Raw genomic sequence first — 57,671 nt, 5'->3', positions numbered from 1 at the left:
TCAAGGGGGTCGGCCACAGCAATATCATGGCGATGTGCCTTATCTATCTGCTGGCGGGCGCCTTTGCCAGCGTGGCCAAGGCCACCGGCGGGGTTGATGCCACCGTGGCGCTGGGCCTGTCGCTCATCCCTGGCTGGGCGCTGTTGCCCGGGCTGTTCCTCATCTCTGCCTTTATTGCTACCGCTATGGGCACCTCCATGGGCACCATAGGTGCCGTGGCGCCGGTCGCGCTGGGCGTGGCGCAGGCGGCCGGTATCGATCCGGTACTGATGGCAGGCACCATTCTCTCCGGCGCCATGTTTGGCGATAACCTCTCCATCATCTCCGACACCACCATAGCAGCAACCCGCAGTCAGGGGTGCGAGATGAAGGACAAGTTCCGCGAGAACTTCAAGATTGCGGCCCCTGCCGCCATCGCGGTGATCCTGCTCTATCTGACCCTGGGCTCAGTGGGTGAATCCCCTGCCAGCGGCAGCGCCATCGAGCTGTTCAAGGTGATGCCTTATCTGCTGATCCTGGGGCTGGCGCTCGCCGGAGTGAATGTGTTTGTGGTGCTGGGGATCGGCATTCTGGCCGCCGGAGTGGTGGGCATGATCAACGGCTACGCCATCGGTCAGTTCAGCAAGGATATCTATCAGGGCTTTACCGGCATGCAGGAGATCTTCCTGCTCTCCATGCTGATCGGCGGTCTCGGCGCCCTGATGGAGCGTCAGGGTGGTCTGGCCTGGATCAGTGAGCGCATCAGCGCCCTGATTGCCCGTTTCACTCGCGAGCACAATGGTGAACAGAACGAGAAAGCCGCCGAGCTCGGCATCGCCGGGGTGGTGAGCCTCACCAACCTCTGCACCGCCAACAACACGGTGGCTATTATCGTCGCCAGCAAGGTAGCCCGGGATCTGGCCGAACACCACGGTGTCACCCCGCGACGCGCCGCCTCCATGCTCGATATCTTCTCCTGCGTGGTACAGGGTCTGATCCCCTGGGGCGCACAGGCGCTGCTGCTGGGATCCATCTTCGCCCTGTCGCCGCTAGCCGTGGTGAGCATGAGCTTCTACCCGATGGCTCTCGCGGTAGCGGCACTCATTGCAGTGTTTGTGAAGCACCAGATGCGCGGCAAGGCTGACAAGTAACAGACCAGAGGCTGGCGTGCCGACATGCCATCAACAGGGGCCACCCCCTGGCCCTTGTTGACTCACTATCGGACCCGCCAGCATTTATCCTACCGTCCCGGGCATCCGCCGTCCGGGGCGGGAGTTCCCCTGCCCCCTTAACGTCAAGAGTGAATGTGCTAAGGTAGAGCGCGTTCAAGCCATCGATGCGCAGCTATACCAGAGGTTCCCCATGCATGAGTCCCAACCCGAACGTCAATCCCTGCGCCAACTGGTTCGTCAACGCCGCAAAAATCTGAGTCCGGCCGAGCAGCAGGCGGCGGCCCAACAACTGCTGGCCCAGTTCAAGCAACACCCCGAGATCCTCGCCGCCAAACGCATTGCCCTCTATCTGGCCAATGATGGGGAGATCAACCCCTTGCCCACCATCCATTGGCTGTGGGCCCAGCACAAAGAGGTCTACCTGCCTGTGCTCCACCCCTTTACCCCGGGTCACCTGCTCTTTTTGCGCTATACCGCTACCAGTCCCATGGTGCGCAACCGCTACGGCATCGAAGAGCCGGAGCTGGATATCCTGCAGGTGGTGCCCCACAGCACCCTCGATCTTATCTGCACCCCGCTGGTCGCCTTCGATGCCCAGGGCAATCGTCTTGGCATGGGGGGCGGCTACTACGATCGCACTCTCGCCATCTGGCATGAGCACAAGCTGGGGCCCAAGCCGCTCGGCATTGCCCACGACTGCCAGCAGGTGGATGCGGTCCCGCAAGAGGAGTGGGATGTGCCGCTGCCCCAGATCATCACCCCGAGCCACTGCTGGCGCTTTGAATAGGCTGTGTTTGGCAGGCAGCCCCTGCTTTGTGCGCGCAAACGCAGAATAAACAGGCAAACGATTTACAAAGTCCCTCTTTTTGCCCCGGAACGTGAGCAACAAGGTCGCGACGGGGTACCGGGTTGGATATAATGCGCCCGCTTTTTTCTTAAGGAACGATCATGACTCAAGATGAAATGAAGAAGGCGGCCGGTTGGGCTGCGCTCAAGTATGTGGTTCCCGGCACCATCGTCGGGGTGGGCACCGGCTCTACCGTCAACCACTTTATCGACGCGCTGGCGACCATGAAGGACGAGATCAAGGGGGCGGTATCCAGCTCCGTGGCCTCTACCGAGCGCCTCAAGGGCTTCGGCATCACCGTATATGATCTCAACGAGATCGACGCCCTCTCCGTCTATGTGGATGGCGCCGACGAGATCAACGCAGCCCACGACATGATCAAGGGCGGTGGCGCAGCTCTGACCCGCGAGAAGATCGTTGCCGCCGTCGCTGACAAGTTCATCTGCATCATCGACAACACCAAAACCGTCGACGTGCTGGGCCAGTTCCCGCTGCCGGTGGAAGTGATCCCGATGGCCCGCGAATACGTGGCCCGCGAAATTCGCAAACTGGGTGGCAATCCGGTGTGGCGTGAAGGGGTGGTCACCGACAACGGCAACCACATTCTGGATGTGAAAGGCATGGCCATTACCGACGCCAAGGCGCTGGAAGTACGACTGAACGCCATTGTTGGTGTGGTCACCAACGGCCTGTTCGCAGCCCGCGGCGCCGATGTGGTCCTGATCGGTACGCCGGACGGCGTGATTACCCAGTAATCCCGACACCGGCAGCACAGTGCAGCGGCATCCTCCCTCGCACGCCAGCGCCACTCTGCCACCCCTGACGCAGCAGCGGCGTTGATTGAGCCCTGGGATGTGATATGACCCAAACATTGCACTGTGAATAAATGACGGCGCCTGATGGCGCCGTTTTTATTTATCCCTCAACAAGTTGCATACGGATGTTTACAACATTCGTTGATAACTTCAAAGAATTTGACTTTCGTCACAAATATTCCCTCTCCCAAACGTTTTTGCTACTTTACGGTTTTCTTCGCACACCAAATCTGCACTTACGTTTGCACATACAGAGGGATCGTCATGACCGCCAAGTTTTCATTGGACAAGGATAAAATCAAGGTACTGCTGCTGGAGGGGGTTCACCCCAACACCGTAGAGACCTTTCGTGCCGCAGGTTACACCAGTGTGGAGTATCTCAAGACCTCGCTCTCCGAAGAGGAGCTGATCGAGCAGATCCGTGACGTCCATTTCATCGGGCTGCGCTCGCGTACCCAGATCACCGAGAAGGTGCTCGACGCCGCCAGCAAGCTGGTTGCCATCGGCTGCTTCTGTATCGGTACCAACCAGGTCGAGCTGGAAGCGGCCCAGATCCGCGGTATTCCGGTCTTCAACGCCCCCTTCTCCAACACCCGTTCGGTCGCCGAGCTGGTTCTGGGCGAGATCCTGCTGCTGCTGCGCGGCATCCCCGAGAAGAACGCCAAGTGCCATCGCGGGGTGTGGGAAAAACTGGCCAACCGCTCGGTGGAAGCCCGCGGCAAGAAGCTCGGCATCATCGGCTACGGCCACATCGGTACCCAGCTTGGCATCATCGCCGAAAGCATCGGCATGAAGGTTTATTACTACGATATCGAGAACAAGCTCTCGCTGGGCAACGCCATTCAGGTGCCGAGCATGGTCGAGCTGCTCAATATGTCTGACGTCATCAGCCTGCACGTGCCGGAGACCGCCTCCACCAAGAACATGATCGGTGCCGAGCAGCTGCGGATGATGAAACCGGGCGCCATCTTCATCAACGCCGCCCGCGGTACCGTGGTGGATATCGATGCGCTGGCTGACGTCATCAAGAGCGGCCATATTGCCGGCGCCGCCATCGACGTCTTCCCGGTCGAGCCCAAGTCCAATGACGAGGAGTTCCAAAGCCCGCTGCGGGGGCTGGAGAACGTGATCCTGACCCCGCACATTGGTGGCACCACCCATGAAGCGCAGGAGAACATCGGGCTGGAAGTGGCCAACAAGCTGGTCAAATACTCCGACAACGGCTCCACCCTCTCTGCCGTCAACTTCCCGGAAGTGTCGCTGCCAGGGCACAAGGGCTCCAGCCGCCTGCTGCACATTCACCGCAACCAGCCGGGGGTGATGAACCAGATCAACCAGATCTTCGCCGAAGAGGGGATCAACATCGCCGGTCAGTACCTGCAGACCAGCAGCCATATCGGTTACGTGGTGATCGACGTGGAGACCGAGCACAGCGAGAAGGCGCTCGCCAAGCTCAAGGAGATCAACGGCACCATCCGCGCCCGCATCCTCCACTGATAGACCCTTATCTGCGCAGCAAAAAGCCCGTCGTGATGACGGGCTTTTGTATGAAGCAGAACCTCAAAGCAGCGTGATGGCTTACCACCACCCCAACAGGTTGCGGCCCACCAGCGCGCCCCATACCAGGGCATTGAGGGCCAACGCGATAAAGACGGCGGCAGAGCCCAAATCCTTGGCGCGACCGGAGAGCTCATGATGCTCGGAGCCAACCCTGTCTACCACAGCTTCAATGGCTGAGTTGAGGATCTCGACGATCACCACCAGCCAGCTGATGACGATAAGCAGCAGGATCTGGTTGAGGGAATCCCCCAGCCAGAAGGCCAGCGGCATCAGCAACAGGATCAGCATCAGCTCCTGCCGAAACGCCGCCTCGTTAATCCAGGCTGACTTGAGCCCCTTCATGCTGTAACCGGTTGCATTGATGATGCGGGTGACCCCGGTTGCCCCTGGCTTTGCCACGCTATCTACCTCATTTGGAATCGATTTTGGCCTCACATCCTATCAGAGCCCCCCAAGGTTTCAATCGGTGGACTTTTGCTTTATTTTATCTCTTTGCTTTTTCGCCCCTTGCGGCTGACACCACCCACTCGAGACTTGAGTTGTATGTCCATTCACACAGATGAATTGCGCACCCGTCGCCTGGAGTCACTGATTACTCCGAGCGAGCTTGCCCACGCGTTTCCGATCACCGATACCATTGCCCAGAATCTGCTGGATGCCCGTCGCGAAGTGGAAGCCATTCTGGCCGGAGACGATCAGCGCCTGCTGGTCATTGTCGGCCCCTGCTCTATCCATGATCCCGCTGCTGCTCGCGAGTATGCCCAGCGCCTCAACGCCCTGCGCGAGCAGTATAAAGAGAGCCTCTGCATCGTGATGCGCACCTATTTCGAGAAGCCGCGCACCATCGTCGGCTGGAAAGGGCTGATCAATGATCCGCGCCTCGATGGCAGTTTCGACGTCAACGAAGGGCTGAAACTGGCGCGCAAACTGCTGGTCGACATCAACGAGATCGGCATGCCAACCGCCACCGAATTCCTCGATATGGTGACCGGCCAGTATATTGCCGACCTCATCACCTGGGGCGCCATCGGCGCACGCACCACCGAATCCCAGGTACACCGCGAGATGGCTTCGGCTCTCTCCTGCCCGGTCGGCTTCAAGAACGGCACCGACGGCAATACCCGCATCGCCATCGATGCGGTGCGCGCCGCCCGTCACAGCCACATCTTCTATTCGCCGGACAAGGACGGCAAGATGACCATCTACCGCACCGCTGGTAACCCCTTTGGTCATGTGATCCTGCGTGGTGGCCACCGGCCAAACTACGACACCGCCAGTGTCGATGAAGCCTGTGAAGCGCTGGCCGATGTGGGCCTGCCGGAGCGTCTGGTGGTCGATTTCAGCCACGGCAACAGCATGAAGGATCACCGCCGTCAGCTGCTGGTGGCGCAAGATATCTGCGATCAGCTGCGCCGCGGCCGTACCGGCATCGCCGGCATCATGGCCGAAAGCTTCCTGGTGGAAGGGCGTCAGGATGTGGAGAACGGCTGCGCCGCCACCTTCGGCCAGAGCATCACAGATGCCTGCCTGTCATGGAGCGACACCGAAACCCTGCTGGCGATGCTGGCAGAGGCGGCGCAGGTGCGGTTGAACAAAGCAAACCTGCGGTAACGGCTGCGTCATCACCCTTCGGCCAGAACATCACAGATGCCTGCCTGTCGTGGAGCGACACCGAAACCCTGCTGGCGATGCTGGCCGAAGCCGCGCTGGTGCGATTGAACAAAGCAAACCTGCGGTAACGACTGCGACATCACCCTTCGGCCAGAGCATCGCAGATGCCTGCCTGTCGTGGATCGACTCCGAAACCCTGCTGGCGATGCTGGCAGAGGCGGCGCAGGTGCGCCTGAGCAAACAGGCTTGAACTGCGAATAAAACCAAAGGGGCCGGTATTTTTGATACTGGCCCCTTCTTCTTGCTATCGGCCGATTACGCTTCGCTAATCGACCCTACATGCGCGCTCTTTCCTATACACCCTACTTATAAACTGGGCATAAACCACACTCGCCCCGCAGCTTCGATGCGGTCGGTGCGGATCTGGAATACCTGTGCCAGCAGCGCCTCATCCACCAGCTCGACACCCCCTTCGCGCACCACCGCGCCCCCTTGCAGGCAGAGAATGCGGTCGGCCCAGTCGATGGCCAGATTGATATCGTGGATGGCGAGCACCACCAGCAAGCCTTGCCCGGCCAGGGTTTTCAGCAACCGCAATAGCGCCAGCTGGTGATGCAGGTCGAGCCCCGCCAGCGGCTCGTCCAGCAGCAGCACCTTGCCGGTCGGATTGAGGCTCGGCCACACCTGCAGCAGGGTGCGGGCAATCAGCACCCGCTGCTGCTCGCCCCCCGACAACCGGCTGAAGTCACGAGCCAGCAAAGCTTCCAGCTCCAATGCCTCGCACAATGCATTTATCGCCTCGTTCTGTCTGGCAGGTGCAACCATCTCATCGAGCCCCAGGCTCAACACCTGAAACACCGGAATATGAAACAGCTGGGGCTGACGCTGGGGCAGCATGGCGCGCCGTTTGGCAAGCTCGGGCCAACTCATGTCAGTAAGCACTCCCCCCCCCAGCAGCACTGTGCCATCGGCGGGTAAAATCCCCGCCAGCGCCCCGAGCAGGGTCGACTTGCCACTGCCATTGGGGCCAAGCAGCGCCACCAGCTGGCCGCCATGCCAGCGGATATCCAGGGGAGAGAGCCGTCCGGCAATGGCAAGTGCGCGCGCCTCCAGCAGCGGCGCAGCAGCACGAGAAGAAACCGGCATGTGATCAGCGGGCGACATCGGCATCTTGCCTCAACAACGGGTAAATAAGGTGACTGCGCGCCCCGACCAAATCATGCAGAACCATCAGCAGTTTGCCTCAATAGCAGATAGATAAAGAGCGGCGCCCCCACCGAGGCGGTGATGACCCCGATAGGCAACTCCCCCGCGCTCAGGGTGGATCGAGCAACCAGATCGGCTGCCAGCAGCAGGGCCCCGCCACCGAGCGCCGACGCAGGCAGCAGGAAACGCTGATCGCTGCCACCGCAGAGCCGCAGCAGATGGGGCACCACCAACCCGACAAAACCGATGACACCACACAACGACACCGCCACCCCGGTCAGCAGACAGACCGCCAGCACCAGCCGTACTCGCATCCTGTCGACATCCATCCCCATCAGGCGGGCCTGGGTCTCCCCCAGCAGCAACTGTTGCAGCGCCTTGCCCTGCCAGCAGAGCCAGCCCAGGGTGAGCGGCAGCACCAGCCACCACCAGGCAAACTGCTGGCTGCCGTAAGAGAGGCTGCCCATCATCCAGAACATGAATTCACGCAAGGAGCCGTCGTCGGCAAAGTACATCAGCCAGGTCATGGCGGCATTGGTGAGAATACCGATAGCCACCCCAAACAGTAGCAAGCGGGCATGGCCGAGACGCGCCCGGCGAGCCAGCCGAATGAGCAGCATGGTCACCAGCAGGGCGCCACCGAAGGCCGCCAGTGACAGCCCCCAGCCGGGCAGATAGACACCGAAGGATTTGGCTACCGCCATCGCTACCATGGCAGCCAGTCCTGCCCCGCTCGAGACACCAAGCAGCCCGGGCTCCGCCACCGGGTTGTGCAGCATCACCTGCAGCACGGCACCGCCACAGGCAAGCGCTGCACCAGCCAAGAGGGCCAGCAAGGCGCGCGGCAGACGCAGCTCCAGCAGGATGCGCTGTTCGAGATCGCCAAGGGGCTGCCAGGGCAGCAGCACAAACTCGCCCCAGACGAGGGATAAGAGAAACAGCAGCAGGGTCAGCAGCGTCAGGCCACAGAGCCAGCGCCGCTGCCAGCGCTGCTGGCGGGCGATAAGGGAGAGGTACAAGGAGGATCCCCAACAATAACAAGGCTACATCCCCAGCCCTGTCGCAGCGCCTGGGGGAAGCAGGAAAAGGGCATGATAACAGTGGCTTGCCACCCAAGGTCAAGGCTGGTAACGCTTTGCCATCACGCTTATCTCGCCGCTGGCCACCAGATTTTGCAGCGCTACCAGCAAGGGCTGGCGCAACGACTGATGAGGTGAGTGCTTGCTCATCCCCAGATAGAGGGTCACCGGCGTGGCGGGGCGGTAGTCCGCCTTGCCTATCCGGCTGGCATTTCCCTGACTCAGGGCATAGTCCACCTGACAGTCGGTGCCAATCATCAGCGGCAGGTGACCGCGCTGCACCATGCGCAGCAGCTGATCTTCGGTGGGTACTCCGTGCTTGTCGAGGCGACTGTCACTGTTGAAGGGCTCAAAGTAGGCGGAGTTGAGCACATAGCCCACCTTCACCCCCTGCAGATCGCGGTATTGGTGGATCCGGGCCACATTGATCGGCTGACCATAAAACGCGGGCCAGCACTTGTAGTAGGCAGGCTGCAGATAGTCGATAAACTGCGCCCGCTCGGCGGTATAGGCGAGGCCAATCATCAGATCGACCTGACCGGTTTGCATCTGCTTGAGCGCCCTGCCCCACGGCATCCGCCGTACCTGCAACTCAATGCCGCTCGCCTGTTGCAACCGGCGCAGGATGTCCATGTCGAGCCCCTGCAACCGGCCATCCGCTTGCAGGATGCGAAATGGCGGCCACAGATCGGTGGCCACCGTCAGCGTCGGGGTCGCACACACCGGCATGGCAAATAACAGTAACAACACAATCCCGCATAACTTGCCCATCCCGTCGCATACCTCGCACGGCTTATCCTGTTGGTTAAAAATACCCTCCCGCACCACGTATGAAAACCCGTGGTTCAGGGATAAAATGCGCCGGATTTTCAAGGAGAACCCTATGAACCCGATTTTCACCAGTATCGGTCTGCTGCTCTGCAGCAACGTCTTTATGACCTTCGCCTGGTACGCTCACCTCAAGAGCATGAACCATAAACCCTGGATCATTGCCGCCCTGGTGAGCTGGGGTATCGCTCTGTTCGAATACCTGCTACAAGTGCCCGCCAACCGCATCGGCCATACGGTGATGAGCGTGGGCCAACTGAAAATCCTGCAAGAAGTGATCACCCTCACCGTATTCGTCCCCTTCTCTATCTTCTATCTCAAGGAAGATCTGAAATGGGACTACCTCTGGGCAGGGCTCTGCATTCTCGGGGCGGTCTTTTTTGTCTTTCGCGAGAAACTGACCGGCGCCTGACGCTGTACACTCAATATCATCCCGCTCATGGCATCTCATTGATCGACGAGGCAAAAAAATGGAATTGCGAGACATGCTACAGATCCTGGCCAAACAGGATGGCTCAGACCTCTATCTGTCGACCGGCGCCCCCCCCTGCGCCAAGTTTAATGGCGGCCTGCGCCCCCTCAACGAAACGCCGCTGGAACCGGGGGAAGTGGCGCGGATCGCCGCCGAGATCATGGATGGTGAGCAGAAGCAGCAGTTCGAGAAGGATCTGGAGATGAACCTCGCCATCTCCCTGCCCCAGATCGGCCGCTTTCGGGTCAACATCTTCAAGCAGCGCAACGAAGTTTCCCTGGTGGCCCGCAACATCAAGACCGACATCCCCCGCTTTGAAGATCTCAAACTCCCGCCTGTGCTGCTCGACACCATCATGGAAAAACGCGGCCTGGTGCTGTTTGTCGGCGGTACCGGCTCGGGTAAATCCACTTCGCTGGCAGCGCTTATCGACCATCGCAACCGCAACAGCGGTGGCCACATCATCACCATCGAAGATCCGGTGGAGTTCGTTCATCGCCACCGCAAGAGCATCATCAACCAGCGGGAGGTGGGGGTAGATACCCGTAGCTTCCATGCCGCCCTGAAAAACACCCTGCGTCAGGCGCCGGATGTCATTCTTATCGGCGAGATCCGCGATCGCGAGACCATGGAGCATGCGCTGGCCTTCTCCGAAACCGGCCACCTTGCCATCTCCACCCTGCACGCCAACAATGCCAACCAGGCGCTGGATCGCATCATCAACTTCTTCCCGGAAGAGCGCCGCCCACAGCTGCTCAACGATCTGGGCAACAACCTCAAGGCCTTTGTCTCTCAGCGGCTGGTGAAAACCACCGATGGCGGCCGCCGGGCCGCAGTGGAGATCATGCTCGGCACCCACACCATCCGCGACATGATCAAGCGCGGCGAATTTGGCGGCCTCAAAGAGGTGATGGAAAAGTCAAAGGCCCTCGGCATGGTCACCTTCGACAGTGCCCTGTTTGATCTGGTAGTAGAAGGCGTAATCGACGAGGAGGAGGCCGTGAAAAACGCCGATTCGGCCAACAACCTGCGCCTCAAGATCAAGCTGTGGAAGGAGAAGGGACAGATAGCCAGCAGCAGTGATGCCACCGGCTGGAGTCTGGAGCCAACAAAGGATGAAAAGGACGATCTCTTCTGATCGCTCCCTCCCGTGCCTCAACAGGCACGGGGGCATTATCTCCCTCTCACACTTTCGCAAAGTGTCTTCCAGACCACTTAACACCAACGGCGAACGCGCTGGCAATACGCCACATACTCGTCACCAAAGCGGGCGCTTAGCAGCCGCTCCTCCGGCATGATCTGAAAGCGAGTTAACCAGGCCACCAGCACGATTGGCCCAACCCAGACCCACATCCCGCCGAGATAACAGCCCCAGGCGGCCAGCCAGCAGAGCAAGCCCAGATACATGGGATTGCGGCTGACACGATAGACGCCACAGGTCACCAGACGGCTGGTGTGCTGCGGTTTGGTGGGGCTGACCGTGGTCTGGTGGTGACGAAACCGTTGCAGGGCCCCAAAGCCCATGATGGCCCCCGCCACGACCAGCACAGCCATCAGTGTCATTGCCCAGATACCGGGCTGGCTCTCCCCTCTTAGCCACCCCATGGCCCCTGCACAGAGCAGGAAGATCAGCGGTGGTGGCAAACGTAACTCAAGATTGACCATTTTATTCCCCTGACGAGTGTCGGCCGAACCCGTGTTGCGGTAGACTCCCAACCAGTCAGCGCCTATTGAGAGTGACAAAGATCATAATAATAACAATAAGTTGTGGTTAAACCACCACCAATGTGGCCGACCCCGTCCAAACTATCCAACGCGAACAACAAAAAGGAATCACCATGCACAAGAAAACTCTGCTGGCTACCCTGATCTTCGGCCTGCTCGCGGGCCAAGCCGTTGCGGCGCCCTATCTGCCCCTTGCGACAGATCATCGCAACGGCCAGGAGCAAACCGCCAGCAACGCCTGGTTGGAAGTGGATCTGGGCGCCTTTGAGCACAATATCCAGACCCTCAAGGATCGTCTCGGTGACAAGGGCCCGCAGATCTGCGCCATCATGAAGGCCGACGCTTACGGTCATGGCATCGACCTGCTGGTCCCCTCCGTGGTCAAGGCCAATATCCCCTGCATCGGCATCGCCAGCAACGAAGAGGCGCGCGTCGCCCGCGAGAAGGGCTTTACCGGCCGTCTGATGCGGGTGCGTGCTGCCACCCCGGATGAAGTAGAGCAGGCCCTGCCCTACAAGATGGAGGAGCTGATCGGCAGTCTGGTGAGTGCCCAGGGTATCGCCGATATCGCCCAGCGCCACCACACCACCATTCCGGTGCATATCGCGCTCAACTCAGCCGGCATGAGCCGCAACGGCATCGACCTGCGCCTGGCCGATGCCAAGCAGGATGCGCTGGCCATGCTCAAGCTAAAGGGGATCACCCCGGTCGGCATCATGACCCACTTCCCGGTTGAGGAGAAAGAGGACGTCAAGATGGGACTGGCCCAGTTCAAACTGGACTCCCAGTGGCTGCTGGAAGCGGGCAAGCTGGATCGCAGCAAGATCACCATCCACGCCGCCAACTCCTTCGCCACCCTGGCTGTGCCGGACGCCTACTTCGACATGGTGCGCCCGGGCGGCCTGCTCTACGGTGACTCCATCCCCTCCCACACCGAATACAAGCGGGTGATGGCATTCAAGACCCAGGTCGCCTCGGTCAACCACTATGCAGCGGGTAACACCGTCGGTTATGACCGCACCGTTACTCTCAAGCGTGACTCCTGGCTCGCCAACCTGCCGCTGGGCTACTCCGATGGCTATCGCCGCGCCCTCAGCAACAAAGCCTATGTGCTGATCCAGGGTCAGAAGGTGCCGGTGGTCGGCAAGACTTCCATGAACACCATCATGGTGGATGTGACGGATCTGAAAGGGGTGAAACCCGGTGACGAGGTGGTGCTGTTTGGCCGTCAGGGTGAAGCCGAAGTGAAACAGGCGGATCTGGAGGAGTACAACGGCGCCCTGCTGGCGGACATGTACACCATCTGGGGCTACACCAACCCCAAGAAGATCAAACGCTGATCACGCGATATGAAAAAGGGCTCCCGCGGGAGCCCTTGTTGTTTGGTATTAAATGATGTTGCGTTTAAGCGGCCTTTTTTCGGGTCACAAACAGACTCAGCCCCATGGATGCCAGCAGGATCAACGCGACTACGCCCAGTGCTATGCCGGTCGGGATCTTGAAGATATCCAGCAGCAGCATCTTGACCCCGATAAACATCAGGATCAGCGCCAGACCGTATTTGAGCAGGGCGAAGCGATCAGCCACACCCGCCAGCAGGAAGTACATGGCACGCAGACCCATGATGGCGAAGATGTTGGAGGTCAGCACGATGAAGGGATCCGTGGTCACCGCGAAGATGGCCGGGATACTGTCCACCGCGAAGATGAGATCGCTCACCTCCACCAGAACCAGAATGAGCAGCAGCGGGGTGGCATAGCGCACACCGTCACGCCAGACGAAGAACTTCTCCCCCTCCAGGGTCTCGGTCACCTTGAAGCGACGGCGCATCCAGCCCAGCAGCGGATTGTTGGCCAAGTCCGGCTCCTTGTCGGCCGCCCACAGCATCTTGGCACCGGTCAGCAGCAGGAAGGCGCCGAACAGATAGAGGATCCAGTGGAACTGCTCGATGAGCCAGCTACCGGCGAATACCATGCCAGCCCGCATCACGATGGCACCCAGTACCCCGTAGAGCAGCACCCGGCGCTGCAGCTCGGCCGGAATGGCAAAGTAGCCGAACAGCATCAGCCAGACGAAGACGTTGTCCACTGCCAGCGCTTTCTCGATGAGGTAGCCGGTGAGGAACTCCAGCCCTTTCTGGTTGGCAATCTCACGGCCCGCGCTGTGATCGAGCCAAAGCCAGATGGCCAGGTTGAAGAGCAGCGCCACGCTGACCCAGATGAGGGACCAGACGCCCGCCTCTTTGAGGGACACCTTGTGTGACTTGCCGCCACCGACAAAGCGTATGTCTATCCATAACAGGACCAGCACTATGCTGAAGAAACCGGTCCACATCCACCATTCACCCATGTTCACTTCTCCCAAAAACGACAAAACCCACGACCGAGAGGCATGGGTTTGCGTTTGGAGCAGATACACCTTGCCTCTCGGCAAGGTCTCACTTACAGCTGATTTGCATCGACTGCCCGGCTGCCGGGTGCACTGCAGGAAATGGGTGCACCGTAATGACGACAAACCGGCGAGAAGTTACTCCCCTTGTTGCGCGGATAGTAGCAGCGGTAAAAGATAACGCCAAGAGGCATCTTCACTGCCGTCAAAAATAAATCGGGGCCCCATCAAGGAGCCCCGCAAGCAGGTTCAACACATCCCCATCAGAGCGGGTCGACCTTGAGGCAGGAGACCGCGTGATCGAAGTTCCCCTCCAGCACAGGACGGGTCTTGGCGCACTCGGGGCCAGCCACCGGGCAGCGGGTGCGGAACACGCAGCCTGACGGCGGGTTCATCGGTGAGGGCAAGTCCCCTTCCAGGATCTGGATCACCTTGTTGCGCTCCAGCTCAGGGTCCGGGATCGGCACCGCTGACATCAGCGCCTTGGTGTAGGGGTGCAGCGGATTGGCAAAGATCTCCTTGCGGGTCCCCAGCTCGACGGCGTTGCCCAGATACATCACCAGCACCCGGTCGGAGATATGTTTGACCACAGACAGGTCGTGGGCGATGAAGATAAGCGACAGCCCCATCTCCTTTTGCAGGGATTTGAGCAGGTTGACCACCTGCGCCTGAATGGAGACGTCAAGCGCCGAGACCGGCTCGTCGCAGATGATCATCTTGGGCTCGAGGATCAGCGCCCGGGCAATCCCGATCCTCTGGCACTGGCCGCCAGAAAACTCGTGCGGGTAGCGGTTGACCAGGTTGGGCAACAGCCCCACCTTGCTCATCATGGCGCGCACCTTCTCTTTCACCTCTTCCCGTGGCAGGTTGGGATAGAAGGTGATGAGCGGCTCGGCGATGATGTCGCCGATGGTCATGCGCGGGTTCAGAGAAGCCAGCGGGTCCTGGAAGATCATCTGGATCTCTTTACGCTTCTCGCGCAGGGCATTCTGATCGAGCTTGGTGAGATCGTCACCCAGCCACACCACCTTGCCATCGGTGGCCGGTACCAGACCGATGATGGCGCGGGCAAAGGTCGATTTGCCGCAACCGGACTCCCCCACCACACCGAGGGTTTCCCCCTCATAGAGACGCAAGGTCACACCATCGACCGCCTTGAGATCGGACGGTTTGGCCCAGGGCCACGCCTTGCCACTCTTGATACTGAAGTGGACCTTGAGGTCAGACACTTCCAACAGCAATTTTTTGTCGGCACCCATTTAGTTGGCCCCCTTGTTCATGGCATCCGAAACCCAGTGACAGGCTCGCTCCCGACCGTCGTTGAAGGGGGTCAGGATCGGTGACTGCTGGCCGCAAATCTCGCTGACCCGGTGGCAACGCTCCTGGAAGGGGCAACCGGTGGGCAGACGCAGCAGGTTGGGCGGATTGCCCGGGATGGTGGGCAGCACTTCCCCTTCGGTATCGAGGCGGGGAATGGCGCGCAGCAAGCCTTCGGTGTAGGGGTGGCTCGGGCGATAAAAGATATCGTCTACCTTGCCGTACTCCATGGTACGACCGGCATACATCACCAGCACCTTGTTGCAGATACCGGCGACCACGCCGAGGTCGTGGGTGATCATGATGATGGCGGTGTTGAACTCGCGCTTGAGCTCGTTCATCAGGGTCATGATCTGGGCCTGTACGGTCACGTCAAGCGCGGTGGTCGGCTCGTCGGCGATCAGCAGTTGCGGCCGGCAGAGCAGCGCCATGGCGATCATCACCCGCTGACGCATGCCGCCGGAGAACTCGTGGGGATACATGCCCATCCGTTTGCGTGCTTCGGGAATTTTGACCGCATCGAGCATCCGTACCGACTCTTCGAATGCTTCCGCCTTGCTGACGCCCTTATGCAACATCAGCACTTCCATCAGCTGATCCTGCACCTTCATGTAGGGGTTGAGCGAGGTCATGGGGTCCTGGAAGATCATGGCGATCTTCTCGGAGCGGATCTTGTTGAGCTTGGACTCCGGCAGGTTGAGGATCTCCTCCCCCTGAAACTTGGCGGAACCGGTAATAATGCCGTTCTTGGCCAGCAGCCCCATGATGGCAAAGGCCGTCTGGGATTTACCGGAGCCGGACTCGCCGACGATCCCCAGGGTTTCACCCGCAGAGAGAGAAAAATTGAGGTCGTTGACCGCCACCACATTGCCATCCGGGGTCTTGAACTCGACCCGCAGATCTTTCACATCCAGTAACTTCATATAAAAACTCCTTATCGATCTTTCGTGATGCTTTCCTGTCGACCCGATGCTCGATTAACGATCTTTCGGATCGAGGGCGTCACGCAGACCATCCCCGAGGAAGTTGAAGCAAAACAGGGTCACCACCATAAAACCGGCGGGGAACAGCAGTTGCCAGATGGCCACTTCCATCGACTTGGAGCCTTCATCCAGCAGGGCACCCCAGCTGGTCATCGGTTCCTGAACCCCAAGGCCCAGGAAACTCAGGAAGGATTCAAACATGATCATCCCCGGCACCAGCAAGGTGGCGTAAACGGCCACGATACCGAGTACGTTCGGTACGATGTGACGGGTGATGATCTTCCACTTGGAGACGCCACAGACGTGGGCCGCCTCGATAAACTCCTTGCTCTTGAGGCTGAGAGTCTGGCCGCGCACGATACGCGCCATGTCGAGCCAGCTCACCGCCCCGATAGCAATAAAGATGAGTGCCAGATTGCGGCCAAAGAAGGTGACCAGCATGATGACAAAGAACATGAAGGGGAAGGCGTTGAGGATCTCCAGTACCCGCATCATCAGGCTGTCGACCCGCCCGCCGATAAAGCCGGAGGCCGCGCCATACAGGGTGCCGATGATGACCGCCACCATGGCGCCCATGATACCGACCATCAGGGAAATCCGGCCACCCAGCAGAGTGCGCACGAACAGATCGCGCCCCAGGCTGTCGGTACCGAAGTAGTGACCCGCTTCCATATCGGGCGGCGACTGCATGGCGCCCCAGTCCGGATCGTCAAAGGTGTATTGGGACAAATGGGGGCCAAAGATGACCGCCAGACCGATGATGGTCAGAATGATCAGGCTGGTCAGGGCCGCCTTGTTGCGCAGGAAACGGCGACGGGCATCCTTCCACAGGGAGCGTCCCTCCACCACTTCCACTTTTTGCGCGAACGCCTCGACGGCATCGCGTTTTTCAGTTGAAACAACCATGATGAACTCCCGAATTAGTAACGGATCTTGGGATCGATAAAGGCGTAGAGAATATCGACCACAGCGTTAAAGGTGATGGTGAGGGCGCCGACCAGAATGGTCAGACCGAGCACCATGGAGTAATCACGGTTAAGGGCACCGTTGACGAACAGCTGACCGATCCCCGGCAGGCCGAAGATGGTCTCGATCACCACGGAACCTGTGATGATGCCGACAAAGGCCGGGCCCAGATAGGAGACCACTGGCAGCATAGCCGGACGCAGCGCGTGTTTCAGGATGATATGGCGCAGCGGCAAGCCCTTGGCACGGGCGGTACGGATGAAGTTGGAGTTCATGGTCTCGATCATACTGCCCCGCATGATCCGCGAGATGGCGGAGATGTAGTACATCATCATGCCGAACACCGGCAGCACCATAAACTGGATGCCACCACCCTGCCAGCCACCGGCAGGGAACCAACCCAGATGAATACTGAAAAACAGCACCAGCAAGGGCGCCAGCACAAAGCCCGGGATCACCACCCCGGCCATGGCCGACGACATCAGCAGATAGTCGATGATGGTGTTCTGTTTCAGTGCCGCTATGGTGCCGAAAGTGACCCCCAGCAGCACGGCGAAGAAGAAGGCCGTGGTCCCGATCTTGGCGGAAACAGGCAGCGCCTGGCTCACCAGATCATTGACGGTGAAATCCTTGTATTTGAAAGAGGGGCCCAAATCACCCTGCACCAGGTTGCCCAGGTAGGTGAGATATTGCATGCCAATGGGTTTGTCGAGCCCATATTTGGCCTCGATGTTGGCGATGACTTCGGGGGGCAGTGAACGCTCGCTGGTAAAGGGGTTACCCGGGGCGAAACGCATCATGAAGAAAGATACGGTGATCAAGACCAGCAGAGTCGGGATCGCTTCCAATAGCCGTTTAAAAATGAATTTCAACATAGACATTTCCTGTCCTGTACTGCTTCCAAAGGGTCGCGGTTGTAATAAAGGCCCACCGTCTGGCGGGCCCTGCTTGTTATGCGACTTGTTGCTTTAAATCAGTGAGCAATGATGTACATATCTTTGCTGTAGAGGTTATCCAGCGGGTTGCTTGGGTAACCCCCAACATAAGCTTTGACCATCCGAGGTTGAACATATTGGTATATCGGGATGATCGGCATGTCCTTGGCCAGGATCTCTTCCGCCTGGACATAGAGCTTGTTGCGAGCGTCCGCATCAACCTGATCACGAGAGTCAGTCATCAACTTGTCAAACGCTGGATTGGAGTACTTGCCATCGTTGTTGCCGTGAGTGGTCTGCATCAGATCCAGCATGGATGAGGCTTCGTTGTAGTCGGCGCTCCAGCCGGCACGACCCACGTCAAACTGGCCCTGCTTCTTGGTTTCCAGGTAAGTTTTCCACTCCTGGTTCACTAAACTGACCTCTGCACCCAGTTTTTTCCACATGGAAGCAACGGCCACAGCCACTTTCTTGTGGTTGTCATCGGTGTTGTAGAGCAGCTCGAACTTCAACGGCTTGCTGGCATCGAAACCTGCCTCTTCAAGCAGCGCCTTGGCCTTGGCATCACGCTCGGCCTGGGTCATTTTTGACCACTCTGGGGCAACCGGTTTAAAACCATCGACATAGTCAGGCGTCAACCCATATGCGGGTTTTTGCCCTTGCCCCATGACTTTATCTGCAATCACGTCACGATTGACCGCATAAGAAAGAGCAGTTCGCACTCGCACGTCATCAAACGGCTTTTTCTTGATGTTGAACTGGTAGTAATAAGTAGAAACCAGACCTTCAACCTTCAAATCAGCCGGGTAATCTTTCTTGAGTTGCTTGAAACGTTCGATAGGCACGTTCCATGTCATATCAATTTCACCAGCCAAGAAGCGATTTAGCTCCGCGTTGGTGGACTGAATCGGAAGATAGGTAACCTTGTTGATCACCGTTTTCGCATCATTCCAGTAGTTTTTATTACGCTCCAAGCCAATTCGCTCATTAACAACCCACTCCTTCAATACGTAGGCACCATTACCTACCATATTGCCCGGCTGGGTCCATTTTTCACCATACTTCTCGATGACCTTCTTCGGTACCGGGTAGGTGGTGGTGTGAGAGAGCATGGTTACGAAATAAGGGATAGCCTTCTCGAGCTGCACTTCGAAGGTGTAGTCGTCGGTCGCCTTCACGCCCAGCATATCAGCCGGCTTCTTGCCAGCAATGATCTCTGTAGCATTGGCAATAGTTGGCATCTCCAGATACCAGGAGTAAGGAGAGGCTGTCTTGGGGTCAACTGCACGCTGGAAGGCATATACAAAATCATGTGCGGTGACAGGTTCACCGTTGGACCACTTGGCATCTTTGCGCAGGTGGAAGACGTAGTGCTTGTTATCCTTGGTTTCCCAAGACTCTGCGACACCAGGAACAACTTCCCCTTTCGAACCGGATGTCACGAGACCTTCAAAGAGGTCGCGCAAAATTGCAGACTCAGGCGTTCCTTCAACTTTCTGTGGGTCCAAGGTCGCAGGCTCGGAACCGTTGCCTTTTACCAGTTGCTGGACTTCAGCCAGCTTGGTTCCCGCCGGGACATCGGCAGCCTGAGCCACATTGACGCCACCAAACAGTGCAGCCACCAGCAATGTGTTAATCATTGTTTTTTTATGAGTCATTTCCCTACTCCAACAAGAACATTCCATGCATTTTTTAAAGTGACGGGGTTAAAACCCGCTCCCAGCATAATTCCCTGCCAATTCCGATAATGCAACAGATATTGTCAGGGTAATCGTCATTTTCTGGTCAAAAAATCAGCTGAGGTGCGCTTTTTCAGTATTAAAACACCAACAAAACGCTCATTTTTCACACAAACGACCGATTCTAGAAAAGACCGGGCAAAAAGCAACCAATAAAAAGCCGGTCACGAGGACCGGCTTTCATAAAGCGGAGCTGGCTCACATCAGGCTGGGGAAAACCCCCTTGATACCGGCCACCATGATCTCGATACCCAGCGACATCATGATAAGACCCATGATACGGGTCACCACGTTGATGCCGGTGTTGCCCATGATCTTGAACAGCAGCGGCGCGGCGCGGAAGATGAGCCAAGAGCAGAAGGAGAAGACCACGACAACCACTGACATGCCGAGCAGCTGCTGCCAGTGGCTCTGGCTGGCATAGACAATCACCGAGGAGATGGCACCGGGGCCCGCCATCAGCGGCAGCGCCAGCGGTACCACGGCGATAGACTCGCGCACTGCCAGTTCGCCCTTTTCCTGTTTGTTGTGCTTCACCTCGCCCAGCTTGCCCTGCAGCATCGACCAGGCAATCAGGGTAATCAGCGACCCACCGGCGATCCGGAACGACGCCAGCGAGATGCCAAACCCATCGAGGATCAGCTGCCCCATATACATGGAGACCAGCAGGATCACCATCACCGCGATATTGGCGGTGGTATTGGTTTTCATCCGCTCGGCCTGGGTATGGTGGCTGGTCAGACTGACAAACACCGGCAACAAACCAAGCGGGTTGATAATTGCGAACAAACCGACAAAAAACTTCAGATACAACGAGACGTCAATTGCTGCCATAGGCGCCTTCCAATAGAGTTTCGGGCCCAGCGGGCCAGTCCATTAATTTCGTGCGTAAATTTACATCATAGCCAGAGCGGGCACCAATCAAATAATCTCACCATTTTGAGGGTTTTTTAGTTAGTTCATCTAATGCATCCGCGCTAACTGGCATAAACCGATGCCAAAAGCCCTTTCTACCGCCCGACACGCGTTAGAAAAGTGAGCGCAAACCTGCTTAATCATAACCGGAGAGTACGACGATGACTGACCGAATGACCAAGCGACTCGAGAGGATCCAGGCTTTGCCTTCCCACTATTTCAGGCCAGACATCACTTCATTGACTCGGCAAGAGAGCCACAATGCAAAAACCGGGAAAGGGGGCAGAAATGGCCCCCTTGGGGAATAAAGCGGATTAGTCATGGATTAAAACAACAATCATTTTTGCAACAAACGCTGGAATAAAGTGCGTTTGTCGGTGATTTTGAAACCAATTCACTCATATTTGCTAACCTATACCGCCAAAATAGCTCTGTAATACTATGGCCGAGTGCAATTAACCACTTGATAAATGTGGTTTATTACTCTGCATTAACAAGTCTCTCACCTTTCCCTTTGATGCACATTCCGATAACATCAGTCAAACAAGGATTGTGAAATAAAATTTCTTTTGTTCTTTTGTTACACATGATCCAGATCAAGTTTTTCTGAGTCAGCCCCGCTCTATAATCGACTCAGAAAGCGATTTAGTAAGGCATGTGAAAAAGCTGTTGCAACGATACCGTCTTGACAGGGCGACTATAATTGCCGGGCATTGCCAACGTCTTACTAAACAGTTTTCAAATAATCAGGAGATAAACATGGCAGTAACCAATTTGGCTGAACTGGATGCACTGGTCGCCCGCGTTAAGGAAGCCCAGCGTGAATTCGCCAGCTTCTCTCAAGAGCAGGTAGACAAGATCTTCCGTGCCGCCGCCCTGGCCGCCAACAACGCCCGTATCCCCCTGGCCCAGATGGCCGTGGAAGAATCCGGTATGGGTATCATCGAAGACAAGGTTATCAAGAACCACTTCGCCTCCGAATACATCTACAACAAGTACAAAGACGAGAAGACCTGCGGCATTCTGAGCGAAGATGATCAGATGGGTACCATCACCATCGCCGAGCCGGTAGGTATCATCTGTGGTATCGTTCCGACCACCAACCCGACCTCCACTGCGATCTTCAAATCCATGATCGCGCTCAAGACCCGCAACGCCATCATCTTCTCCCCGCACCCCCGCGCCAAGAACTCCACCAATACCGCTGCCAAGCTGGTACTGGATGCCGCTGTTGCCGCCGGTGCGCCGAAAGACATCATCGGCTGGATCGACCAACCGTCTGTTGAGCTCTCCAACGCCCTGATGAAGCACGAAGACATCAACCTGATCCTGGCCACCGGTGGCCCGGGCATGGTGAAAGCAGCCTACTCTTCCGGTAAGCCTGCTATCGGTGTCGGTGCCGGTAACGTGCCTATCGTTATCGACGAAACCGCCGATGTTAAGCGTGCCGTTGCCTCCATCCTGATGTCCAAGACTTTCGATAACGGCGTGGTCTGTGCTTCCGAGCAGGCAGTCATCGTTGTTGATGCCATCTACGACCAGGTTAAAGAGCGCTTTGCATCCCACAAGGGCCATGTGCTCTCCAAAGAAGATGCTGACAAGGTACGTAAAGTCATCCTGATCAACGGTGCCCTGAACGCCAACATCGTTGGCCAGCCAGCCACCAAGATTGCCGAGATGGCAGGCGTGACTGTACCGGCTGATACCAAGATCCTGATTGGTGAAGGCGTCAAGCTGTGTGCAGAAGATGAGTTTGCTCACGAGAAATTGTCCCCGCTGCTCGGTATGTTCCGTGCAAGCAGCTTCGAAAACGCCGTTGATATGGCCTGTGACATGGTCAACATCGGTGGTATCGGCCACACCTCAGGTCTGTACACCGACCAGGACCGCAACGCTGACCGCATCAAGTACTTCGGCGACAAGATGAAGACCGCGCGTATCCTGATCAACACTCCGTCTACCCAAGGCGGTATCGGTGACCTGTACAACTTCGCAATGGCTCCGTCCCTGACCCTGGGTTGCGGCTCCTGGAGCGGTAACTCCATCTCCGAAAACGTGGGTCCGAAGCACCTGATCAACAAGAAGACAGTCGCAAAACGGGCAGAAAACATGCTGTGGCACAAACTTCCGAAATCCATCTACTTCCGTCGTGGTTCCCTGCCGATCGCTCTGAGCGACCTGGAAGGTAAAAAGCGTGCCATGGTCGTAACTGACCGCTTCCTGTTCAACAACGGCTACGCCGATGAACTGGTCAGCCTGCTGAAAGCACAGAATATGGAAGTGGAAGTGTTCTACGAAGTAGAAGCTGACCCGACCCTGGCTGTGGTTCGCAAGGGTGCCGAGATGGCCAACTCCTTCAAACCGGACGTTATCCTGGCGCTGGGCGGTGGTTCACCGATGGATGCAGCCAAGATCATGTGGGTGATGTACGAGCACCCGAACACTGCGTTCGAAGATCTGGCCATGCGCTTCATGGACATCCGCAAGCGTATCTACAAATTCCCGAAAATGGGCGTGAAGGCCGAACTGGTCTGTATCACCACCACTTCCGGTACCGGCTCTGAAGTCACTCCGTTTGCGGTAGTAACCGATGAAGTGTCTGGTCAGAAGTATCCGCTGGCTGACTACGAGCTGACCCCGAACATGGCCATCGTTGATGCCAACCTGGTCATGGGTATGCCGAAGTCCCTGTGTGCCTTCGGTGGTATCGATGCCGTGACTCACGCCATGGAAGCCTATGTTTCCGTACTGGCTAACGAGTACTCCGACGGTCAGGCGCTGCAAGCCCTGAAAATGCTGAAAGAGTACCTGCCGTCCAGCTACCAGAACGGTGCCAACGACCCGATCGCTCGTGAGAAGGTGCACAATGCAGCCACCATCGCCGGTATCGCGTTCGCCAACGCCTTCCTGGGTGTGTGCCACTCCATGGCTCACAAACTGGGTGCCGAGTTCCACATTCCGCACGGTCTGGCTAACGCCCTGCTGATCAGCAACGTCATCCGCTACAACGCGAACGACAACCCGACCAAGCAGACTGCGTTCTCCCAGTACGACCGCCCGCAGGCTCGTCGTCGTTACGCCGAAGTCGCTGACCACCTGGGTCTGACTGCTGCCGGTGACCGCACCGCCGCCAAGATCGAGAAGCTGCTGACCTGGCTGGACGAGCTGAAGGCTACCTTGGGTATCCCGGCCTCTATCCGCGAAGCTGGCGTGACTGAAGCTGACTTCCTGGCCAAGGTTGACCAGCTGGCTATCGAAGCTTTCGATGACCAGTGCACCGGCGCCAACCCGCGCTACCCGCTGATCAGCGAGCTGAAGCAGGTTCTGCTGGACTCCTACTACGGTCGTCCGTTCACCGAAGCCGCTCCGGTAACTGCTGCCCCGGTTGAAGCCAAGGTTGAAGGCAAGAAGAAATCCAAGGCCTGATAACCAGTCCTGAGATAACAAGCCCGCGCACTGCGCGGGCTTTTTTTATCTGCCACTTATCACAGAGCTCCTCTCTCCAGCCGATTGCGGTAGTGCAGCCCCTAACTTCCCAACCAACCAACCAACCAACCAACCAACCAACCAACCAACCAACCAACCAACCAACCAACCAACCAACCAACCAACTAACCAACTAACCAACTCGCCCCAGCCAATCCGCTATCGATATCCCAACCTGTGACTCTGTATTGATGGTCCCCTCTGATAACAAGAGCACGCCCCATCACCTCCTATCCCCTACCCGCAACGAATTACCCTGACGGGCAGATGTGAACAGTCAACGTCATCTACAGAGCTAAAGGTGTGATAAACAGGATAAGCGGAGCCTCGCTAACGCAACGCAGCAGAACTGCCGACTGGCGTACGTGCAGGGCAGCAGGGACAGAGCAATGATAATTCGCAGAGAAAGCGGAGAAGACTGTCAGTGAAGAGAGTTGTTGCACCGGTTGATCAACCGACACATCAATCAGCAGTTGCCACGATGCAAAGATAAAAAAATGGCAGCCATCAGGCTGCCATCGGGAGAGCACGATTCAGCGATCAGAGGGTCGCAGCGACTTCATCGGAGATGGAGCCGTTGTGATACACCTCTTGCACATCGTCCAGATCTTCCAGCATGTCGATCAGACGCATCAGCTTGGGTGCAGTTTCTGCATCCAGCTCCGCTTCGGTGGAGGGGATCATGGTCACTTCGGCGCTCTGGGCCTTGAAGCCGGCAGCTTCCAGACCATCCAGCACGGTACCGAAGTCGTTCGGGGTGGTGTACACCTCGATGGTGCCATCCTCTTCGGTGACCACGTCATCGGCGCCCGCTTCCAGCGCGGCATCCATCAGGGCATCTTCGTCTACGCCCACGAAAGTCAGCAGACCTTTCTTGCTGAACAGATAGGCAACGGAGCCGTCGGTACCCAGGTTGCCACCGCACTTGCTGAAGGCGTGACGCACTTCGGCTACGGTACGGTTACGGTTGTCGGTCAGGCACTCTACCATCACGGCAGAGCCAGCCGGGCCGTAACCTTCGTATACGATGGTCTCGAGCTGTTCGCCATCGCCACCACCGGCGCCACGCTGAATGGCACGGTTGATGGTGTCGCGGGTCATGTTGTTGGTCAGGGCGGCAGTCACCGCAGCACGCAGACGCGGGTTGTTGGCGGGATCGGCATCACCCAGACGCGCGGAGGTAGTGATTTCGCGGATCAGCTTGGTGAAGATCTTGCCACGCTTGGCGTCCTGAGCGGCCTTGCGGTGTTTGATGTTGGCCCATTTACTGTGACCTGCCATAGAGACTCTCCGTTATTTTTTAAATGTCAGTAACACTGATCATGACTAACCCAAGGGAAACACAGAGGCCGCACGGCGGCGGCCTCCGGTGCCGGTATCGGCTTACTCGTCGCCCTTGACGGTGGTTGCAATCGCCAGCTCACCCAGTTGGGCGGCGTTGGCAAGGCTGGGGGCGTCTGTCATCAGACAGGCGGCCGCGGTCGTTTTCGGGAAGGCGATGACGTCCCGAATGTTTTCGGTGCCGGTCAGCAGCATGCTGAGACGGTCCAGACCGAAGGCCAGACCGGCGTGCGGCGGGGTGCCGTACTTCAGCGCATCCAGCAGGAAGCCAAACTTCAGGCGCTGCTCGGCCGGGGTGATACCCAGGATATCGAACACGGTGGATTGCATCTCGCTGTTGTGGATACGGACAGAACCGCCACCCACTTCGTAACCGTTGATCACCATGTCGTAGGCGTTGGCGTAAGCACCCACCGGGTTGGCTTTCAGCTCGGCCGGGCTCATGTTGCTCGGCGCGGTGAAGGGGTGGTGCATGGCAGCCAGACCGCCTTCGCCATCTTCCTCGAACATCGGGAAGTCGATGACCCACAGCGGCTTCCAGCTGTTCTCCAGCAGACCCAGATCACGGCCCACTTTCAGACGCAGGGCGCCCATGGCATCGCAAACCACTTTCTTGGAGTCGGCACCGAAGAAGATGATGTCGCCGTCGGCCGCGCCGGTACGGGCCAGGATCTCGCGCACGATGGAGTCAGAGAGGAACTTGGCAACCGGAGACTGCACGCCTTCGATGCCATTGGCCGCTTCGTTGACCTTCATCCAGGCCAGGCCCTTGGCACCGTAGATACCGACAAACTTGGTGTACTCGTCGATCTGCTTGCGAGAGAGCTCGGCACCACCCGGTACTTTCAGGGCTGCCACACGGCCTTTCGGATCGTTGGCGGGGCCCGCGAACACGGCGAACTCGACAGCAGTCAGCAGATCAGCCACATCGACCAGCTCCATCGGCAGACGCAGGTCCGGCTTGTCGGAGCCGTAGCGACGCATGGCTTCGTCAAAGGTCATGATCGGGAAGTCGCCCAGATCCACGTTCAGGATGTGCAGCCACAGTTTACGGATCATCTCTTCCATCACTTCACGCACCTGCGGCGCGGTCATGAAGGAGGTCTCCACGTCGATCTGGGTGAATTCCGGCTGGCGGTCGGCACGCAGGTCTTCGTCACGGAAGCACTTGACGATCTGGTAGTAGCGATCGAAGCCGGACATCATCAGCAACTGCTTGAACAGCTGGGGGGATTGCGGCAGAGCGTAGAACTTGCCCTTGTGCACGCGGCTCGGCACCAGATAGTCACGGGCACCTTCCGGGGTGGCCTTGGTCAGCATCGGGGTCTCGATATCGAGGAAGCCGTGCTCGTCCATGAAGCGGCGTACGAAGGCGCTGGCCTTGGCACGGGTCTTCAGGTACTTGGCCATCTCGGGACGACGCAGATCCAGGTAACGATACTTGAGGCTGATCTCTTCGCTGTTGACCTGATTGAAGTCCAGCGGCAGCGGCTCGGCACGGTTGATGATGTTGAGTTCGTGGGCGAACACTTCGATGGCGCCAGTGGCCATGTCGCTGTTGCGCTGGGACTCGGGACGGGTGCGCACCACGCCGGTCACCTGGATGCAGAACTCGCCGCGCAGCTCGGAGGCCAGGGCGAACGCGTCCGGCTTGTCCGGATCGAAGAACACCTGAACGATCCCTTCCCGGTCGCGCATATCGATAAAGATCAGACCGCCGAGATCACGACGACGATGAACCCAACCGCACAATGTAATGGTCTGCCCTGCATGGGCCTCATTGACCTGTCCGCAATAGATAGAGCGCATGGACTTCTTCCTTCGAAATTGTAGAGAGACGGTTAACCTTGGGCCGCCGGGCACGACTGGCAAGCACCGTCTGTCTCACAGCTGGCCAGATTCTTTTTCTTACCCGGTTTGAAATCAGTCTCGTACCATCCGGTTCCCTTGAGCCGGAAGCCTGCCGCCGATATCAGCTTGACCAGATTCGGCTTGCTACAGGCCGGACAGTCGGTCAGGGGGGCATCGGAAAGCTTTTGCAGTTTTGCCAATTCATGGCCACAGACGTCGCAACGATATTCGTAGATAGGCATGGGTCACAAGAAATTGAAAAACAAAAGGGCTGGCATTATAGAGGAAAACCCCCTTTTGGGTAAAATGGCCAGCAGCCTCCTTTCGCCAGTTTTTTGCACTCGATGGCAAAAAGCGGGTAAAAAATCGGCACGAATGCACCAAGAGTGAAGAGAATAGCCATCATGAGCCTCTATTTGGGCCTGCCGCAGTGGTCCCACCCCGGCTGGCCCGGCCAGCTACTGGGCCTTGGCGCCAAGCCTGCCGAACACCTCGCCCACTACGCCACCGTGTTCAACTCAGTGGAGGGTAACACCACCTTCTACGCCCTGCCGACACCGGACACGGTACAGCGCTGGGCCGATGCGGTGCCCGATCACTTTCGTTTCAACTTCAAATTTCCGCAAACCATCAGCCACCAGAGCGATCTGGTGAGCGCAGACAAACAAGTCGCCGACTTTATTCGCCTGCTCGCCCCGCTGCACGACAAGCTGGGGCTGCTCACCCTGCAGTTGCCCGCCCGTTTCGGGCCACAGGGGCTGGCCAGACTGGCGGCCTTTATCGAGCGGCTGCCACGGGCGTTTCGCTACGCCCTCGAGGTGCGTCACCCTGACTTCTTCGCCAAGGGGGAGGCCGAGCGAGCATTGAACCGGCTGCTCATGGAACAAGGCATCAACCGGGTGATGCTCGACAGCCGGCCACTCTTCTCGGTGCAAGCAACCACGCCAGCCCTTGTCGATGCCCAGGGCAAGAAGCCACGCCTGCCGGTACATCTGCTGGCCACCGCCAACGCCCCCATGGTGCGCTTTATCGGCCTGCCGGATCCGGCGGCCAATCACCCCTTCCTGCCCAGCTGGCTCCCCCACTGGCGCCAGTGGCTTTCCGAGGGCAAGGATCTCTACCTCTATATACATACTGCCGACAACGCCCAGGCACCTGAGCTGGCCCGCCAGATCACCCGCTTGCTGGAGCAGGAGATGGCCCCCTGGCCAGGGGAAAACGATCGCGCACGGCAGGGAGTGCTGCGCTTTTAGCCAACCCATTCTGCGGCCATCGTTTCGCTGCAAAAAAAGTGCTTTTTTGTGGCGTGGCAAGCCCTGGCGTCAAGACAAACGGCCATCAATCCTCTACACTACCGCCCCAAGTAAGGGTCCGGAACATGGCCCGTACGAACAGGACAGGTCCAAAGGATTTCACGACCAGCCACCCCGTTCGTAAACAGGTGATAAATCTACTCTGATGGGTGTCACCCAACGACTCAATTGAACAATACAGCCGGGTGATGTCCCGACTGTCAGGTTGCGCCAGCATGCATACCAAAGATCAAATTTTTGCCGCCCCGATCGCCCGATTGGGTGACTTCTGTTTTGACGAACAGGTCGTCGACGTGTTTCCCGATATGATCCAGCGCTCGGTGCCGGGTTACAGCAACATCATCTCTGCCATCGGCATGATGGCCGCCCGCTACGCCCAACCCGAGAGCCGACTCTATGATCTCGGCTGCTCACTGGGCGCCGCGACCCAGGCGATGCGTCGCCATGTCAGCCAGTCCGGCTGCCGCATCACCGCGGTGGATCTCTCCCACCCGATGATTGAGCGCGCCCGCGCCCACCTCTCCGGTTTCAAATCCGAGGTGCCGGTGGAGCTGGTGGAAGCAGATATCTGCGACATCGAGATCGAGAACGCCTCCGTGGTGGTGCTCAACTTCACCCTGCAATTTGTCGAGCCCGAAAAGCGTGCTGCCCTGATCCAGCGCATTCACGATGGTCTGCGCCCGGGCGGGATCCTGATCCTGAGCGAGAAGTTCCGCTTTGAAGATGAACCGGTCAACGAGCTGCTCATCGATCTGCACCTCGACTTCAAGCGGGCCAATGGCTACAGCGAGCTGGAGATCAGCCAGAAACGCACCGCCCTTGAGAACGTGATGCGCACCGACAGCCTGCCGGTGCATCAGGCTCGCCTACGGGACGCCGGTTTCGTCCATCAGGATCTCTGGTTCCAGTGCTTTAACTTCGGCTCCATGATTGCCATCAAATCCAGCGACGCCCAGCCATGATCGACTTTGCCAATTTCTATCAACTGATTGCCAAAAACCGGCTGAGCCACTGGCTGCATACCCTGCCCGCCCAGCTGCACGCCTGGCAACATGACAACCAGCATGGCGACCTGCCGCGCTGGAACCGCGCTCTCAACAAGCTGCCGGTGGTCTCCCCCGGCAACGTCGAGCTGAAAAGCCGGGTCGAGATTGGCTCGGCCGAGAGCCTGGGCGAAGGGGAGCGCAAGAAGGTCGAAAGCCTGCTGCGCCACTTCATGCCCTGGCGCAAGGGGCCGTTCACCGTGCACGGCATCCACATCGATACCGAGTGGCGTTCTGACTGGAAGTGGGATCGGGTGCTGCCCCATATCAGCCCGCTCGAAGGACGTTACGTGCTGGATGTGGGTTGCGGCAGCGGCTACCACCTCTGGCGCATGGTGGGTGAAGGGGCTCGGCTTGCAGTCGGCATAGACCCGAGTCCGCTGTTCCTCTGCCAGTTCGAGGCCATTCGCCACTTCGCGGGCAATGATCAGCGTGCCCACCTGTTGCCGCTCGGTATTCAGGAGCTGCCGGAGCTGCGTGCCTTTGACACCGTCTTCTCCATGGGAGTGCTCTATCACCGCAAATCCCCCATCGAGCACATCGAGCAGTTGCGCAATCAATTGAAAGATGATGGCGAGCTGGTGCTGGAGACGCTAGTGATTGACGGCGGTGTCAACGACGTGCTGATGCCCACCGATCGTTACGGCAAGATGCGCAACGTCTGGTTTATTCCCTCAAGCCGCGCCCTCAAGCTATGGGTCGAGCGCTGCGGCTTCACCGACGTGCGAATAGTAGACGAGAATATGACCAGCACCGACGAACAGCGTCGTACCGACTGGATGATTAATGAATCCCTGAGTGACTATCTGGATCCAGACAATCCGGCACTCACGGTAGAAGGACACCCGGCGCCGAAACGTGCCGTACTGATTGCCCGCAAGGCCAAAGACTAGCCGGTGGCGCTTGTGGAAGTTACACTGACCCAATTCCAGGAAGCACAGTTAAATGAATGACATGAAAAGCAAATTAAAAGGAATGACCCTGCTCTCCCTGCTCAGTCTCGGCGGGTGTGTCAATATGGAAAAAACGCCTCAGGTTCCCGCTCTGACGCTGGCCGAGCTTCGTAGCGAGCTGAGCCAGAGCGAGCTGCGCCTGCAAACATCCATGGAACAGCAACAGAAGCAGTATGTGCAGCAACAGCACCTGCTGGTTCAGCTCAACACAGATGTCACCAATATGAAAGAGTCCGTCAAGCAAGTAGATCACAAGCTCGCAGCTCTCCCCTCCGAGCCACCCAAACCGATGGCCATCCCCACCGAGAAGTGCCCGGCCCCCAATCAGGGCCACACCATCGATGGCAAGCTGATGGTCGGTGAAGCGGAGTGGATCTGGGTTGATGCCGCCAACGACGCCTTCCAGGCGCGGGTCGATACCGGTGCGACCACCTCCTCCATCAGTGCCCAGGAGATCACCATTTTCGAACGCAATGGCAAAAACTGGGTGCGCTTCTTCCTGAGTCATCAGGATGTGGATGACAAGATCCAGATCGAAGCGCCGCTGGTACGCCATGTGCGGGTGCGTCAGGCCTCTGCCGACGATCTCGACCGCCGTCCGGTGGTCCGTCTGGCGGTACGGATTGGCGACATGACCGAGAAAGCCGAATTTACCCTGAAGGACCGCAGCGACATGACCTTCCCGGTGCTGCTGGGTCGCGAATTTTTGAAAGACATCGCCGTGGTTGATGTGGCCCGCGAATATATCCAACCCAAACCCAAGCTCAAGGATGTGAAATAATCCATGGTTTCCCGTAAGCCGTTCTATTTGCTGGTAGCCCTGCTGTACATTGTCGGCCTGGGGATGACGATCTATCACCATATCGCGTTGGATGTGCCGCTGACGCCCGGTGAAAAGCGCCAGATCTGGTCCATCGAAGCCAAGCTGGAGTTTGAGGCGACCGGTGAGCCGGTGATCGCCTCCCTGGCCATTCCGGGCACCCAGCCCGGTTTCACCCTGATGAACGAGAACGCCGCCAGCCCCGGCTACGGCCTCTCCTTTGTCGAGAAAGATGGCGATGCCCGCGCCGAGTGGTCCATCCGCACCGCCTCCGGCCGTCAGGAGCTCTACTACCGCGTCGACATGATGGCAGATGCCCATGCCAAACCGGCCGCCAATCCGCAGCCGCCTGCCATCGAGAAGCAGATCGAGAGTGAGCCTTATGCCACCGCGATGAAGCAGATCCTCGAGCGGGCCCAGGAGCGCTCTGCCGACGGCTACACCCTGACTCGCGAGATCATCAAGGAGATCGAGAAGCAGGAGCAGAACGCCGAGCTGCTGAAAAAGCACAAGAGCCGTGCCAACCTGATCGCCGAGCTGCTCAACAATGCTGACGTCCCCACCCGCGTGGTGCATGCTCTGAATCTGGAAGATGGCCGCCGTCGTCAGGAGCTGGTGGATTACCTGCAGGTATTCAACAGCCCGACCGACTACAAGCTGTTCAACCCGCAAACCGGTGAACAGGGCCGTCCGGCCAACCTGCTGCTGTGGGAGTACAACTCCGGCGCCCTGCTGGATGTGACCGGTGGTCACAACTCCCGTGTCAGCTTCTCGATGATCGAGCAGGAGCAGCCGGTCAGCGTGGCGCTGGCCCAGAAGTTTGAAAAATCAGAGATGATGAACTTCTCTATCCACAGCCTGCCGCTGGAAGAGCAGACCCTGTTCAAGGGCTTGCTGCTGATCCCGATCGGCGTGCTGATGGTGGTGTTCTTGCGCGTGATTGTCGGCATCAAGACCTCCGGTACCTTTATGCCGGTGCTGATCGCCGTCGCCTTTATCCAGACCCAGCTGATCACCGGTCTCATCGGCTTCCTGCTGATCGTCGGCACCGGTCTCATCATCCGCTCCTATCTATCTCGGCTTAACCTGCTGCTGGTCGCCCGAATATCGGCAATCATCATCATGGTTATCTCGATGATCGGTATCTTCTCCGCGTTCGCCTTCAAGCTGGGGCTGACCGACGGTATGAAGATCACCTTCTTCCCGATGATCATCCTCTCCTGGACCATCGAGCGGATGTCCATCCTGTGGGAAGAAGAGGGCCCGAAAGAGGTGTTCCGTCAGGGCGGTGGCTCCCTGCTGGTGGCCATCATCGCCTATCTGGCCATGGACAACGAACTGATCCGTCACCTCACGTTCAACTTCCTCGGCCTGCAGCTGGTACTGATGGCGACCGTGTTGTTGATGGGTAACTACACCGGCTACAAGCTGAGTGAGCTGAAGCGCTTCAAGCCGCTGGTGGACGAGATCAAGTCTGGCGCCACCCCGGGTAAGGACAAGTAACAGATGTGGTTCTGGGAAAAGTACACTACTCCGTGGAGCCTGTCGCAGGCAGGCATCCTCGGTATGAACAAGCGCAACCACTCCTACATCAGCCGCTACAATCCGCGCAGCCTCTATCCGCTGGTGGATGACAAGCTGCAGACCAAGCAAATTGCGCTGGATGCAGGCGTGACGGTGCCTGAGCTGATCGGCACCATCCGTGCCCAGCACGATGTAGGTCGCATCACCGAGCTGGTAAAAGATTGGCCGGGCTTCTGCATCAAGCCGGCCCGTGGCTCTGGCGGCAAGGGGATCCTGGTGATCCTCCGTCAGGAAGATGGTCTCTTCTACAAACCCAACGGCAGCGCCTGCAACGGCCAGGATCTGGAGCGCCATGTCTCCAACATTCTGGCGGGGCTCTATTCGCTTGGTGGCAAGCCAGACGTAGCGCTGGTCGAAGGCCTTATCAACTTCGATGACGTATTCGACGGCTACTCGTTCGAAGGGGTGCCCGATGCCCGGGTGATCATCTTCAAAGGCTTCCCGGTGATGGCGATGATGCGCCTCTCCACCTCGGCCTCCGATGGCAAGGCGAACCTGCACCAGGGCGCCGTTGGGGTGGGTCTGTGCCTGCGTACCGGCCGCGCGCTGCGGGCGGTGCAGTTTGGCAATCCGCTGCGACACCACCCGGATACCGGCCTCGACCTCTATGAGCTCAAGGTACCCCACTGGGATACCCTGCTCACCCTGGCCGCCTCCTGTTACGAGATGTCTGGTCTGGGCTACATCGGTACCGACATGGTGCTGGACAAGTTCCGCGGCCCCATGCTGCTGGAGCTCAACGCCCGCCCGGGTCTGGCCATTCAAATCGCCAACGGTCGTGGCCTGGTGCCCAACCTCAAGACCATCGAGAAGCTGGGACAGGTCAAGATGAGCGTGGCGCAGCGGGTCAACTTTGCCAAAGAACACTTCGGTATCTTTGACGAGTAGTCCCGCCCCCCATGTCAAAAGCGCGCCAAAGGGCGCGCTTTTTTATGACTGCCGTTTATCGGCGCGCTGCCGGCAACGACAATCCTGCCGAGCAATGGGACAGAACCAGACAGCCAAACAACGGCCATAAAAAAACCGATGCCTGGGCATCGGTTTTTCACTATCCGGCACGCAGACCCGATTACAGGGAAGCGGCGTTCTCGGACAGATACTTGGCAACGCCATCCGGGGAGGCGGTCATGCCTTTCTTGCCTTTCTCCCACTGAGCCGGGCACACTTCGCCGTGCTCTTCGTGGAACTGCAGGGCATCCACCATGCGCAGCATCTCGTCGATGTTGCGACCCAGCGGCAGATCGTTGACTACCTGGTGACGAACAACACCGTTTTTGTCGATCAGGAAGGAGCCACGGAACGCCACACCGGCTTCCGGGTGCTCGACATCATAGGCTTTGCAGATCTCGTGCTTGATGTCGGCCACCAAGGGGTACTTGACTGGGCCGATGCCGCCGTCTTCGATCTTGGTGTTGCGCCAGGCGTTGTGAGAGAACTCGGAATCGATGGAAACACCGATCACTTCCACGCCACGCTTGTTGAACTCTTCCAGACGGTGATCGAAGGCAATCAGCTCGGACGGGCAGACGAAGGTGAAGTCGAGCGGATAGAAGAACAGGACGGCTGCCTTGCCTTTGATGTGGGATGAGAGGGTGAACGAATCAACGATCTCGCCATTACCCAGAACGGCTGCGGCGGTAAAATCGGGTGCGGGACGGCCTACCAATACCATATTCAATTCCTCTTTAAGTGAAGTGAACAATCCAGTCAGGATTGGGCTACCAAGAGCCTAGTCCGTCTAATTCAAGCGACAAACTATAGACCCGGTGGTAGATTAGTTAAATCAAATTAAATAGATAGCATTAATCGGATTTTCCTATGCAACGTTGGCCCAGCCTCAAACAGCTGCAATATCTGGTCGCTCTCGACGAGCACAAGAACTTCAACCGCGCCGCCAAGGCCTGTCATGTCAGCCAGTCGACCCTGAGTACCGGGATCCAGACGCTGGAAGAGATGATGAACCTGCAACTGGTGGAGCGGGACCACAAGAGCTTCATTATGACCCCGGTCGGCATGGAAATCGTCGAGCGCGCTCGCAATTTGCTCTCCGATGCGCGAGATCTGATGGAACTAGGTCAACACCAGGGTGGTGTGATGCAGGGGACCGTGCGTCTGGGCTGTATTCCCACCATCGCCCCCTTCCTGCTCAGCAAACTGCTGAAAGTATGCAGCAAAACCTATCCTGACCTCGAATTGTTACTGCGGGAAGACACCACCAGCAATCTGCTCAAGCAGCTGGAACAAGGTCAGCTCGACTTGCTGATCCTCGCTCTCCCCATCGAGATCGGTGGTTTTCACTGCAAGACCGTCGGCCAGGATCCGTTCCACATGGTGATGCCCGCCAGCATGGCGGCCGGTCTGCACACCCCGTTCGACTACAAGGAGCTGCCAAACCAGAGCATCTTCCTGCTGGAGCGGGAGCACTGCCTCACCGAGCACGCAGTGAGCGCTTGCCGTCTGCGGGACAAGAGCAAGATCAATCCCTTTGCCGCCACCAGCCTGCACACTCTGGTGCAGATGGTCGAGGCGGGACTTGGCACTACCTTCCTGCCTCAGATGGCCATCGACGCCGGCATTCTTGCCAATTCGGATCTGGTCGCCATTCCCCTGCCGGGGGAAAAATCCTATCGCGAGATCGGCATGGTTTGGCGTCCCAGTACCACCCGGGTGCAAACCTTCTATAAGCTGGCCGAATTGCTTACCCCACTGATCAATCCCGCCCACTGACCCCGAATGCCAGCCGCAGGCTGGCGTTTTTCGCTTACTTGCCGCATTTTCTCCTTTCGGGACTAGGTATCAAGCCAGATCCCTGTTTATGATGGAAAAGTTGTCACGCCACTGGCGGCCGTCACCATATTCTGTCCGGGGTGGCGGTTAACAGACGTATCTATTGGTAGACCCCGTTGTGGAGAGCTCTCCGATGTACCGCAAGCTGATGCTATCCCTGCTGACCCTGCTGCTGGCCGCCTGCTCCAGCACGCCAGAGCCACCGCCGCCCCGCCAGCAGAGCAGTGCCTTTGACGGTTTCTACCAGCAGTGGCGTGGCGTCCCCTACCGGATGGGCGGCACCAACCGCGCCGGACTCGACTGCTCCGCCTTCACCCAGCTCGCCTACAATCAGGTGCTGGGAGTCAACTTGCCAAGAACCACCGAATCCCAGGCCAGTATCGGCAAACCGGTGGATCGCTACCGGCTGCAACACGGGGATCTGGTCTTCTTCAAAACCGGCTGGCAGCAGTACCATGTGGGGGTCTATACCGGTGCCGGCGAGTTTATCCACGCCTCCACGAGCAAGGGTGTAATCCGTTCGAGACTCGACAATGTCTACTGGAACAGCCGCTATTGGCAAGCCCGTCGGGTAACCCAGTAAAGGTTCAAACACCTGCCCGTTATACTGCTGGACTCCGTCAATCCCGGTCGCCAGGTCGAGATAATCCCCTGCACTGAAAACTCAATTGGCCCCAAAACCTGCCTTTCATACCATTTTGTGATAAGGTGGTGGCCAATTTTTAGCACTTTCGCGCTTTTCTCATACGCTATCTGTCCTGATTGACAATAAGCGAAGCAGCGAAAGTGGCTGTGACAGCACTGCCGGACGGGTGGCTCACAGCAGCAGTATCAAGGGTTAAATAGATAAGGAGATCATCCAATGAAACAGTATCAAAACTGGCTGGGGCAATACCTGATGAGTCGCCGTGACGGCGACCACGCCATGGCATGCGAGATGGCGAGTTCCATCTGCGAGTTCTGGCAACAACAGGGAGATGAAACCGAACTGGACAAGTGGCAGCAGATTTACCAGAACCATCTGGAAAAGACCACCTGATCCCGACCGTCACCTTGCTGCCAGCCATCTGTTGGCAGCAAGGCTGCCCCCTATTGCTTCGCGCATAGCCAGTTCCCGCATAACGCCCTTTTGCATGCCCCCTCTACCATTTCTTGAGTCCATGACAGTGCTCATCCAGAACCAAGTGTCGAGCTCGTCGATGCAACCGGACACAACAGGGTTCCCCACCCTGTTTCCCCGGATTTCATCCAAACCAACCGCGTCCTCACGGCGGGTTTTCTGTTTTGAGAACAAGGGGATGGGGCTGTTCTGTCGCAGTCCATGGCGACAATTTCCCCAAGTTGGTCAGTTTGTGCTAAAATGGCGCTCATTTTTTGACATCTCGCGTCACGTTCGCCGCCAGATTGCCCATCGGGCTCTCTGCCCGGGTCGTGACTTTGCACCATCATGCCTGATGATGTTCCCCCCAAGATGAGCCGACAGGCTCCCGTCAAGGTGGGCACCCTCAAGGGCACATGAGATAAGGAGATCGGGTAATGAAACAATATCAAAGCTGGCTGGGAGATTATCTGATGAGTCGACGTGACGGAGATCATGCGATGGCTTCGGAACTTGCCAACACCATCTGCGCCTTCTGGAAGGCCCAGGGTGATGAAGCAGAAACCAGCAAATGGCAGCAACGCTATCAGCAACACGTAGAGCAGGCGCAATAAGCCCCTGCACTCTTTCGCGATAAAAAAACCGGCGCACATGGCGCCGGTTTTGCGTTTCTGGCAAGCAGCAGATTACATCTGGTCGATCATGTCCTGAGCAAACTGGGAGCAGGAGCGCAGGGTGGCTCCTTCCATCAGACGCTCGAAGTCATAGGTGACGGTCTTGTTGCGGATCGCCGCTTCCATCCCCTTGATGATGAGATCGGCCGCTTCAACCCAGCCCATGTGGCGCAGCATCATCTCGGCGGAGAGGATCAGCGAGCCCGGGTTGACCTTGTCCTGACCGGCATACTTAGGTGCAGTACCGTGGGTCGCTTCGAACAGGGCCACACCATCGCCGATGTTGGCACCCGGCGCGATACCGATACCGCCTACCTGAGCGGCCAGCGCGTCGGAGATGTAGTCGCCGTTGAGGTTCATACAGGCGATGACGTCATACTCGGCCGGACGCAGCAGGATCTGCTGCAAGAAGGCATCGGCGATAACATCCTTGATGACGATGGTCTTGCCGGTTTTCGGGTTCTTGAAGGAGCACCAGGGGCCGCCGTCGATCAGCTGGGCGCCGTACTCGTTCTGAGCCAGAGCATAACCCCAATCCTTGAAGGCACCTTCGGTGAACTTCATGATGTTGCCCTTGTGCACCAGGGTCACGGAGTCGCGATCGTTGTCGATGGCATACTCGATAGCGGCACGCACCAGACGCTCGGTACCGGCTTTGGACATCGGCTTGATGCCGATACCACAGGACTCGGGGAAGCGAATTTTCTTCACGCCCATCTCGTTTTGCAGGAAGGCGATCACCTTGTTCGCTTCGGCGCTGTCAGCCTTCCACTCGATACCGGCGTAGATGTCTTCGGCGTTTTCGCGGAAGATCACCATGTCGGTCAGATCAGGACGCTTCACCGGACTCGGGGTGCCATCGTAGTAACGTACCGGGCGCAGGCAGATGTAGAGATCCAGCTCCTGACGCAGGGCCACGTTGAGAGAGCGGATACCGCCGCCGACCGGCGTGGTCAGCGGGCCCTTGATGGCCACGCAGTATTCGCGAATGAAATCCAGGGTTTCGGCCGGCAGCCAGGCACCTTCACCATAAACATGAGTCGATTTCTCGCCGGTGTAGATCTCCATCCAGGCGATCTTGCGCTCGCCCTTGTAGGCTTTCTCGACCGCAGCATTCACCACATTCAACATGGCAGGGGTTACGTCAACACCGATGCCATCCCCTTCAATAAACGGAATGATCGGATGGTTGGGAACCTGCAGCTTGCCGTTGGCATCGACTGTGATTTTCTGACCCTGGGTCGGGATTACTACTTTGCTTTCCATCGGCATCTCCTAACTTCCGTTTGTTATCAACTTGTTTGTTGCGCGCGGCCATCTTAGCCCATTCATTTTCATAATAAAACGACAAGAAAGCATGTCAGACCAAAGAGGTAGCCACCCGCCAGTGCACCGTCACAACGCCTTGCCGACCCCGCCCCGTTATCCCTCCAGCTCGCTGGCCGCCGCCTGCGGCTGACTCAGGGAACGGTACTGGGAAGGGGTCAAGCCGGTCTTCTGTTTGAACACCCGGCAGAAGTAGTTCACGTCGGTAAACCCGCAGCGATTGGCAACCTCTTCGAGACGGAAGCGATACTTTTTCAGCATGAACTTGGCCCGCTCCAGCCGCACCCAGCTGATGTAGTCCGCTAGCCGCATGTGCCCCTGCTGGCGGAACAGGCGTGAGAGGTGGCTGGGGGAGAGATTGAAGCGGGCAGCGATGCATTCGCGACTGATGGGGCGGTGGAAATTTTCCTGAATGTAGATGCAGATGCCGTGAAAAAGATCGGAGCCACGAGGACGACCGCTCTCCGACTCCACCAGCAACTGCCGTGAATAACTTAGCAGCGCCTGCAGCAGGTGATTGTCCATCGGTGCCCTTATCGGCTCCTGCGCAAGGGTGTTGAGGGAGAGCAGGATATGATCGAGCGCCCGTCCGGCACCGGCCTGAATACTGTGCTTCTGCACATCGAAGAAGCCGGTGTCTCCCTTGTGCTTGCTCACCAGACTGAACCCTATCTGACGCTTGCCGAACAACAGGCTGAGCACGGAACAGTCATTGTCCCAATCCGGCTTGTTCCAGCCGTTGGGGGGAATGTACATCGCCTCCCGCGGCCCCATCTGTACCGACTGCACATCCCCTTCCGGGGACCAGATCTGGTTGAGATAGTGGCCACTGAATACCAGCTCGAGACGCGGAAAATTGACCTGATAACTGAAGCAGGGAGGCACCCCTTTGTCAGAGGCAAACAACACCTTCTCAAAGCCTCCCCCCTCACTTAGAAAGCCGTCCAACAGCTGGGTAAAGATGATACTCATGAATGATCCTGATCAAGATGCAGAGAGCAACCGATTGCGGTGCGCTGCCCCTGCCATGCTATAGTCCGCGCCAGACTGAAATTCCCAAAAAATCGTTCTGATACAAGGAGCCATCCATGAGCTACCCGCCGTTTTTTCTAATGTGCAACCCGATCCAGGATTATGTCTGGGGCAGTCGTGACTCCCTGACCACGCTGTTTGGCATCAAAAATCCCGAAGGCAAACCACAAGCTGAACTGTGGATGGGCGCTCACCCCAATGGCTGCTCCGAAGTGACCCTGGCAGGCGAGACCGTGAAGCTTTCCAGCCTGATTGACGCCAACCCCGTCGCCATGCTGGGCGAAGCTACCCAGGCTCGTTTCGGCTCACTCCCCTTCCTGTTCAAGGTGCTCTGCGCCGAGCAAGCCCTCTCCATTCAGGTACATCCGAGCAAGGCACAGGCCGAAGCCGGTTTTGCCAGAGAAGAGGCCGCAGGCATCGATATCAAGGCGAGCAACCGCAACTACAAGGATCCGAACCACAAGCCGGAGCTGGTCTTTGCCCTCACCCGCTATCAGGCGATGAACGGCTTTCGCGCCATCCCGGCCATCCTGGCCCTGTTCGATCGCATGGCGCTGCCCGCCCTGGTCGACCTGACCGCGGCGCTTCGCCAGTCACAGGATGAAGCTGGCCTGCGGCACTTCTTCCACCAGTTGCTGATCCTCAGCGGTGATCGCAAGGACGAGGCGCTGGCTCGCCTGCTGGCCTATGCCGCCGCCCATCAGGATGAAGAGACTTTCGCCACCATCAGCAAGCTGGCCAACCAGTACCCGGGGGATGTGGGGCTCTTCTCGCCGTTGCTGCTCAACGTGGTGACACTTGAGCCGGGTCAGGCGATGTTCCTTGATGCCCAGACCCCCCACGCCTACATCCACGGCACTGGCCTCGAGATCATGGCCAACTCCGACAACGTGCTGCGTGCCGGTTTGACCCCCAAATACATGGATGTGCCGGAGCTGCTGGCATGCACCCGCTGTGTCGCCAAACCGGACGACCAGATCCTGCTCACCCCTCGCATGGAAGGCACAGTACAGCACTTCGACGTGCCGGTACCGGATTTCACCTTCAGCGTATATGGCGCAGGCGAACATGCCCTCACCACCGGCAATGCCGAGATCCTGTTCGCCATCGATGGGCCCATCACCCTCATTGGCCAGGATGGTGAGCGTCTGACACTGACCATAGGGCAATCTGCATTTGTACCCGCCAGCACCGGCGATTATCGCGTGACGGCTGAAGGGCGTTTTGCCCGCGCCAGCAACCGCTGATCCTGGTGGGCCATCGGCTCATCACTCTCTGTTCAAAGGGCCCAGCAGGGCCCTTTTTTTCAGCTCATCTGACCATGTAGAGCCCGGTACGACTCACAAAATCGGTCATTTAACTCAACATCGAAGAATAACACGCTGAATTATAATGATTAATATCATTTAGCCTCCCTGGTCACGCCACCCTGCAGTTATGCGAGCCAGCTCACACCCTTCCCCACACGTCATAAAAATCCAGTTAATGCCATTTTTTTCCTCTGTCCCAGGATATTAATCAACGAAATAATAGAAACAGTTAATTTACAGGCAGCAGGAAAAACATTTAAGAGCATTTATATATTCCAGATGTAACACAGCTCAGCCACTTATTTCATAAGTGTAAGGGGCGATTTTTTAAATCAGGCTATAGGTGCCTGTTATTTTCCTGCGCATTTATTTTTCCGCCTGTATGGCCAGAACGTTTTCACTATCCATTTTATCTGGCTGATATTCCCCCCGTCACCCTCTATATCCAGTGACAGTCGGGGTAATACATGCAGATGGCTCTCTCATCCGGCAGATATTCATTGGCTGGCCCGGCGTTCTGCATTATCTGTTTTTATACGTTCGATACCCTACTTTCATTAACCTGTGGCGACAAATATGAAACTGAAACGTTCCCTGCTCGCGTGTGCCGTACTGGCTGGCCTGGTTGGTATATCCGGTTGTCAAAATGACTCGGATACCGCTGTCGATAACAATAAAGAGACGAACGTCTCCCGTTACGTCAATCCGTTCATCGGCACAGGTAATTTGGGCAACACCTATCCTGGTGCCACTACCCCGCATGGCATGGTGCAACTGTCGCCCAATAATGGGGCCAATGGCTGGGAATATATCTCCGGCTATTACTACCACGACAACCGCCTCGCCGGGTTTTCCCACACTCACCTCTCGGGGGCCGGAGCTGGAGATCTCAACGATATTCTGGTGATGCCGATCAACTCACGCTCCAATTTCATGCTGAACGAGGGGTCGGCCTCACTGAATCTGGAGGCCTCCCGCTACAGCCACAAGGATGAAGAGGCAACGGCGGGCTACTACAAGGTCAATCTGAAGGATTACGGGATCAAGGCCGAGCTGACCGCCTCGGATCGGGTGGGGGTTCATCGCTACACCTTCCCGCAAGATAAAAAATCGGAAATCGTGGTCAACCTCGGCTTCAAGGTCAACTGGGACTACACCTCCGACTCCTATCTGAAATGGGACAAAACCCACAACCGGATCGAGGGCCATCGCTTCTCTGACGGCTGGGCCCCCAGCCAGAAAGAGTTCTTCGTGATGGAGTTCGACCAGCCCATCAAAAACATCCGCTTCGCCTACTTTGACAAAGACCAAAACCGCTATCTGGACCTGCCGGAAGGCACCACCGAGATCGGCAACGAGACCCGTGGCAAATATCAGTACGCGCGTGCCTATGTGGAATTTGATACCGCAGCGGCGGGCTTGACTGTCGAGGCCAAGGTAGCCCTCTCCAACGTCGAGATCGGCCGGGATGGCAACGCTGGCGCCTCACTCAACATGACCGAAGTGGCCAATATGTCGTTTGACGATGTCCGTCAGGCTGCGACCCAAAAATGGGAAAAGGAGCTGGGCAAAATCCGGGTCAGTGGGGATGAGGAGTACAAACAGACCTTCTATACCGCGCTCTACCACACCTATCTGGGCCAGACCATTCACTCTGATCTGGACGGACGCTACCGCCAGGTCCATCAGGGGCGCAACGCCTATCCGGATGGCAACACGCCGTGGGGCGAGCAGATCGACACCCTCAAGGAGTCGGTGCGTACCGCCGATGCCAACCGGGATGGCAAAGCGGACTTTACCCGTTACGACACCTTCTCCCTGTGGGACACCTACCGCGCAGTACAACCCCTCTCGTCACTGCTGGAGCCGGATCGCCTCGCCGATGTGGTGCTCTCCATGCTCTCCTACGCCGAGGAGGAGTGGATGGACGATCTGGGCAACCTGCGCAAGGGCAGATTGCCGGAGTGGACCTTCAAGGGTAACGAGACCGGCATGATGATGGGGATGCACTCCACCCCGGTGATCCACGACGTGCTCTCCAAAGGCTCGCTGGACAGACGGATGATCGCGCTGGGCTTCAGCGATGCGGAACGTCAGGAGATCAAGGAGCGACTGGTGACCGCCATGATCACCGACGCCCGCGCAGCCACCAGCCAGGGAGTCGCCTGGATCAAGGAGTACGAGCAGCAAGGCTATGTGCCTGCCCAGTTGCATGACACTCCGCCGGGCAATGACTGGGAATCTCACTCCCCCTTCAAGGATGCCTGGACCTCCTCCTACTCGCTGGAGTACTCCATGAATGACTGGGCGATCGCCCAATCGATCAAGGCAGTATTTGGCGAAAGTGACCCCCGCTATCAGGAGTTTGCCGATAGATCCAAGAACTGGCAGGCGCAGTTTGACTTTGGCGGCAAGCAGTACAAAGGGTGGTTCAAGGCCCGTGACTACGATGGCAACTTCATCGATGCCGGCTGGGTAGACCCGAAAACCGGCCGGGCAGTGGGCAAGGATTGGCGCCCCGACATGTTCAACTGGTCATTCGCCGAGTCCAACGGCTGGCAATACGCCTTCAGCGTTCAACATGACATTCATGGCCTGGTCGATCTGATGACCCGGTTCGACCAGACCCGGAATCCTCAGGCCAAACGGGGCGAACTGTTTGCCAAACGGCTGGACGAGTATTGGAGTACCTATCCGGATCGCAACGCTGGCGACAACCAGTTCCCGGTATTCAACACCGGCAACGTGGGACAGCATGTGCAGGGCAACGAGCCCGATATCCATGTGCCCTACCTCTACAACTACGTAGGACAGCCCTGGAAGGGACAGGCCGCCATCGTGGCAGCCACCAACGTCTGCTACAAGAACACCCCTGACGGCATCTGTGGCAACGATGACTTTGGCACCCTCTCTGCCTGGTTCGTGTTCCGGGCGCTGGGCTTCTTCCCGGTCAATGCCTCCTCCGGCATCTACGAGATTGGCACCCCCATGTTCGAAACCGCCTCGCTCGATGTGGGTGCGGGCAAACAGTTCACCGTCACGGCCCAGAATGTCAGCCGCGACAACATCTACATCCAGTCCGCTCGCCTCAATGGCAGCGAGTTCAATCGCAGCTACCTCACCCATGAGGAAATCCTCAGTGGCGGCAAGCTTGAATTCGTGATGGGCGATAGCCCCAACCAGAATTGGGGCAGCCAGCCGGAAGATCTGCCGCCCGCGCAAGGTATCGGCACCTTCCTGCACGAAGGCGACCTGCCTGCCGGTTCCCGTTAATCACCTGTTCGGGGGAGGACTTCCTCCCCCATCACCACTCAAAAATGGAATGACCATGTTCAAGTGCAATCTTCTTTCTCTTGCGGTGATTGCCGCACTGACCGGTGGCATCGCCGGTTGCAACAGTGAGAGCGAGTCTACCGCTATCGAGAAACCGGTAACTCCGGTTGTCGATCTGTCGGTACTGAAATACGTTGACCCCATGATAGGCACCGCCGCATCAGGCCACACTTTCCCCGGTGCCACCCGCCCTGCCGGCATGGTGCAGCTCTCGCCGGATACCTTTATTGGCTCCAACACCGATCACGAGAGCGGACTCAACCCCTGGCACTCAGCCTCCGGCTACTGGGACTCTTCCAATTACCTCACGGGCGAGATCGTCGCAACCGATGTTCCGCTCTACGGCTTCTCCCATACCCATCTCTCCGGCACCGGCGCCACCGATCTGGGCGACATTCTGGTACTGCCCTACGCCGAGATGGCCGACGCCCAGATAAACGCCTTTGACAAAACCAATGAGCACGCCAGCGCCGGTTATTACAAAACCAGACTGAACAAGGGGGAGATTGAGGTTGAACTGACCACCACCAAACGAGTCGGTTTGCACCGTTACACCTTCGCCAAAGGAGCGGATCGGAATGTGAAATTCGATCTGGGTCATACCCTGCTGAACAACAACGGCCAATCGCTGAAAAACAAAATCGAAGTGGTGGATGAGTACACCCTGCGTGGCCGCAAAACCTCCACTGGCTGGTTCCAGGGACAGAACCATCAGGGCCAGAACATCTTCTTCTACGCCAAATTCAACCAACCTGTGGCCAGGGCCATGCTGGGCGAGCAGGACAAGATGCCCACCCGGGAGATGCGCCCCAACAGCGTCTATCAAGGGGATGACCTGACCGCCTACCTCAATTTTGGCCAGGGTGACCAACCGCTCGAGATCCGGGTCGGTATCTCGGCGGTGAGCTGGCAAGGAGCACAGAAGAATCTGGAGGCGGAAGCCCCCACCTTTGATTTTGCCAAGGTGAAGTCAGACGCAGAATACGCGTGGGCCGAAAAGCTGGCAACACTCAAAACCGAAGGGGGGACGGAGACCGAGAAGACCAATTTCTACACCGCTCTCTACCACATGATGATCGCCCCTATCGAGCTCTACGATGTGGATGGCAAGTATCTTGATATGCAAGGCACCCTGCGCACCCTGCAACCTGGCGATACCCCCAACTACTCCATCTACTCGACCTGGGATACCTTCCGCGCCGTTCACCCCATGTGGACCATCATGGACCCGCCACAGGCGACTCTCTACGCCAAGGATCTGATCCGCAAATCCAACGTGGAGTTCGGCCTGCTGCCCAAATGGGAAGGCCACGGCTCGGAAACCGGCACCATGATTGGCTACCCCTCGGCGGCCATCCTTGCCGATGCGGTGACCAAGGGGCTGATCGATGCGCAAGAGGCACTGGAAGCCTCGGTCAAATCGGCCCACTACCGGCCTGCCGATTACCCGCAGATCCATGACGACATCCTGAGCTCGCTGATGGCCGGTCAGCTCAGCTATCACGAGAAAGAGCAGTGCGTCCGTTATCCCAACTGGAACTCGGTCTCCTACTCGCTGGAGTTCTCTTTCTACGACTGGACCATCGCCGAGATGGCGAAAGCCGCGGGCGACATGACTACCTATCAGGAGTTCAAGGCACGATCCTACAATTCGCTCAAACATTGGGATCCCCAGGCTGGCAATGCCGATGGCAAAGGCTTCTTCGTACCGACCGAGCTGAAAAACGGTGACCCGTGCGCCCTGAAATACGCGGCGGCCGATTTCGATCCCTACAAGTCGGATGCCTTCTACTACACCGAGGGCAATGCCTGGCAGTGGCAGTGGTCCTTCATGCAGGATCTCGACAAGCTGACCGAGATCATGGGTGGCCAGCAGGGACTGAACGACAAGCTCGACAACCTGTTCAACGCCGACCCCAACGGGGGCGAAGCACATCAGGACATGACCGGTTACATCGGGCAGTACATTCATGGCAACGAGCCCTCACACCACGTCATCTATCTCTACAATCGCACCGCCCAGCCCTGGAAAGCGCAGGAGTACCTCGACCGGGTCTATAAGGAGTTCTACAAAACCACCCCGGATGGCCTGATCGGCAATGAAGACGTCGGCCAGATGTCGGCCTGGTACATCATGAGTACCATGGGCTTCTATCAAATCTCCCCGGGCGACCCGACCTACACCATCGGTCGTCCCATCTTTGACAAGGTCACCATCAACCTGCCCGACGGTCAGTTCAACGTGGTAGCGCAGAACAACAGCCCGGACAACCTCTATGTCAAAGAGGTCACCATCAATGGCAAGCCACTCAACCAGTACAACACCTTCGCCCACAGCGAGATCCGTCCCGGTGGTGAGCTGCGTTTTGTGATGACCAACCAGCAACCGACCCCGTAACTCTACAAGCGGCAAGCCACCCGGCTTGCCGCTTTTTCATCTCCGGAATTTGAGGAACAACAATGTTCAAACCCCACAAGCTGGCCATCATGGTGACAGCCCTGCTTGGCCTCTATGGCTGCAACACAAATGATGAGACTACTGACAATGGCCGCCCCGATAATGCCCTGCAGGTGCTGCAATATGTCGATCCGCTGATCGGCACCGATGGGCTGGGCAATGTCAATCCGGCCCCTGTCATGCCGGAAGGGATGATCCAGCCGGGCCCGGACAACTGGAATCCGGCCAACTGGAATGGCAAGGGATCCCCTTCCGACTATCACCACCATCTGGCCAAGCTTTCCGGCTTCAGCAGCACCCATATCTCGGGGGCAGGCAAGGGGGATCTCAATGATTTCGCCTTCTTGCCCTTCACCGGCAACAATACCGACCCGGTCACCATCAACAAGCCTGGCGAACTGTCGGAGGTGGGCTATTACAAAGCGGATCTGGTGGAGACCGGCATCAAGGCCGAACTCACTGCCACCCAGCGGGTCGCCTTCCACCGTTACAGCTATCCGGCGGGTGAAGATCGCAAAGTCCAGCTTGATCTGCAGCACGAGCTGCTGGAGCAGTATGGCAACCACTCCCGCAATATTTACTTCAAGCGGGTGAGCGACAACGCAATTGCCGGAGCCAGAACCAGCAACGAGTGGGGGCAGTGGCAGACGGTCTTTTTCTACGCCGAGTTTTCCGAGCCGTTTGTGGATCAGATCCTCTATGTCGATGGCAAATTGAGCAACGACACCGAGGTGGGGTTGGCCGATTACATCGGGTATGGCGAAACCAGACCCCGGGTACGGGATGTGGTGACCCAGCTCAACTTTGCCAAAGGGGAACGGCCCATCACCATGAAGATGGCCATCTCGGGCACCGGCATTGAGGGGGCCATGGCCAACCTGCGCGCCGATGAACATGACTACCGCTTCGATCAGGTGGTGCAGGAGAACAAGCAGGCATGGGCGAAAGTGCTCAATAAGTTCACCCTGGAGGGTGGCAGCGATGCCGACAAGACGATGTTTTATACCTCGCTCTATCGCACCTACATCGCCCCCTTCGTCTATCAGGATATGGATGGTCAATATCGCGGAATGGATGGCAAGGTGCATCAGGCCAAGCCGGGCTTTACCAACTATTCGGTCTACTCCATGTGGGACACCTTCCGCGCCGCTCACCCATTGAAGACCATCATCGAAAAAGAGCGATCCATCGACTATGTGCACGATCTGCTCAACAAATATAAAACCGGCGGCATCATGCCCAAATGGGAGCTGCACTCCGACTATACCGGCGAGATGGTCGGCTACCCGGCGGTCTCCATCATCGCCGACGTCATCGTCAAATACCCGGATGCATTCACACAGGAAGAGATAAAGCTGGCGCTGCAGGCGGCCAATGTCTCCGCCAACTTTGACCTCGCGCTGACCAAAAGCTGGGTGCCCTATCAGGATCCCTGGAACGGCGACAAGCGCTTCACCGTGATGACCCGTCACGGCCAGTATGCCGAGCAGCACGGCTATGTCCCCGCCAACGTCAAACTCAAGCCGGAAGAGGGCGGCATGGCGCAGGACAAGTACGATGAACTGGTCAACGAGTCCGTCTCGTACGGTGTCGAGAATGCCTACTATGACTGGTGCATCGCCCAGCTGGCCCGACTGGCTGGCGACAAATCCGCCGAGAACCGCTATCTGGCCCGGGCGACTACCTGGCGCGCCTATTTTGACTACAACCCGGCGCAATATGGCAAATATGGCGCGACCGGCTTTATGCGCCCCAAAAATTACGATGGCAGCTGGGTCAACAATTACCCCTCCTGCGCCATCGATAAAAACGGCAATCCCGTTACACCACCACAAAACTGTGACACCAACGACAGCAGCCGTTATGACATCTTCTGGCCCTATCGGGCCGAGCACAGGGGGCAGGACTTTACCGAAGGCAATACCTGGCAGTGGAGCTGGTTTGTTCCCCACGATATCGAGGGGCTCAAAGAGGTGATGGGGGGCGAGGAGGGATTCCGGAAGAATCTGGATGCCCTCTTCACCGCCAACTCCAACGCTGATACCTCGCAAGGGGATATGACCGGCTATATCGGGCAGTTCGTGATGGGGAACGAACCGGATCACCATGTTCCCTATCTCTATAACTGGACCAAGGAGCCGTGGAAAACCCAGGAGTATGTGGATCAGGCGGTGCGCAGCTTCTTCCACCCGACCACCACAGGGCTGATTGGCAATGAGGATGTGGGGCAAATGTCCGCCTGGTACATCATGAGTGCGCTGGGCTTCTATCAGGTCACGCCGGGGCTCCCGGTCTACACCATAGGTCGGCCACTGTTTGACAAGGTGATCATGGATATCGATGGCGGAAAATTCACCGTGATCGCCGAAAACAATGGCACCCAAAATATCTATGTGGAATCGGTCACCATCAATGGCAAACCATTGGGGGAAAACCTGACGTTCAATCACAGCGATATTCGTGCCGGTGGTGAACTGAAATTTATCATGACGGCGCAAAAACCGATCCGCTCAGATAATAAATAACCATCATGCACTATCAATATATGTTCAGGCCCAAAGCTTCCTTTGGGCCTCTTTTTTGTTCACTAACAAAAATGTTCAAAAATATACCGCACGCAATTACATGATACCCGGATCACAAACAACGCGCCTTGCCACAAAAGTCTAGTGAATGACACTTTTTTACTCTGTCGATGAAACAGATGGCATGGGAATAATAGTGCTCGCCGGGATCAATGCCATCGAGCACCAATATTGCTCAGGGATCGCTCCGGTCTCATAAAAATAGATCATGACTGCTCACCCTCTACCCGATGGAGCCGCTCAATATGTTCAAGAAAAATATTCTGGCCATTGCCCTGACCAGCACAGTAGCCATGTTATCCGGCTGCGATTCAGATAACAGCAGCGACAATAACGACGATCAAAAGCCAACGCCAACCAATGTGTTGCAATATGTGAACCCATTCGTTGGCACTGGCTTTAACGGTCACACCTTTCCCGGCCCTGTGGTACCGGAGGGCATGGTGCAACTCTCGCCGGATACCGAGTTGATCGGCTGGCACTCCTCCTCCGGCTATCACTTTGACAAAGATACCCTGTTCGGATTTTCCCACACCCACCTCTCAGGCACCGGCATGGGGGGGCTGGGGGATATTCTGTTCCTGCCCTTTACCGAAGATAAATCCAAATACATCGAGCAAAGCGATGATTACCGCAAAGCCATCTCGGTCAAAATGGACAAAAAATCCGAGCAGGCCGAGCCTGGCTACTATGCGGTGCGCATCGCCGAGAATGGCATCAAGGCCGAGCTGACCGCCTCCGAGCGGGTGGGCTTTCACCGCTACACCTATCCGCAGGGGCAACCCCAACGGCTGAAGATCGATTTGAACTCGATCCTCAACAGCGACTGGGGATCGAGTTCGCTGCGCAACAAACTCACCGTCAGCGAAGATGGCTACACCATCACCGGCGAGCGAGATGCGACTCACTTCTCCGGCTGGGCGAAAAACCAGAAGATCTTCTTCCATGCGACCTTCGACAAGAAGATCAAAGGGGTCTACATCCTCGCTGGTGGTGTGCCGGTAGAGGGCTTGAGCGCCGAGCACAAGGCCAAATCCAAAGCGGATGTCACCGCTTACGTCGAATTTGAAGAGGGCGGCTCAGCCCAACTGAACGCCAAAGTTGCCCTATCGGCGGTCGATGCCACCGGCGCATGGAACAACTACCAGGCCGAAGGGGATGTTTCGTTTGACGAGGCCCGCGCCAACGCCCGCGAGAAGTGGGCCAACGCCCTCAATTTCACCATCGAGGGGGGCAGCAAGGAGCAAAACGAGATCTTCTACACCGCCCTCTACCACACCAAGATCGCCCCCATCGTCCATCAGGATGTGGATGGCAACTACCGCGGCATGGGCAAAGGGGCGCAGGCCAAGGGGGAAGGCAGCTACTCCATCCACTATGGCCAGGCAAGCGAAGATCAGCCCAACTTCTCGGTCTACTCACTGTGGGACACCCAGCGAGCGCTGCACCCGCTTAAAACCATCACCGAACCCACCCGCGCCGTGCAGTATGCCAAGAACCTGCTCCAGAAGTATCTGGAGAGCGGCCTGCTGCCCAAGTGGGAGCATCTGGGGGATGAGACAGGCACCATGGTGGGCTATCCGGCGGTGGTGGTGATTGCCGACGCCATCACCAAATACCCCGATGCCTTCACTGCGCAGGAGAAAAATCTGGCGCTCACGGCCGCCATCGACTCCTCCACCTATACCAACTACCCCATGCTGGCGACCGAGTGGGACAAGGCGGTGCTGGACAAGACCCTGACCAACCACATCGATTACATCGAAAAGAACGGCTTTGCCCCGGCAGTGCAGCGGATCGACGGTCAGCCCGTCTTCGCTGACTACACCCTCGAGTCGGTCTCCTACGGTCTGGAGAACGCCTTCTATGACTGGGCCATCGCCCGGATCGCCAAGGCGGCCGGCAACCCGGCGGCCGAAGCGCGCTATCTGGCCCGTTCTAACGGCTATCAGCGCTACTTCGACCACAATGCGGCCGAATACGCCCAGTACGGGGTGACCGGTTTCATGCGTCCGGTGATGATCGATGGCGCCTTCATGACGCCGTTTGATCCCTATGGCACCGAACATGAGACCGGCAACTATACCGAGGGCAACGCCTGGCAGTGGACCTGGTTTGTGCCCCATGACATCAAGGGTCTGAAAACCGCGATGGGCGGAGAAGAGGCCTTCAAGCAGAATCTGGACGCCACCTTTGCTGCCGAGAGTCAGGGGTCGGAGACCGCTGACATGACCGGGATGATGGGTCAGGTGGCCTTCGGCAATGAACCCTCCCACCATATTCCCTACCTCTACAACTGGACATCGGAGCCCTGGAAAACTCAGGAGACGGTCGACTACATCCTCGACACCATGTACTCGAACACCCCGGCAGGCATCATAGGCAACGAGGATGTGGGCTCCATGTCTGCCTGGTATGTGATGTCAGCACTTGGCTTCTATCAGGTGAATGCGGCAGACCCCGTTTACACTATTGGCCGCCCGCTATTTGCCAAAGCGACCATCCCGGTCAAGGGGGGAACCTTCACCATCATCGCCGATAACAACAGCGCCAAGAACCGCTATGTCCAGTCGGTCACCATCAATGGCAAACCGCTCAAGGATGGTCTCTTCTTCGAGCACAAGGAGTTTGTACCGGGGGGCAACCTCCACTTCGTGATGGGCGATACCCCGCCACAAAAGTAACGATCGATAGCATTGAAGTGACATTCAGCACGCAATCCGAAAATGTCACTTTGTGATACCCGACGGCCCACGCCAGATGGATTGATAAAATCCAATCAGCGCTGGGCCATTTTATTTTCCAGTGGGAAACCCAGGTTCAGCCATTAACCCGTTTTTCTCAAATATGCCTTAAATCGGGCAATAAACCGCAAAAAATGGCTGTAAATCCCATTACAAGGGTTTTTCTGTCATACCTTGACCGCTGTCACATCCTGCCATTAATTAAACAAAAACCACTATTGAGTTAAAGATCAACACTTTGCGAGCTGGATCACACCAGCAAAACCATGCAACAAAAATCCAGTTATTGCTACATTCATCGCCTGTCCAACCCTACCCGTGAGGGCAATAATGAGCCCAATTCGCAACGCATGACTTAGCCCTTACAGGGAAGGAGAGTGAGATGTTACCCACCATGACCAACGGCAGACTCATCTGCCTGGAGTTGAAGGCCACCAGCAAGGAGGCTCTGTTCGACGAGATGGCACAGATGCTGGCGCGCGATGGCGCCGTGTCTGATCAACAGCAATTCGTCAAGGATATCTGGGCCCGCGAGCAGCTGGACTGCACCGGCTTCGAGCAGGGTGTCGCCCTGCCCCACGCCAAGAGCAAGGCGGTCAGCCGTCCGGCCATAGCCATCGGTGTCAGCCGTCAGGGTATCGAGTACGGCGCCGAAGATGGCAAACCGACCCAGCTTATCTTCATGATCGCCTCCCCGGATGGCGGCGCCAACCACCACATCGAAGTGCTGGCCGAGCTCTCCACCCGTCTGCTGGAACCGGGCTTTATCGAGCAGATGAAAGCCGCCACCACCGTCGAGCAAGCGCTGACCCTGCTCAAGCAAGGCCCGAAAGTGCAAAAACCGGCCCCAGCCGCCAAACCGGCTGCCACTGCACCGGCTGAACCCGAAGAGCGCACCTTCAAGGATCGCCTCAATACCATGAAGCAGCACCTGCTGTTTGGTACTTCCCACATGATCCCTTTCATCGTGGCGGGCGGTGTGCTGCTGTCACTGTCGGTGATGATGAGCGGCAAGGGCGCCGTGCCGGAAGCGGGCTTCCTCAAAGACATGGCAACCATGGGGATCGCCGGTCTGACCCTGTTTACCGCCGTGCTGGGTGGCTATATCGCCTACTCGCTGGCTGACAAGCCGGGCCTGGCCCCGGGCATGATCGGCTCCTGGATTGCCGTTCAGCACTATCAAACCGGTTTCCTCGGCGCCATTCTGGTGGGCTTTATCGCCGGTTTCGTGGTCAATCAGCTCAAACGGATCAAGCTGCCTGACTCCATGACCTCCCTCGGTTCCATCTTCATCTATCCGCTGATCGGTACCTTTCTGGTGTGCGGCATCGTGATGTGGGGGATCGGTGCCCCGATCGCCGCCATGATGGAAGGGATGAACCACTGGCTCTCCAGCATGGCGGGCTCAGGTAAAGTGATGCTGGGTGCCATTCTGGGTGGTATGACCGCCTTCGATATGGGCGGCCCGGTCAACAAGGTTGCTACCCTGTTTGCCCAGACTCAGGTCAACACCCAGCCCTGGCTGATGGGCGGCGTCGGCATCGCCATCTGTGTGCCGCCGCTCGGTATGGCACTGGCTACCCTGATGTCTCCGAAGCGTTACAAGAAAGAGGAGCGTGAATCCGGCAAAGCGGCCGCCATCATGGGCATGATCGGTATCAGCGAAGGTGCAATCCCGTTTGCCGCCGCGGACCCCATGCGTGTCATCCCAGCCATCGTCGCAGGCGGTATCGTCGGCAACATCACCGGCTTTATGATGCACAGTATCAACCACGCCCCTTGGGGTGGCTGGATTGTCCTGCCGGTTGTTGAAGGCAAGATGGGCTACATCCTGGGTACCATCCTCGGCGCCCTGACCACCGCCATCATCGTCAACCTGCTGAAGAAGCCGGTGAGCGAAGAAGATGACGTCACTACCACCCAAACCAGCTTCGAAGTCATTGAAGCGGAAGGAGAAGCAGACGTACTGGCCATCACTGCCTGCCCGTCTGGCGTGGCCCACACCTTCCTCGCCGCCAAGAGCCTGCAGAAGGCCGCCGCCAAGCAGGGGATCAAGATCAAGGTCGAGACCCAGGGCGCCAACGGCATCATCAACCGCATCACCGCCAAGGATGTCGCCAACGCCCGCTGCGTCATCTTCGCCCACGATGTGGCCATCAAGAACCGCGAGCGCTTCACCAATATCGAGGTCATCGATGTGAAAACCAAAGAGGCGATCCACAATCCGGAAGCACTGCTGGCCCGCACGCTGGGCAACAAGGCAAACGCCGCCTGATAACCGTCAGACTCCACCTATAACAAGGGGCCCATCACTGGCCCCTTTTCGTTGCCTGTCGAGCAACCGCACATCATCCCACCGACCAAGCCACTGATTTAAAACATATTAACCAGTCACATCACGGGTCTTGGCGAGCCGTCACAGAACGGTGACGTGTAAAAAAACAGCAATTGAAGCGCTGGTCAGATCTCATGTCAAATGGCTCCGCCTACTAAACTGGAGCATCACAAAAATGATAAAAATCAATAAATTGGTTCTGGCTGTTACCCTCACCCTCACTGCCACCCCCTTGCTGGCCGCCCACTGGGAGTGCGGTGAGCACGTGCGCTTCGGCCTGCCCTCCGAATCGGATCAGAAGCTCTGCCGTGAAGGGTATGCCGTCGGCTACAACTACGACTACAAGGTGGCGGACTGGGTCTCCTACCGGATGACAGCCCAGAGCGCACAGGGCACAGTGCCGCGCAAGGATGCCTTCGCCGAGGACAGGGAGATCCCGGTTGCTTATCGCGCCACCCTCTCCGACTACAAGGGCTCGGGCTACGACCGTGGCCATCAGGCCCCGGCGGGGGACATGAAATCGAACAAGAACACCATGAAAGAGAGCTTCCTGCTGAGCAACATGACACCGCAGATCGGGGTGCTCAACCAGAAGGCGTGGCGCGTGCTGGAGGACAAGGTGAACAAGTGGGCGGTCTCCCGCAAGGATGTGCAGGTGATCACCGGCCCCATCTTTACCGGCTCTGAAGAGTCCATCGGTCAGGGTGTGGCGATCCCGAGCGCCTACTACAAGATCGTGATGGACCCGGCCAGACTGCAGGCCATCGCCTTTATCATGCCGCAGGAAGAGGTGCCTATTAGCCAGATCGCCGACTACCGGGTCTCGGTGCGCGAGGTGGAGGAGCAGACCCAGCTCAACTTCTTCAGCGATATGCCCGAAGAGCAGCAAGAGACGCTGGAAGCTCGCGTCTCCCCGATGTGGAACTGACCGCGAACACTCGCCAACAGATGGATTGACACCCCATCTGTCTTGCATCGCGATAGATAGAGGGAGGGAGGGACCAGCGCCCCTCCCAGCAGGGGGAGTCACGCTCCCCCTGCCCTTTTCAGATGGCTGCTGACCCGTTGCGGCCATTTTTGCGGCCACTGGTGTGGCATCACCCGACGACCCGCCCCGACTCACAGTTTGCCACGCCGTTAGCTGCTATATTGCTCCGCTCTTTGGCACTAACAGACTGAATTGACGCACATTTGCCTTATCCCATCGGCCCACAAGCCGGCGCACCACGGCGCGATTCAGCCCGACAGAGGACCTTTTGATGAAACAGACCCTTCTTGCCCTCACCCTCGGCGGCCTGCTGGCGCTCTCGCCCCTCGCCCTGCAAGCGGCCGAGAGCTCGATGCAAATGGAGCACGACCTCAATACCCTGGTCAGCAAACGCCAGGCGGTGGACATGCTGCTCGGCGAAGCGCTGCAGATCTACAAGTCGCCAGCCAAAATCTCCCACGCCGGTTTTACCGCCAAGATGCCGAGCAATATGGAGCTGGTGACCGAGCGTCTGCTGGCCGCCTACCAGCTGGAACCCTACCGCACCGACCTGCTCATCTCGGCGGCCAACGCCCAGATCTACAACGGCAACCTGAGCCGCGCCATCACCTTGCTGGAGCAGGCGCAGGCCGTCGCCCCCGATGATCTCGACATCAACAGCTATCTCGCCATCTGGCTGTTGGTGAAGGGTAACAAGGAGGCCTCCCGCAGCTATCTGGCGAAAGTGGCGGATCGCAACAGTGGCCGCGCCGCCGATCTGGAGGAGATCATCGCCCGGGTGCAGCGGATCACCGCCGCCCCGCTGCAGACCGAACTGACCGAGGATCAGGTCAAGGCCACCAAGGAGGGCAAGCGCGCCATCGTCACCCTGGGCTACGCCCTCAATCCCGACGGCAGCATGGACAAAATCCTGCTGGGCCGCCTGCAAACCACCCTTGGGCTGGCCAAAGCCGACCCGGAGGCGCTGATCATACTGACCGGCGGCGTGCCCCAGAACCGCCAGACCGAGGGCAAGCTGATGGCCGACTGGCTGGCCAACCACGGCATCGACCGCAGCCGCCTGATTGAAGAGAACTACGCCACCAGCACGGTGGATAACGCCCTCTACAGCGCCTATGCCCTCGCCCGCCACCAGATTGACTATGCGGTGCTGGTGAGCTCAGCCAGCCATGTGCGCCGCGGTCAGACGGTGCTGGAAATCGCCTGCGACCAGATTGGCCCAGCCAACATCAAGGTGGCGAGCGTCAGCTACCCTGACAAGCCCCTCGAGGAGCTGGCCACCCCGAGCGAGAGCGAGCTGCTCGGCATCTACCGCGACGCCCTGCGCACCTACGGCATGTGGAGCTACCGCTCCGCCCCGCTGATCGAGCGTTGATCGGCCATCAACACGAAAAAGAGAGGGAGGCGTGATGCCTCCCTCTCTTTTATTGACCGATGATTGGCCAAGCCGCGCCCGTTAGCTGACGATAAAGCCCTGCGAGGGGCTCGCTTTGGGATCATCGCCGAAGCGGTTTGGCCCCTGCTGGCCGTTGCAGACCATAAAGTAGATAAGCACCAGGGTGCCGATAATGGGGATAAGCCCGAGCAGCAGCCACCAAGCGCTGCGGTCGGTATCGTGCAGACGACGGGCCGCCACCGCCAGCGATGGAAGCAGCACAGCCAGCGAATAGATGGAGCTGATCAGCTCATTGTCGCCGCCGATCAGCTTGTCCACCATGCCGAGCAGCAACATGACGATGACGTTGCACAGCACGAACATCCAGTATTCGGTGCGACGGGCCCGCCCGCTAAATACCGCATATTGCTTGAGGACCGAGATATACCAGTTCATTGCGCCTCCAGACTGTTTTCAAAAACAAGTAGTTGCAGATCCGAACCGAGCTTAGCGCGATCAGTGTCCGGCGTCGATCACCAGCAGCTCCAGATCCTGGCGACTGACCCGCTTGCTGTCCACCTTCACATAGAGCGAACGTTCCTTCCGTGCCAGCAGTACATCGTTCACCCCGTCGCAGGCTCGGAGTTTCTGCTCCAGTGCAGGGCTCGCCTCCACCCCTTCCGGTAACAGGATGCGC

48 protein-coding genes and 1 pseudogene (2 of these 49 running past the window's edge) are annotated in these 57,671 nt (G+C 57.8%); 28 read left to right on the top strand and 21 right to left on the bottom strand.

Annotation, left to right across the window (positions count from 1 at the left end; genetic code table 11):
- From G5182_RS02740 to serA, 4 genes are all read left to right on the top strand, one after another.
- A protein-coding gene (locus tag G5182_RS02740) for a Na+/H+ antiporter NhaC family protein (protein ID WP_106844006.1) crosses the window boundary here: on the top strand, positions 1-1,130 show its 3' portion. It extends 205 nt beyond the left edge of the window; the window shows 1,130 of its 1,335 coding nt (coding positions 206-1,335); its start codon lies beyond the left edge, outside the window; it ends in the stop codon at positions 1,128-1,130.
- 211 nt (positions 1,131-1,341) lie between these two features.
- Positions 1,342-1,938 (top strand): 5-formyltetrahydrofolate cyclo-ligase, encoded by a 597-nt coding sequence (locus G5182_RS02735; RefSeq protein WP_005337635.1) that lies wholly within the window; start codon positions 1,342-1,344, stop codon positions 1,936-1,938.
- A gap of 161 nt (positions 1,939-2,099) precedes the next feature.
- On the top strand, positions 2,100-2,753 hold the full coding sequence (rpiA, locus tag G5182_RS02730; protein WP_421254160.1) for a ribose-5-phosphate isomerase RpiA: 654 nt from the start codon (positions 2,100-2,102) through the stop codon (positions 2,751-2,753).
- Positions 2,754-3,077: 324 nt separating this feature from the next.
- Positions 3,078-4,310 carry a phosphoglycerate dehydrogenase gene (gene serA, locus G5182_RS02725; RefSeq protein WP_033137987.1) on the top strand — a complete coding sequence of 411 codons (1,233 nt, stop codon included), beginning with the start codon at positions 3,078-3,080 and terminating at the stop codon, positions 4,308-4,310.
- An 81-nt stretch (positions 4,311-4,391) separates the two neighbouring features.
- Here serA and G5182_RS02720 read toward each other — a convergent pair whose 3' ends face one another.
- On the bottom strand, positions 4,392-4,772 hold the full coding sequence (locus tag G5182_RS02720; protein ID WP_005337641.1) for a diacylglycerol kinase: 381 nt from the start codon (positions 4,770-4,772) through the stop codon (positions 4,392-4,394).
- Positions 4,773-4,916: 144 nt separating this feature from the next.
- On the opposite strand from G5182_RS02720, the gene G5182_RS02715 reads away from it, so the two are divergent.
- Both G5182_RS02715 and G5182_RS02710 read left to right on the top strand, forming a co-directional pair.
- Positions 4,917-5,984, top strand: a complete 1,068-nt coding sequence (locus G5182_RS02715; protein WP_201978826.1) for a 3-deoxy-7-phosphoheptulonate synthase — start codon at positions 4,917-4,919, stop codon at positions 5,982-5,984.
- A gap of 49 nt (positions 5,985-6,033) precedes the next feature.
- Entirely contained in the window at positions 6,034-6,234 is a 201-nt protein-coding gene (locus G5182_RS02710; protein ID WP_421171957.1) for a hypothetical protein, read from the top strand.
- Between the two features lie 116 nt (positions 6,235-6,350).
- Here G5182_RS02710 and G5182_RS02705 read toward each other — a convergent pair whose 3' ends face one another.
- From G5182_RS02705 to G5182_RS02695, 3 genes are all read right to left on the bottom strand, one after another.
- Entirely contained in the window at positions 6,351-7,148 is a 798-nt protein-coding gene (locus tag G5182_RS02705) for an ATP-binding cassette domain-containing protein (RefSeq protein ID WP_421171954.1), read from the bottom strand.
- Positions 7,149-7,201: 53 nt separating this feature from the next.
- Entirely contained in the window at positions 7,202-8,209 is a 1,008-nt protein-coding gene (btuC, locus tag G5182_RS02700) for a vitamin B12 ABC transporter permease BtuC (RefSeq protein ID WP_421171858.1), read from the bottom strand.
- A 99-nt stretch (positions 8,210-8,308) separates the two neighbouring features.
- Positions 8,309-9,040 (bottom strand): substrate-binding periplasmic protein, encoded by a 732-nt coding sequence (locus G5182_RS02695; RefSeq protein WP_421208714.1) that lies wholly within the window; start codon positions 9,038-9,040, stop codon positions 8,309-8,311.
- Between the two features lie 112 nt (positions 9,041-9,152).
- On the opposite strand from G5182_RS02695, the gene G5182_RS02690 reads away from it, so the two are divergent.
- Both G5182_RS02690 and tapW read left to right on the top strand, forming a co-directional pair.
- Positions 9,153-9,509 (top strand): DMT family protein, encoded by a 357-nt coding sequence (locus G5182_RS02690; RefSeq protein ID WP_005337656.1) that lies wholly within the window; start codon positions 9,153-9,155, stop codon positions 9,507-9,509.
- A 58-nt stretch (positions 9,510-9,567) separates the two neighbouring features.
- Positions 9,568-10,707: a type IVa pilus ATPase TapW gene (gene tapW / locus G5182_RS02685; RefSeq protein ID WP_421171855.1), complete on the top strand. Its 1,140-nt coding sequence runs from the start codon at positions 9,568-9,570 to the stop codon at positions 10,705-10,707.
- Between the two features lie 77 nt (positions 10,708-10,784).
- Here the strand turns inward: tapW and G5182_RS02680 are convergent, their stop codons facing one another.
- A complete protein-coding gene (locus tag G5182_RS02680; RefSeq protein WP_421171853.1) occupies positions 10,785-11,234 on the bottom strand; it encodes a methyltransferase family protein in 450 nt (149 codons plus the stop codon).
- Positions 11,235-11,407: 173 nt separating this feature from the next.
- Here G5182_RS02680 and alr point away from each other — a divergent pair, with 173 nt between their 5' ends.
- The gene (alr, locus tag G5182_RS02675) at positions 11,408-12,634 is read left to right on the top strand and encodes an alanine racemase (protein ID WP_421254159.1); all 1,227 of its coding nucleotides are present in this window, start codon (positions 11,408-11,410) and stop codon (positions 12,632-12,634) included.
- A gap of 64 nt (positions 12,635-12,698) precedes the next feature.
- On the opposite strand, the gene G5182_RS02670 is transcribed toward alr, so the two are convergent.
- The 7 genes from G5182_RS02670 to G5182_RS02640 form a co-directional block, all read right to left on the bottom strand.
- Entirely contained in the window at positions 12,699-13,643 is a 945-nt protein-coding gene (locus G5182_RS02670) for a TerC family protein (RefSeq protein ID WP_005337664.1), read from the bottom strand.
- Between the two features lie 302 nt (positions 13,644-13,945).
- Positions 13,946-14,941 carry a murein tripeptide/oligopeptide ABC transporter ATP binding protein OppF gene (oppF, locus tag G5182_RS02665; protein WP_005337666.1) on the bottom strand — a complete coding sequence of 332 codons (996 nt, stop codon included), beginning with the start codon at positions 14,939-14,941 and terminating at the stop codon, positions 13,946-13,948.
- Positions 14,942-15,922, bottom strand: coding sequence for an ABC transporter ATP-binding protein (locus G5182_RS02660; protein ID WP_005337668.1), 981 nt, complete (start codon positions 15,920-15,922; stop codon positions 14,942-14,944). It lies immediately after the preceding gene.
- Positions 15,923-15,976: 54 nt separating this feature from the next.
- Complete coding sequence (gene oppC, locus G5182_RS02655) at positions 15,977-16,888, bottom strand: oligopeptide ABC transporter permease OppC (RefSeq protein ID WP_139407229.1); 912 nt, start codon at positions 16,886-16,888, stop codon at positions 15,977-15,979.
- A 14-nt stretch (positions 16,889-16,902) separates the two neighbouring features.
- Positions 16,903-17,823 (bottom strand): oligopeptide ABC transporter permease OppB, encoded by a 921-nt coding sequence (gene oppB, locus G5182_RS02650; RefSeq protein ID WP_005337672.1) that lies wholly within the window; start codon positions 17,821-17,823, stop codon positions 16,903-16,905.
- Positions 17,824-17,921: 98 nt separating this feature from the next.
- Positions 17,922-19,541, bottom strand: coding sequence for an ABC transporter substrate-binding protein (locus tag G5182_RS02645; RefSeq protein WP_421171848.1), 1,620 nt, complete (start codon positions 19,539-19,541; stop codon positions 17,922-17,924).
- Between the two features lie 279 nt (positions 19,542-19,820).
- The gene (locus G5182_RS02640; RefSeq protein WP_005337678.1) at positions 19,821-20,456 is read right to left on the bottom strand and encodes a YchE family NAAT transporter; all 636 of its coding nucleotides are present in this window, start codon (positions 20,454-20,456) and stop codon (positions 19,821-19,823) included.
- Positions 20,457-21,296: 840 nt separating this feature from the next.
- On the opposite strand from G5182_RS02640, the gene adhE reads away from it, so the two are divergent.
- Positions 21,297-23,963, top strand: a complete 2,667-nt coding sequence (adhE, locus tag G5182_RS02635; protein WP_019446648.1) for a bifunctional acetaldehyde-CoA/alcohol dehydrogenase — start codon at positions 21,297-21,299, stop codon at positions 23,961-23,963.
- 600 nt (positions 23,964-24,563) lie between these two features.
- On the opposite strand, the gene G5182_RS02630 is transcribed toward adhE, so the two are convergent.
- From G5182_RS02630 to G5182_RS02620, 3 genes are all read right to left on the bottom strand, one after another.
- The gene (locus G5182_RS02630; RefSeq protein ID WP_005337681.1) at positions 24,564-25,304 is read right to left on the bottom strand and encodes a YebC/PmpR family DNA-binding transcriptional regulator; all 741 of its coding nucleotides are present in this window, start codon (positions 25,302-25,304) and stop codon (positions 24,564-24,566) included.
- Between the two features lie 102 nt (positions 25,305-25,406).
- Positions 25,407-27,173: an aspartate--tRNA ligase gene (gene aspS, locus G5182_RS02625; RefSeq protein WP_157162313.1), complete on the bottom strand. Its 1,767-nt coding sequence runs from the start codon at positions 27,171-27,173 to the stop codon at positions 25,407-25,409.
- A 32-nt stretch (positions 27,174-27,205) separates the two neighbouring features.
- Complete coding sequence (locus tag G5182_RS02620; protein WP_005337686.1) at positions 27,206-27,457, bottom strand: FmdB family zinc ribbon protein; 252 nt, start codon at positions 27,455-27,457, stop codon at positions 27,206-27,208.
- 162 nt (positions 27,458-27,619) lie between these two features.
- On the opposite strand from G5182_RS02620, the gene G5182_RS02615 reads away from it, so the two are divergent.
- The 6 genes from G5182_RS02615 (at position 27,620) to G5182_RS02590 (ending at position 33,816) form a co-directional block, all read left to right on the top strand.
- On the top strand, positions 27,620-28,468 hold the full coding sequence (locus G5182_RS02615; RefSeq protein ID WP_227342372.1) for a DUF72 domain-containing protein: 849 nt from the start codon (positions 27,620-27,622) through the stop codon (positions 28,466-28,468).
- 275 nt (positions 28,469-28,743) lie between these two features.
- On the top strand, positions 28,744-29,490 hold the full coding sequence (gene cmoA, locus G5182_RS02610; protein WP_069529805.1) for a carboxy-S-adenosyl-L-methionine synthase CmoA: 747 nt from the start codon (positions 28,744-28,746) through the stop codon (positions 29,488-29,490).
- Positions 29,487-30,464 carry a tRNA 5-methoxyuridine(34)/uridine 5-oxyacetic acid(34) synthase CmoB gene (gene cmoB / locus G5182_RS02605; RefSeq protein WP_042056497.1) on the top strand — a complete coding sequence of 326 codons (978 nt, stop codon included), beginning with the start codon at positions 29,487-29,489 and terminating at the stop codon, positions 30,462-30,464. The genes cmoA and cmoB overlap by 4 nt, the downstream gene beginning before the upstream one ends.
- Before the next feature lie 52 nt (positions 30,465-30,516).
- A complete protein-coding gene (locus tag G5182_RS02600; RefSeq protein ID WP_227342371.1) occupies positions 30,517-31,305 on the top strand; it encodes an ATP-dependent zinc protease in 789 nt (262 codons plus the stop codon).
- 3 nt (positions 31,306-31,308) lie between these two features.
- Entirely contained in the window at positions 31,309-32,847 is a 1,539-nt protein-coding gene (locus G5182_RS02595; RefSeq protein ID WP_227342369.1) for an inactive transglutaminase family protein, read from the top strand.
- Between the two features lie 3 nt (positions 32,848-32,850).
- Complete coding sequence (locus tag G5182_RS02590) at positions 32,851-33,816, top strand: alpha-L-glutamate ligase-like protein (protein WP_216953262.1); 966 nt, start codon at positions 32,851-32,853, stop codon at positions 33,814-33,816.
- Positions 33,817-33,997: 181 nt separating this feature from the next.
- Here the strand turns inward: G5182_RS02590 and G5182_RS02585 are convergent, their stop codons facing one another.
- Positions 33,998-34,600: a peroxiredoxin C gene (locus G5182_RS02585; protein WP_216953261.1), complete on the bottom strand. Its 603-nt coding sequence runs from the start codon at positions 34,598-34,600 to the stop codon at positions 33,998-34,000.
- A gap of 146 nt (positions 34,601-34,746) precedes the next feature.
- On the opposite strand from G5182_RS02585, the gene G5182_RS02580 reads away from it, so the two are divergent.
- The 4 genes from G5182_RS02580 (at position 34,747) to G5182_RS02565 (ending at position 37,428) form a co-directional block, all read left to right on the top strand.
- On the top strand, positions 34,747-35,655 hold the full coding sequence (locus tag G5182_RS02580) for a hydrogen peroxide-inducible genes activator (RefSeq protein ID WP_216953260.1): 909 nt from the start codon (positions 34,747-34,749) through the stop codon (positions 35,653-35,655).
- A 193-nt stretch (positions 35,656-35,848) separates the two neighbouring features.
- Positions 35,849-36,298 (top strand): C40 family peptidase, encoded by a 450-nt coding sequence (locus tag G5182_RS02575; RefSeq protein WP_216953259.1) that lies wholly within the window; start codon positions 35,849-35,851, stop codon positions 36,296-36,298.
- Positions 36,299-36,577: 279 nt separating this feature from the next.
- The gene (locus G5182_RS02570; protein WP_005347176.1) at positions 36,578-36,754 is read left to right on the top strand and encodes a hypothetical protein; all 177 of its coding nucleotides are present in this window, start codon (positions 36,578-36,580) and stop codon (positions 36,752-36,754) included.
- A gap of 497 nt (positions 36,755-37,251) precedes the next feature.
- On the top strand, positions 37,252-37,428 hold the full coding sequence (locus G5182_RS02565; protein WP_005337712.1) for a hypothetical protein: 177 nt from the start codon (positions 37,252-37,254) through the stop codon (positions 37,426-37,428).
- 72 nt (positions 37,429-37,500) lie between these two features.
- Here G5182_RS02565 and icd read toward each other — a convergent pair whose 3' ends face one another.
- The gene (gene icd, locus G5182_RS02560) at positions 37,501-38,754 is read right to left on the bottom strand and encodes an NADP-dependent isocitrate dehydrogenase (protein WP_005347179.1); all 1,254 of its coding nucleotides are present in this window, start codon (positions 38,752-38,754) and stop codon (positions 37,501-37,503) included.
- Positions 38,755-38,910: 156 nt separating this feature from the next.
- The gene (locus G5182_RS02555) at positions 38,911-39,786 is read right to left on the bottom strand and encodes an AraC family transcriptional regulator (RefSeq protein ID WP_005347181.1); all 876 of its coding nucleotides are present in this window, start codon (positions 39,784-39,786) and stop codon (positions 38,911-38,913) included.
- A gap of 116 nt (positions 39,787-39,902) precedes the next feature.
- On the opposite strand from G5182_RS02555, the gene manA reads away from it, so the two are divergent.
- The 8 genes and pseudogenes from manA to G5182_RS02515 form a co-directional block, all read left to right on the top strand.
- The gene (gene manA / locus G5182_RS02550) at positions 39,903-41,093 is read left to right on the top strand and encodes a mannose-6-phosphate isomerase, class I (protein ID WP_216953257.1); all 1,191 of its coding nucleotides are present in this window, start codon (positions 39,903-39,905) and stop codon (positions 41,091-41,093) included.
- A 639-nt stretch (positions 41,094-41,732) separates the two neighbouring features.
- On the top strand, positions 41,733-44,429 hold the full coding sequence (locus tag G5182_RS02545) for a GH92 family glycosyl hydrolase (RefSeq protein ID WP_227342364.1): 2,697 nt from the start codon (positions 41,733-41,735) through the stop codon (positions 44,427-44,429).
- 55 nt (positions 44,430-44,484) lie between these two features.
- On the top strand, positions 44,485-46,887 hold the full coding sequence (locus G5182_RS02540; RefSeq protein WP_421254158.1) for a GH92 family glycosyl hydrolase: 2,403 nt from the start codon (positions 44,485-44,487) through the stop codon (positions 46,885-46,887).
- Positions 46,888-46,949: 62 nt separating this feature from the next.
- A complete protein-coding gene (locus G5182_RS02535) occupies positions 46,950-49,472 on the top strand; it encodes a GH92 family glycosyl hydrolase (protein WP_421254157.1) in 2,523 nt (840 codons plus the stop codon).
- Between the two features lie 305 nt (positions 49,473-49,777).
- The gene (locus G5182_RS02530; RefSeq protein WP_266135106.1) at positions 49,778-52,216 is read left to right on the top strand and encodes a GH92 family glycosyl hydrolase; all 2,439 of its coding nucleotides are present in this window, start codon (positions 49,778-49,780) and stop codon (positions 52,214-52,216) included.
- Positions 52,217-52,658: 442 nt separating this feature from the next.
- Positions 52,659-54,551, top strand: coding sequence for a PTS fructose transporter subunit EIIC (locus G5182_RS02525; RefSeq protein ID WP_227342359.1), 1,893 nt, complete (start codon positions 52,659-52,661; stop codon positions 54,549-54,551).
- A 235-nt stretch (positions 54,552-54,786) separates the two neighbouring features.
- Complete coding sequence (locus tag G5182_RS02520) at positions 54,787-55,539, top strand: DNA/RNA non-specific endonuclease (protein ID WP_005353183.1); 753 nt, start codon at positions 54,787-54,789, stop codon at positions 55,537-55,539.
- A 331-nt stretch (positions 55,540-55,870) separates the two neighbouring features.
- Positions 55,871-56,791 (top strand): annotated as a pseudogene (locus G5182_RS02515) (ElyC/SanA/YdcF family protein); the annotation flags it as partial.
- Here G5182_RS02515 and G5182_RS02510 read toward each other — a convergent pair.
- The 3 genes in view from G5182_RS02510 to G5182_RS02500 are tightly spaced (at most 60 nt apart) and all read right to left on the bottom strand, a layout consistent with a single transcriptional unit that may run on beyond the window.
- Entirely contained in the window at positions 56,759-57,010 is a 252-nt protein-coding gene (locus tag G5182_RS02510; protein WP_227343022.1) for a toluene-4-monooxygenase system B family protein, read from the bottom strand. The pseudogene G5182_RS02515 and the gene G5182_RS02510 sit on opposite strands and share 33 nt — an antisense overlap.
- A 45-nt stretch (positions 57,011-57,055) precedes the next feature.
- Positions 57,056-57,430, bottom strand: a complete 375-nt coding sequence (locus G5182_RS02505) for a DUF805 domain-containing protein (protein WP_204381032.1) — start codon at positions 57,428-57,430, stop codon at positions 57,056-57,058.
- A 60-nt stretch (positions 57,431-57,490) separates the two neighbouring features.
- Positions 57,491-57,671, bottom strand: partial view of an MFS transporter gene (locus tag G5182_RS02500; RefSeq protein WP_227342357.1) — the 3' portion only. Its footprint extends 1,190 nt past the window's final position; only the last 181 of its 1,371 coding nucleotides appear in the window; the start codon falls outside the window, past its right edge; its stop codon occupies positions 57,491-57,493.

The organism is Aeromonas sp. 600948 (assembly GCF_049174875.1).
In the GTDB taxonomy this organism is placed as follows: domain Bacteria; phylum Pseudomonadota; class Gammaproteobacteria; order Enterobacterales; family Aeromonadaceae; genus Aeromonas; species Aeromonas veronii_A.
Note: the sequence above shows the minus strand (reverse complement) of the source record. Positions and strands in the feature narration are given on the sequence as shown.

Coding starts and splice junctions, on each gene's coding strand:
- G5182_RS02735 (WP_005337635.1), top strand. CDS start 1,342: ATGCATGAGTCCCAACCCGAACGTCAATCCCTGCGCCAACTGGTTCGT.
- rpiA (WP_421254160.1), top strand. CDS start 2,100: ATGACTCAAGATGAAATGAAGAAGGCGGCCGGTTGGGCTGCGCTCAAG.
- serA (WP_033137987.1), top strand. CDS start 3,078: ATGACCGCCAAGTTTTCATTGGACAAGGATAAAATCAAGGTACTGCTG.
- G5182_RS02715 (WP_201978826.1), top strand. CDS start 4,917: ATGTCCATTCACACAGATGAATTGCGCACCCGTCGCCTGGAGTCACTG.
- G5182_RS02705 (WP_421171954.1), bottom strand. CDS start 7,148: ATGTCGCCCGCTGATCACATGCCGGTTTCTTCTCGTGCTGCTGCGCCG.
- G5182_RS02695 (WP_421208714.1), bottom strand. CDS start 9,040: ATGGGCAAGTTATGCGGGATTGTGTTGTTACTGTTATTTGCCATGCCG.
- G5182_RS02690 (WP_005337656.1), top strand. CDS start 9,153: ATGAACCCGATTTTCACCAGTATCGGTCTGCTGCTCTGCAGCAACGTC.
- tapW (WP_421171855.1), top strand. CDS start 9,568: ATGGAATTGCGAGACATGCTACAGATCCTGGCCAAACAGGATGGCTCA.
- G5182_RS02680 (WP_421171853.1), bottom strand. CDS start 11,234: ATGGTCAATCTTGAGTTACGTTTGCCACCACCGCTGATCTTCCTGCTC.
- alr (WP_421254159.1), top strand. CDS start 11,408: ATGCACAAGAAAACTCTGCTGGCTACCCTGATCTTCGGCCTGCTCGCG.
- G5182_RS02670 (WP_005337664.1), bottom strand. CDS start 13,643: ATGGGTGAATGGTGGATGTGGACCGGTTTCTTCAGCATAGTGCTGGTC.
- oppF (WP_005337666.1), bottom strand. CDS start 14,941: ATGGGTGCCGACAAAAAATTGCTGTTGGAAGTGTCTGACCTCAAGGTC.
- G5182_RS02660 (WP_005337668.1), bottom strand. CDS start 15,922: ATGAAGTTACTGGATGTGAAAGATCTGCGGGTCGAGTTCAAGACCCCG.
- oppC (WP_139407229.1), bottom strand. CDS start 16,888: ATGGTTGTTTCAACTGAAAAACGCGATGCCGTCGAGGCGTTCGCGCAA.
- oppB (WP_005337672.1), bottom strand. CDS start 17,823: ATGTTGAAATTCATTTTTAAACGGCTATTGGAAGCGATCCCGACTCTG.
- G5182_RS02645 (WP_421171848.1), bottom strand. CDS start 19,541: ATGACTCATAAAAAAACAATGATTAACACATTGCTGGTGGCTGCACTG.
- G5182_RS02640 (WP_005337678.1), bottom strand. CDS start 20,456: ATGGCAGCAATTGACGTCTCGTTGTATCTGAAGTTTTTTGTCGGTTTG.
- adhE (WP_019446648.1), top strand. CDS start 21,297: ATGGCAGTAACCAATTTGGCTGAACTGGATGCACTGGTCGCCCGCGTT.
- G5182_RS02630 (WP_005337681.1), bottom strand. CDS start 25,304: ATGGCAGGTCACAGTAAATGGGCCAACATCAAACACCGCAAGGCCGCT.
- aspS (WP_157162313.1), bottom strand. CDS start 27,173: ATGCGCTCTATCTATTGCGGACAGGTCAATGAGGCCCATGCAGGGCAG.
- G5182_RS02620 (WP_005337686.1), bottom strand. CDS start 27,457: ATGCCTATCTACGAATATCGTTGCGACGTCTGTGGCCATGAATTGGCA.
- G5182_RS02615 (WP_227342372.1), top strand. CDS start 27,620: ATGAGCCTCTATTTGGGCCTGCCGCAGTGGTCCCACCCCGGCTGGCCC.
- cmoA (WP_069529805.1), top strand. CDS start 28,744: ATGCATACCAAAGATCAAATTTTTGCCGCCCCGATCGCCCGATTGGGT.
- cmoB (WP_042056497.1), top strand. CDS start 29,487: ATGATCGACTTTGCCAATTTCTATCAACTGATTGCCAAAAACCGGCTG.
- G5182_RS02600 (WP_227342371.1), top strand. CDS start 30,517: ATGAATGACATGAAAAGCAAATTAAAAGGAATGACCCTGCTCTCCCTG.
- G5182_RS02595 (WP_227342369.1), top strand. CDS start 31,309: ATGGTTTCCCGTAAGCCGTTCTATTTGCTGGTAGCCCTGCTGTACATT.
- G5182_RS02590 (WP_216953262.1), top strand. CDS start 32,851: ATGTGGTTCTGGGAAAAGTACACTACTCCGTGGAGCCTGTCGCAGGCA.
- G5182_RS02585 (WP_216953261.1), bottom strand. CDS start 34,600: ATGGTATTGGTAGGCCGTCCCGCACCCGATTTTACCGCCGCAGCCGTT.
- G5182_RS02580 (WP_216953260.1), top strand. CDS start 34,747: ATGCAACGTTGGCCCAGCCTCAAACAGCTGCAATATCTGGTCGCTCTC.
- G5182_RS02575 (WP_216953259.1), top strand. CDS start 35,849: ATGTACCGCAAGCTGATGCTATCCCTGCTGACCCTGCTGCTGGCCGCC.
- G5182_RS02570 (WP_005347176.1), top strand. CDS start 36,578: ATGAAACAGTATCAAAACTGGCTGGGGCAATACCTGATGAGTCGCCGT.
- G5182_RS02565 (WP_005337712.1), top strand. CDS start 37,252: ATGAAACAATATCAAAGCTGGCTGGGAGATTATCTGATGAGTCGACGT.
- icd (WP_005347179.1), bottom strand. CDS start 38,754: ATGGAAAGCAAAGTAGTAATCCCGACCCAGGGTCAGAAAATCACAGTC.
- G5182_RS02555 (WP_005347181.1), bottom strand. CDS start 39,786: ATGAGTATCATCTTTACCCAGCTGTTGGACGGCTTTCTAAGTGAGGGG.
- manA (WP_216953257.1), top strand. CDS start 39,903: ATGAGCTACCCGCCGTTTTTTCTAATGTGCAACCCGATCCAGGATTAT.
- G5182_RS02545 (WP_227342364.1), top strand. CDS start 41,733: ATGAAACTGAAACGTTCCCTGCTCGCGTGTGCCGTACTGGCTGGCCTG.
- G5182_RS02540 (WP_421254158.1), top strand. CDS start 44,485: ATGTTCAAGTGCAATCTTCTTTCTCTTGCGGTGATTGCCGCACTGACC.
- G5182_RS02535 (WP_421254157.1), top strand. CDS start 46,950: ATGTTCAAACCCCACAAGCTGGCCATCATGGTGACAGCCCTGCTTGGC.
- G5182_RS02530 (WP_266135106.1), top strand. CDS start 49,778: ATGTTCAAGAAAAATATTCTGGCCATTGCCCTGACCAGCACAGTAGCC.
- G5182_RS02525 (WP_227342359.1), top strand. CDS start 52,659: ATGTTACCCACCATGACCAACGGCAGACTCATCTGCCTGGAGTTGAAG.
- G5182_RS02520 (WP_005353183.1), top strand. CDS start 54,787: ATGATAAAAATCAATAAATTGGTTCTGGCTGTTACCCTCACCCTCACT.
- G5182_RS02505 (WP_204381032.1), bottom strand. CDS start 57,430: ATGAACTGGTATATCTCGGTCCTCAAGCAATATGCGGTATTTAGCGGG.